Origin of the sequence: Halorubrum sp. SD690R, from assembly GCF_005435035.1 — an archaeon.
Taxonomy (GTDB): Archaea; Halobacteriota; Halobacteria; order Halobacteriales; family Haloferacaceae; genus Halorubrum; species Halorubrum ezzemoulense.
This window is the reverse complement of sequence record NZ_SGTV01000011.1, coordinates 57672-114192: the sequence shown is the minus strand read 5'-3', so window position 1 is coordinate 114192 and position 56521 is coordinate 57672. Positions and strand designations below refer to the sequence as shown.

51 protein-coding genes (1 of these 51 running past the window's edge) are annotated in these 56521 nt (G+C 69.4%); 13 read left to right on the top strand and 38 right to left on the bottom strand.

What is annotated here, in order from left to right; translation table 11 throughout:
* Positions 1-301: 301 nt before the first annotated feature.
* The 4 genes from EXE41_RS09005 to EXE41_RS08990 all read right to left on the bottom strand — a co-directional run bounded on the left by EXE41_RS09005 (position 302) and on the right by EXE41_RS08990 (position 6203).
* Entirely contained in the window at positions 302-2605 is a 2304-nt protein-coding gene (locus EXE41_RS09005) for a glycosyltransferase family 39 protein (protein ID WP_137690788.1), read from the bottom strand.
* Positions 2606-2669: 64 nt separating this feature from the next.
* Positions 2670-3818 (bottom strand): extracellular solute-binding protein, encoded by a 1149-nt coding sequence (locus tag EXE41_RS09000; protein ID WP_137690787.1) that lies wholly within the window; start codon positions 3816-3818, stop codon positions 2670-2672.
* Positions 3819-3857: 39 nt separating this feature from the next.
* Positions 3858-5039 carry an alpha-1 4-glucan-protein synthase gene (locus EXE41_RS08995; protein ID WP_137690786.1) on the bottom strand — a complete coding sequence of 394 codons (1182 nt, stop codon included), beginning with the start codon at positions 5037-5039 and terminating at the stop codon, positions 3858-3860.
* A 30-nt stretch (positions 5040-5069) separates the two neighbouring features.
* A complete protein-coding gene (locus EXE41_RS08990) occupies positions 5070-6203 on the bottom strand; it encodes a lysylphosphatidylglycerol synthase transmembrane domain-containing protein (protein ID WP_137690785.1) in 1134 nt (377 codons plus the stop codon).
* A gap of 119 nt (positions 6204-6322) precedes the next feature.
* Here EXE41_RS08990 and EXE41_RS08985 point away from each other — a divergent pair, with 119 nt between their 5' ends.
* Together EXE41_RS08985 and EXE41_RS08980 are read left to right on the top strand one after the other, a co-directional pair.
* The gene (locus EXE41_RS08985; protein WP_094520559.1) at positions 6323-6625 is read left to right on the top strand and encodes a hypothetical protein; all 303 of its coding nucleotides are present in this window, start codon (positions 6323-6325) and stop codon (positions 6623-6625) included.
* 72 nt (positions 6626-6697) lie between these two features.
* Positions 6698-7258 carry a rhomboid family intramembrane serine protease gene (locus tag EXE41_RS08980; protein WP_049932268.1) on the top strand — a complete coding sequence of 187 codons (561 nt, stop codon included), beginning with the start codon at positions 6698-6700 and terminating at the stop codon, positions 7256-7258.
* 98 nt (positions 7259-7356) lie between these two features.
* Here the strand turns inward: EXE41_RS08980 and rpsJ are convergent, their stop codons facing one another.
* The 6 genes from rpsJ to EXE41_RS08955 form a co-directional block, all read right to left on the bottom strand.
* Entirely contained in the window at positions 7357-7665 is a 309-nt protein-coding gene (gene rpsJ, locus EXE41_RS08975; protein WP_004048854.1) for a 30S ribosomal protein S10, read from the bottom strand.
* A gap of 3 nt (positions 7666-7668) precedes the next feature.
* Entirely contained in the window at positions 7669-8934 is a 1266-nt protein-coding gene (gene tuf, locus EXE41_RS08970) for a translation elongation factor EF-1 subunit alpha (protein WP_049932267.1), read from the bottom strand.
* Between the two features lie 166 nt (positions 8935-9100).
* Positions 9101-10096: a homoserine dehydrogenase gene (locus EXE41_RS08965; protein WP_089308662.1), complete on the bottom strand. Its 996-nt coding sequence runs from the start codon at positions 10094-10096 to the stop codon at positions 9101-9103.
* Positions 10093-10710, bottom strand: coding sequence for an amino acid-binding protein (locus EXE41_RS08960; RefSeq protein ID WP_137690784.1), 618 nt, complete (start codon positions 10708-10710; stop codon positions 10093-10095). Before EXE41_RS08960 ends, EXE41_RS08965 begins: the two co-directional genes overlap by 4 nt.
* The gene (locus tag EXE41_RS19055; protein WP_158294402.1) at positions 10707-10862 is read right to left on the bottom strand and encodes a hypothetical protein; all 156 of its coding nucleotides are present in this window, start codon (positions 10860-10862) and stop codon (positions 10707-10709) included. The genes EXE41_RS08960 and EXE41_RS19055 overlap by 4 nt, the downstream gene beginning before the upstream one ends.
* A gap of 182 nt (positions 10863-11044) precedes the next feature.
* On the bottom strand, positions 11045-13234 hold the full coding sequence (locus EXE41_RS08955) for an elongation factor EF-2 (RefSeq protein WP_049932262.1): 2190 nt from the start codon (positions 13232-13234) through the stop codon (positions 11045-11047).
* A 194-nt stretch (positions 13235-13428) separates the two neighbouring features.
* Between EXE41_RS08955 and EXE41_RS08950 the strand changes: the two genes are divergently transcribed.
* Positions 13429-14070: a bifunctional 4-hydroxy-2-oxoglutarate aldolase/2-dehydro-3-deoxy-phosphogluconate aldolase gene (locus EXE41_RS08950; protein WP_049932261.1), complete on the top strand. Its 642-nt coding sequence runs from the start codon at positions 13429-13431 to the stop codon at positions 14068-14070.
* A gap of 55 nt (positions 14071-14125) precedes the next feature.
* On the opposite strand, the gene polC is transcribed toward EXE41_RS08950, so the two are convergent.
* The 13 genes from polC to rnz all read right to left on the bottom strand — a co-directional run bounded on the left by polC (position 14126) and on the right by rnz (position 32359).
* Positions 14126-19171, bottom strand: coding sequence for a DNA polymerase II large subunit (gene polC / locus EXE41_RS08945; protein WP_137690783.1), 5046 nt, complete (start codon positions 19169-19171; stop codon positions 14126-14128).
* 34 nt (positions 19172-19205) lie between these two features.
* The gene (locus tag EXE41_RS08940; RefSeq protein WP_049932257.1) at positions 19206-19625 is read right to left on the bottom strand and encodes a PPC domain-containing DNA-binding protein; all 420 of its coding nucleotides are present in this window, start codon (positions 19623-19625) and stop codon (positions 19206-19208) included.
* A gap of 246 nt (positions 19626-19871) precedes the next feature.
* On the bottom strand, positions 19872-20252 hold the full coding sequence (locus EXE41_RS08935) for an iron-sulfur cluster biogenesis protein NfuA (protein ID WP_049932256.1): 381 nt from the start codon (positions 20250-20252) through the stop codon (positions 19872-19874).
* 77 nt (positions 20253-20329) lie between these two features.
* Positions 20330-20659 (bottom strand): DUF5783 family protein, encoded by a 330-nt coding sequence (locus tag EXE41_RS08930; protein WP_007995328.1) that lies wholly within the window; start codon positions 20657-20659, stop codon positions 20330-20332.
* Positions 20660-20952: 293 nt separating this feature from the next.
* Positions 20953-23088: a catalase/peroxidase HPI gene (gene katG / locus EXE41_RS08925; RefSeq protein WP_137690782.1), complete on the bottom strand. Its 2136-nt coding sequence runs from the start codon at positions 23086-23088 to the stop codon at positions 20953-20955.
* A gap of 333 nt (positions 23089-23421) precedes the next feature.
* Entirely contained in the window at positions 23422-24849 is a 1428-nt protein-coding gene (gene lpdA, locus EXE41_RS08920; protein ID WP_137690781.1) for a dihydrolipoyl dehydrogenase, read from the bottom strand.
* The gene (locus tag EXE41_RS08915) at positions 24849-26504 is read right to left on the bottom strand and encodes a dihydrolipoamide acetyltransferase family protein (RefSeq protein ID WP_137690780.1); all 1656 of its coding nucleotides are present in this window, start codon (positions 26502-26504) and stop codon (positions 24849-24851) included. Before EXE41_RS08915 ends, lpdA begins: the two co-directional genes overlap by 1 nt.
* 87 nt (positions 26505-26591) lie before the next feature.
* Positions 26592-27578: an alpha-ketoacid dehydrogenase subunit beta gene (locus EXE41_RS08910; RefSeq protein WP_007345778.1), complete on the bottom strand. Its 987-nt coding sequence runs from the start codon at positions 27576-27578 to the stop codon at positions 26592-26594.
* The gene (gene pdhA, locus EXE41_RS08905; protein WP_049932323.1) at positions 27579-28682 is read right to left on the bottom strand and encodes a pyruvate dehydrogenase (acetyl-transferring) E1 component subunit alpha; all 1104 of its coding nucleotides are present in this window, start codon (positions 28680-28682) and stop codon (positions 27579-27581) included. It abuts the gene before it with no gap.
* A 350-nt stretch (positions 28683-29032) separates the two neighbouring features.
* Entirely contained in the window at positions 29033-29437 is a 405-nt protein-coding gene (locus EXE41_RS08900; RefSeq protein ID WP_049932250.1) for a CopG family transcriptional regulator, read from the bottom strand.
* A 124-nt stretch (positions 29438-29561) separates the two neighbouring features.
* A complete protein-coding gene (locus EXE41_RS08895; protein WP_049932248.1) occupies positions 29562-30194 on the bottom strand; it encodes an RPA family protein in 633 nt (210 codons plus the stop codon).
* Between the two features lies 1 nt (position 30195).
* Positions 30196-31122, bottom strand: a complete 927-nt coding sequence (locus EXE41_RS08890; protein ID WP_049932247.1) for a replication factor A — start codon at positions 31120-31122, stop codon at positions 30196-30198.
* Between the two features lie 304 nt (positions 31123-31426).
* Entirely contained in the window at positions 31427-32359 is a 933-nt protein-coding gene (rnz, locus tag EXE41_RS08885) for a ribonuclease Z (protein WP_137690779.1), read from the bottom strand.
* A 116-nt stretch (positions 32360-32475) separates the two neighbouring features.
* Here rnz and EXE41_RS08880 point away from each other — a divergent pair, with 116 nt between their 5' ends.
* Positions 32476-32754 carry a hypothetical protein gene (locus tag EXE41_RS08880; protein ID WP_049932243.1) on the top strand — a complete coding sequence of 93 codons (279 nt, stop codon included), beginning with the start codon at positions 32476-32478 and terminating at the stop codon, positions 32752-32754.
* 196 nt (positions 32755-32950) lie between these two features.
* Positions 32951-34897, top strand: coding sequence for an ABC transporter ATP-binding protein (locus tag EXE41_RS08875; protein WP_137690778.1), 1947 nt, complete (start codon positions 32951-32953; stop codon positions 34895-34897).
* A gap of 46 nt (positions 34898-34943) precedes the next feature.
* Here EXE41_RS08875 and EXE41_RS08870 read toward each other — a convergent pair whose 3' ends face one another.
* Entirely contained in the window at positions 34944-35255 is a 312-nt protein-coding gene (locus EXE41_RS08870; RefSeq protein ID WP_137690777.1) for a DUF5789 family protein, read from the bottom strand.
* Between the two features lie 176 nt (positions 35256-35431).
* Here EXE41_RS08870 and EXE41_RS08865 point away from each other — a divergent pair, with 176 nt between their 5' ends.
* Positions 35432-36211 (top strand): creatininase family protein, encoded by a 780-nt coding sequence (locus EXE41_RS08865; RefSeq protein ID WP_086215299.1) that lies wholly within the window; start codon positions 35432-35434, stop codon positions 36209-36211.
* 20 nt (positions 36212-36231) lie between these two features.
* On the opposite strand, the gene EXE41_RS08860 is transcribed toward EXE41_RS08865, so the two are convergent.
* The 3 genes from EXE41_RS08860 to EXE41_RS08850 all read right to left on the bottom strand — a co-directional run bounded on the left by EXE41_RS08860 (position 36232) and on the right by EXE41_RS08850 (position 37862).
* On the bottom strand, positions 36232-36630 hold the full coding sequence (locus EXE41_RS08860; protein ID WP_089308671.1) for a DUF5790 family protein: 399 nt from the start codon (positions 36628-36630) through the stop codon (positions 36232-36234).
* 124 nt (positions 36631-36754) lie between these two features.
* Positions 36755-36982 (bottom strand): hypothetical protein, encoded by a 228-nt coding sequence (locus tag EXE41_RS08855; protein WP_086215298.1) that lies wholly within the window; start codon positions 36980-36982, stop codon positions 36755-36757.
* Positions 36983-37046: 64 nt separating this feature from the next.
* Positions 37047-37862 (bottom strand): aldo/keto reductase, encoded by an 816-nt coding sequence (locus tag EXE41_RS08850; RefSeq protein ID WP_137690776.1) that lies wholly within the window; start codon positions 37860-37862, stop codon positions 37047-37049.
* A gap of 198 nt (positions 37863-38060) precedes the next feature.
* Here EXE41_RS08850 and EXE41_RS08845 point away from each other — a divergent pair, with 198 nt between their 5' ends.
* Positions 38061-39737 (top strand): methyl-accepting chemotaxis protein, encoded by a 1677-nt coding sequence (locus tag EXE41_RS08845; RefSeq protein WP_137690775.1) that lies wholly within the window; start codon positions 38061-38063, stop codon positions 39735-39737.
* A gap of 1 nt (position 39738) precedes the next feature.
* Positions 39739-40488, top strand: coding sequence for a bacteriorhodopsin (locus EXE41_RS08840; protein WP_086215295.1), 750 nt, complete (start codon positions 39739-39741; stop codon positions 40486-40488).
* A gap of 19 nt (positions 40489-40507) precedes the next feature.
* Here the strand turns inward: EXE41_RS08840 and EXE41_RS08835 are convergent, their stop codons facing one another.
* Together EXE41_RS08835 and EXE41_RS19280 are read right to left on the bottom strand one after the other, a co-directional pair.
* The gene (locus EXE41_RS08835) at positions 40508-41566 is read right to left on the bottom strand and encodes an Lrp/AsnC family transcriptional regulator (RefSeq protein ID WP_137690774.1); all 1059 of its coding nucleotides are present in this window, start codon (positions 41564-41566) and stop codon (positions 40508-40510) included.
* A 140-nt stretch (positions 41567-41706) separates the two neighbouring features.
* Entirely contained in the window at positions 41707-41865 is a 159-nt protein-coding gene (locus EXE41_RS19280; RefSeq protein ID WP_167373093.1) for a hypothetical protein, read from the bottom strand.
* 301 nt (positions 41866-42166) lie between these two features.
* On the opposite strand from EXE41_RS19280, the gene EXE41_RS08830 reads away from it, so the two are divergent.
* Positions 42167-43258, top strand: coding sequence for an anthranilate phosphoribosyltransferase (locus EXE41_RS08830; RefSeq protein WP_049932227.1), 1092 nt, complete (start codon positions 42167-42169; stop codon positions 43256-43258).
* 18 nt (positions 43259-43276) lie between these two features.
* Here EXE41_RS08830 and EXE41_RS08825 read toward each other — a convergent pair whose 3' ends face one another.
* From EXE41_RS08825 to EXE41_RS08815, 3 genes are all read right to left on the bottom strand, one after another.
* A complete protein-coding gene (locus EXE41_RS08825; RefSeq protein WP_049932225.1) occupies positions 43277-44116 on the bottom strand; it encodes an NAD+ synthase in 840 nt (279 codons plus the stop codon).
* A gap of 104 nt (positions 44117-44220) precedes the next feature.
* The gene (locus tag EXE41_RS08820) at positions 44221-44868 is read right to left on the bottom strand and encodes an NUDIX hydrolase (RefSeq protein ID WP_137690773.1); all 648 of its coding nucleotides are present in this window, start codon (positions 44866-44868) and stop codon (positions 44221-44223) included.
* A complete protein-coding gene (locus EXE41_RS08815; RefSeq protein WP_049932220.1) occupies positions 44865-45248 on the bottom strand; it encodes a hypothetical protein in 384 nt (127 codons plus the stop codon). The genes EXE41_RS08820 and EXE41_RS08815 overlap by 4 nt, the downstream gene beginning before the upstream one ends.
* A 165-nt stretch (positions 45249-45413) precedes the next feature.
* Between EXE41_RS08815 and EXE41_RS08810 the strand changes: the two genes are divergently transcribed.
* The 3 genes from EXE41_RS08810 (at position 45414) to EXE41_RS08800 (ending at position 48299) form a co-directional block, all read left to right on the top strand.
* Positions 45414-46370, top strand: a complete 957-nt coding sequence (locus tag EXE41_RS08810; RefSeq protein ID WP_137690772.1) for a DUF5787 family protein — start codon at positions 45414-45416, stop codon at positions 46368-46370.
* A gap of 34 nt (positions 46371-46404) precedes the next feature.
* Positions 46405-46812, top strand: a complete 408-nt coding sequence (locus EXE41_RS08805; RefSeq protein WP_049932217.1) for a cyclic nucleotide-binding/CBS domain-containing protein — start codon at positions 46405-46407, stop codon at positions 46810-46812.
* A gap of 122 nt (positions 46813-46934) precedes the next feature.
* Complete coding sequence (locus EXE41_RS08800; RefSeq protein WP_086215290.1) at positions 46935-48299, top strand: LLM class flavin-dependent oxidoreductase; 1365 nt, start codon at positions 46935-46937, stop codon at positions 48297-48299.
* Positions 48300-48690: 391 nt separating this feature from the next.
* On the opposite strand, the gene EXE41_RS08795 is transcribed toward EXE41_RS08800, so the two are convergent.
* Entirely contained in the window at positions 48691-49164 is a 474-nt protein-coding gene (locus EXE41_RS08795) for a deoxyuridine 5'-triphosphate nucleotidohydrolase (RefSeq protein WP_137690771.1), read from the bottom strand.
* 275 nt (positions 49165-49439) lie between these two features.
* Between EXE41_RS08795 and EXE41_RS08790 the strand changes: the two genes are divergently transcribed.
* Positions 49440-51425, top strand: a complete 1986-nt coding sequence (locus EXE41_RS08790; protein ID WP_049932208.1) for an aconitate hydratase — start codon at positions 49440-49442, stop codon at positions 51423-51425.
* 153 nt (positions 51426-51578) lie between these two features.
* Here the strand turns inward: EXE41_RS08790 and EXE41_RS08785 are convergent, their stop codons facing one another.
* From EXE41_RS08785 to EXE41_RS08765, 5 genes are all read right to left on the bottom strand, one after another.
* On the bottom strand, positions 51579-52232 hold the full coding sequence (locus EXE41_RS08785; RefSeq protein ID WP_049932207.1) for a 30S ribosomal protein S7: 654 nt from the start codon (positions 52230-52232) through the stop codon (positions 51579-51581).
* Entirely contained in the window at positions 52229-52657 is a 429-nt protein-coding gene (locus tag EXE41_RS08780) for a 30S ribosomal protein S12 (protein WP_006111505.1), read from the bottom strand. The genes EXE41_RS08785 and EXE41_RS08780 overlap by 4 nt, the downstream gene beginning before the upstream one ends.
* Before the next feature lie 265 nt (positions 52658-52922).
* Positions 52923-53342, bottom strand: coding sequence for a NusA-like transcription termination signal-binding factor (locus tag EXE41_RS08775; protein WP_049932204.1), 420 nt, complete (start codon positions 53340-53342; stop codon positions 52923-52925).
* Entirely contained in the window at positions 53342-54556 is a 1215-nt protein-coding gene (gene rpoA2, locus EXE41_RS08770; protein ID WP_137690770.1) for a DNA-directed RNA polymerase subunit A'', read from the bottom strand. The genes EXE41_RS08775 and rpoA2 overlap by 1 nt, the downstream gene beginning before the upstream one ends.
* Positions 54549-56521, bottom strand: the 3' portion of a protein-coding gene (locus tag EXE41_RS08765) for a DNA-directed RNA polymerase subunit A' (RefSeq protein ID WP_137690769.1). Its footprint extends 955 nt past the window's final position; 1973 of the gene's 2928 nt are visible here — the last part of the coding sequence; its start codon lies beyond the right edge, outside the window — the gene reads right to left on this strand; it ends in the stop codon at positions 54549-54551. Before EXE41_RS08765 ends, rpoA2 begins: the two co-directional genes overlap by 8 nt.

Below are 56521 nucleotides of genomic sequence, written 5' to 3'. Positions count from 1 at the left end.
CCCATCGCGGCGTTCGATCTCGCTCCACAAACGACAAGTCAATCCACGCGATACGTTTGCTGAGGCGCTCGGTTTCGGCCATAGACACTCTGAAGTCGAGCGCCTCATCCTCTAACTTAACGCGACCGTGCTGTGAGGGGCGGGACTCAAAGGGATAGCCCCGAGGCCGCGGTAGGCGACGTAAGCACCGCAGCGAGCGGAGCGACACAGGAGCGCAACGAGCGTACCGCGGCCTCGCGGCTGGGGCTTTGGAGGTTGTCACCACCGATCCACCAGCAACTGCGTGTGAGATATCGACGTATTAGTCGCTCGCCTCGGCGGCCGTCTCGAAGACGACCCACTCGGGGTGGGCGTCGGGCTCGTCGGGGAGGTACGTCCCCTCAGTCCCGCACGCCGTGACGAGCCGACAGGTCGAGCGCTCGGGCGGCCAGACGACCTCGACACGCTCGCCGCTGGCTCCCGCCTCGCTGCCCTCCGTCACCCGAACCGTCACCTCCTGCCGGTAGGTGAACGTCGCGCCGGCGGGGTCGACGAGCGTCACGGTCACGGCGACCGCGTCGCCTTCGGGGTCGAACGGCACGGGGTCGCCCGCCTCGGGGTTGCCCGCGGCCGCCGCGCCGGGCAACCGGACGCCCTCGGGCGTCACCACCCAGTCGACCGCGAGCGAGTCGCCGAGATCGCTCACCGTGTAGGAGACGTGGTCCGGACCGCCCGGAGCGCCCCGTCGCGGGTCGACGCGGACCTGCGCGCGGGCGACGCGGTCCGGCACGCCGACGGTCGTCTCGGCGTCGATCCGAGCGCCAGTGCGCCGGTCGAGCGGTTCCAGCTTCGGCGTGACGCGGGTCTCCGGATCCGCGGTCCAGACCCCCTGATAGCCGTAGCGGTACAGGGTGCGGTCCGGGTACGCGTCCAGCACCGCGAAGTTCTCGACCGGGTCGCGGTCGAGCGCGTACACGACCTCGCCGTCGAGCCCCGGCCCGTTCCGGAGGTACTGGAACGGGTGGTTCTGCCACTCGCCGTACGGCGTCGGCACGAAGACGAGCCCGTCCTCGAAGGTCGTCTCGTCGAACGGCGCGTACGCGGCCTCGTGTTTCGCGTCGACCGCGGCGTTCCGCTCGATCGGATCCGCGGCCGCGTCGACCGCGGCCACGCCCGCGACGACGACCGCGCTCGCGACGACGACCGCGAGCGCCACGCGGGCGACCGTCCCCGAGGCGCCGCGGGAGACGAGCCGGTCGCGGGCCGCGGACAGCGCCCGGGCGGCGGCGGCGACGGCCAGCCCGCCGAACACCGACAGCGGGACGAGCAGGTCGAAGTGATAGAACGGGCCGAACAGCGACGCGAGCCCGTCGGTCGGGTCCGAGAGGTCGGCGAGCGCGTTGTGCGTCCCCCAGAAGTAGAGGTTCCCGACGACGACAGAGACGGCGACGCCGACGAGCAGCGCCGTCGCTGTCCGTCGGAACCCGGGCGTACCGGACGCGTCGTCGGCCGCCCGGTCGTAGAGGAGTCCGCGCGGATCGCCGGTCGCGCGCCACCCGCGGAGCGCGACCGCGCCGCCGACGAGCGCCGCGAGCGTTCCGAGCGGGCCGGCGGCGAACCAGCGGGTCGCGATCTCCCGGAGCGCGTACCCGTTCGACTCCAGCGCCAGCCCGAGCGTGTAGTCGACCGAGTGGCCGAGGATCCGGCGCTCGCCGAAGCCGGGGCCGTCCATCGGCGCGAACACCTGGTACGGGAACACGAGCGGGGACCCCGTCATCCGGGCGTTGTACGCGAGCGTGACGCCGACGAACAGGGTACCGAACAGCGCCGTCAGCCCGTGGCGGCGGACCGGGTCGGGGAGCCCGCGGACGCCGGCGTCGACCAACGCGCGCGGCGTCGACGCCGCGGACTCGGCGCCGAACCGCCGGGTCGCCGACGCGACGCGCCACAGCGCGTGACAGATGAACGGGGCGGCGAACAGCACCGCCGTGTACGGCCGCGCGAAGAAGGCGACCCCGATCGCGAGGCCCGCGACGCCCGCGGCCCTGAGGGACTCGTCCCGGACGCTCCGGAGGTACGCGACCGCGAAGACCAGGTTGAAGAGCGTCGTCGGCGCGTACGGAAGGAACGCCGAGGAGGTCGCGATCGCCATCGGCGACGCGGCGAAGAGGACGGCCGCGGCGAGGCCCGCCCGGCGACCGACGGCCGCGGAGCCGAGCAGGTACACCAGAGCGGCGTTCCCGGCGGCGACGACCGCGAGAGTCACGCGCGGCTCGCCGAACAGGGCCATCGAGACGGCGAACGTCGCCGCGGGAACGGGGTTGTACTTCGGGTAGAGCCGCCCGCCGTCCTCGATGAAGAACCACGGGTGGACGGCGTCGGCGAGCGAGCCGGCGTGGAACGCCAACTGACCGTCGAGGAGGAGGGCGGCCTGCGTGAGGTAGACGCCCTCGTCGTGGTTCGCCGAGTGGTGCGAGAAGACGGTGACGGCGACCGCGAACGTCAGGGCGCCGGCGGCGACGGCGACGAGCGCCGCGGCGAGGCTCACCCGGTCGGCGCGTTCGAGCCGCTGGCGGAGGCGGACGAGGAGCCGGCGGGGACGGAGCGACGGTGGGAGAACTGACACGGTCGGTGGAGTGAGGCTGTGAGCGTGACGGGCGCGCGACGCGACGCGGGGGCGAGGCGGCGGCTCAGATCTGGACGCCGGCGTCGCGCATGAGGTCGATCGTCGGTTCGAGGTTGGACAGCTCCGAGAGGTCGATGTCCGGGACGTCGAGCTCGTCGATCGTCGGGAGGTCGCCGATCGGCTCGACCTCCGGAATCAGCGGGTACTCGAAGGTGGAGCGCGCGAAGTAGTCCTGCGCCTCCGCCGACAGCAGGTGGCGGACAAAGTTCGCGGCGAGGTCAGCGTTCGACGCGGTGTCGACGACCGCGGCGCCCGCGACGTTGAACACCGCGCCCGCGTCGCCCTGCGTGAAGGAGGTCGCGATCGGGGCCTCCGGGTTCCCGTCGAGCACGCGCTGGATGTAGTAGTGATTGGTGAACGCGGCGTCGATCTCGCCGTCGGCGATCTCCTGACACGCGCGGAACTCGTCCGGGTACGTCGCGGCGCCGCGCTCGACCATCGCTTCGAGCCACTCGCGGGTGGCCTCCTCGCCCTCCAGCAGCCGCATCGCGGTGACGAACGCCTGCGCGGAGCCGTACGATGGCGCCCAGCCGAGGTCGCCCTCGAACTCGTCGGGGTACGCCATGATGTCGTCCGGGAGCCCGTCTTCGGAGACCGACTCGGTGTTGTACGGGACCGTCCGGGCGCGCCCGGAGGTGCCGACCCACTGTTCGGTGTGGAACTCCCCGCGGACCTTCCCGGTCACGTCGTCGGGGAGCGCCTGCGTGCGTCCCGCGTCGGCGAGCGCGCCGAGCGAGCCAGCGTTCACCGAGTAGAACACGTCGGCCGGCGACCCCTCGCCCTCGTTGATGATCGCGTTCACGTGGTCGGTCGAGCTGTTGTACCGAACGGTCAGGTCGAGGTCGTCGTACAGGTCGTCGATGTAGCCGACGAGGTCGCCGACGAGGAACTCGCCGCGGCCGGAGTAGACGGTGAGTTCGCCCTCCAGCGCCGGCATCTCCGCCATCGGCGTCCCGCCGGGGGCGTCGCGCCCGGCGCGACCGGAACCGATCTGCCCGATCGCCGGTCCGCCGTCGCCGCCGTCGGAACCGTCTTGATCGTTGCTCCCCGTACAGCCGGCGACCCCCGCGACGCCGACCGCGCCGGCCGCCGCGAGGAACTTCCGCCGTCGAACGTCGCGCCCGTCTCGTGCGTCGGATTCGTGGGTCGTCATGTGTTTTAGGCTTGCCTAAATGGTTTTAGTCGTGTCGGTTCAGTCGTCCGCGGGCGCCGGCGTCCGCCGGATCGCGTCGAGGCAGTCGAGCCAGTCGCGCATGTACTCGCCGCAGTGGTTGAGGAACGCGCCGTTGTTCCACTCGTCGAAGTCGCCCTCGGCGAGCGCGTCGGCCATCGCGTCGAAGACCGCCGCGTACGAGTCGGCGTCGGCGCCCGCCTCGTCGACGGCCTCCCAGACGTGCTCGTTCAGCTCCAGCCCGGCCACCTCGTTCGCGAGGTCGTCGAACGTCGAGCGCGGGGCCTTGTTGTGTTCACAGAGCGGGTCGCCGTTGTAGATGCGCTTGCCGAGCACGTCGCAGGCGCGCTTTAAGAACAGCCCCGACCAGATGTCGTCGAACCGCCCCACGTCCCACTCGTTGTCGTCCATCGGCAGCTGGTAGAACGCCGGGATCACCTCGCGGCGGAACGCGAGGTTCATCGAGCAGACGGTGAGGTAGTTGCCGCGCGCGGCGACGAAGTCGTCGCCGAAGTCGTCGGCGGTCGTCCGCGTCTGCGCCTGACCCTCCAGGTCGCCGTCCATCAGGATCCGGACCGCGTCGAGGTCGGGGACGTTCGTCCATAGCCCCTGCGAGGCGACGACCTCACCGGCCTCGACGTCGACCGCGTCGGTCTCGACGGTCTCGCCCATCGCCGAGTACGGGTAGCCGCGCGGGTAGAGGCCGTGCTCGTCGGCGTTGTCGTAGAGGACGTTCACCCAGTCCTCGTCGGAGCTGACGCGCTCGACCTCCCCCTCGAACGCGAGGTTCGCCATGTGTCGACCGAAGTAGTCGACGTCGTCGTGCGGGAGCGTGTCGTCGTCGATGAAGACGCCGTAGTCGAACGACTCGTCGGCCCACATGTACAGCAGGCCGAAGCTCGTCTCGGCGTGGCTCGCCGCCGGGACGACGTGGCCGTACTCCGCGACGCCGTTGGCCTCGTACCACTCCTCGCGGCGGCTGCCGTCGAACACCTCGCCGGAGACGTCGAGGTCGTCGAGCATCGCGCGCATCTCGTCGGTCTCGCAGAAGTCCTCGGTGACGAGGACGAAGTGGAGCCGCGAGACGTCGAACCCGTGCTCGCGGGCGTTGGCGACGTACGCGCGGAGGCACTCGTACTCCCTGATCGTCGGAACGATGACGCAGATATCCGAGCCGTCGCCGCTCGGGGCGGTAGCCGTCATACGCGTTAGTTTTTAGGCTGGCCTAAAAGTTTAGCGGTCCGTCGTCGGCTGCGTCGCGGTCGCGTCGGGTTCCCGCTCCGACTCGTCGGGAGCGCGCGTCGGCGACAGGTCGAACGCGGCCGCGACGGCGCCGCCGCCGGCGAGCGTGACGGCGTTCTTCAGCGCGTGGTCGAGGGCCGCCGCGGCGAGCGCGACCTCGGCGGAGATCGGCGTCGCGGCGACGACGATCCCGGTGAACGCCGCCTCGTACAGCCCGATCCCGCCCTGCGAGAGCGGCAGCACCTTCGCGAGGTTCCCGACCGAGACGGCAAGCGTCCCGACGACGGCGAGCGCGACCGGATCGACGGGCCCGCCGAACCCGCCCACGAGCGCCGCGAGGACGAAAACAGCGGTCGCGACGTCGAGCGCCCACACGACGCCGCTCGCGAGCGACACCCGAACGAGCGCGCCCGCGTCCGCGGCGACGACGCGGACGGCGGCGCCGAACCGGACCGTCGCGTCGACGGCCCGGGCGAGCCGGGACCCCGCAGCGCGATCGCGGAGGGCCGGACCGAACTGCCGGTCGCTCCGAGCGACAACGACGGTGAGCGCCGAGAGCAGCGCGGCCGCGATCGCAGTGCCCCCGGCGACGACGAGCACCCGACCGGAGCCGTCGGGCGCGACGACCCGCCCCCCGGCGAGGCGGACGGCGAGCGCGGCGCCGCCGAGCGCGCCGAGCGCGATCAGGTCGAAGGCGCGCTCGACCGCCAGCGATGCGACGCCGGTAGCGTAGGGGACCTCACGGCGGTCGTTCAGCAGGTACGCGCGCACCCCGTCGCCAGCCCGGGCGGGGACGATCAGGTTCGCGGTCTGGCTCGCGAACACGGTCGCCGTGAGGAACGCCGTGCGACACCGGTGTCCCATCGGCCCGAGCACGTCGCCGTACCGCCGGCCGCGGACGGGCCACGACGACAGGTACGCGACGAGCGCGGCGGCGACATAGACCGGGTCCGCGGTCGCGACCGCGTCGACGACGGCGGCGAGGTCGAGGGTCCGCGTCAACACCGCGCCGCCGATCGCGAGGACGAGGACGGTTCCCGCGACCGCGAGCGACCCCCGAGGGACGCGCGCTCGGAGCCGGGAGAGGCGTTCGCGGAGTCGAGCGGCGGCGGTTCGCGGTCTCATACGATTATTTAGGTCGCCCTAAAGAACATAACGCTGGCGGTTCGCGGAGGCGAACCGGCGGGGCGGGCCGGACCCGGCGCGACGCAACACGTTTGTTCGCGGGAATCGAACAACTACGCATGAGCGCGAACGAGGCAGACGCCGGCGCTGCGACCGAGGACGTGCGGATGTGGCTCGTCGAGCGCACGTACTCCGACGACGAGCAGAACATGGTGATCCTCACGTACGCGACGCCGGACGGCGAGCGCTACTTCCGCAAGGAGCGCGCGCTCACCTCCTTCACGGACGTGCGCGACACCACGGCCGCCGTCGACGCGGCGCCGTCGAACGTCGGCGCCGTCGACGACCCCGACGACCGCGAGCGCTACGCCGCCGAGGCGACGCGGATGGCCCGCGCCCACGACCCCGACGACGTCATCTGAGCCGCACCGCGGACGGGCCGCGAGCGACCGGGCCGCACAGCCTTTTCACCGCCCGGGCCCAACGCCCGGCCGATGCGCGCCACTCTCGAAACGCTCGGCGTCGCCCTCCTCGTCGGCGCCGCGCAGGCCCTCCTCGGCGTCGTCGGCCTCGCCGGACTGTTCGCGCTGTCGACCCCCGTCGCCGTCGCTCCCTGGACGCTCGTCACGAGCGTGTACGCGCACGGCTCCGTCGGCCACCTGCTGGCGAACGCCCTCGCGCTACTGCTCGTCGGGCCCCTGGTCGAGCGCCGGACGACCCGCGCCCGCTTCCACGCGTTCGTGGTCACGACGGGCGCGCTCGCGGGCCTCGCGCAGGTGACCCTCGGGAGCCTACTCGGCCCGCCGGTCGCCGTGTTGGGGATCAGCGGCGCGGTGTTCGCGCTCGGCGGCTACCTCCTCGCGGGAAACGTCGTGAGCGAGACGCTGTTCGACCGCCTGCGCCTCTCGCCGCGAGTCCAACTGGTCCTGTTCGGGCTCGTCGCCGTCGTCCTCACCGCGACGACGGCCGCGCCGGGCGTCGCGCTGATCGCGCACGCGACCGGGGCGTTCTGCGGGCTCGTCGCCGGACGCGTCGGCCTGCTCGACGCGCGGTGACCGGAACCGGACCGGACGGTGGGCGCGGGCCGCGATCGACGGCGCCGAGGCTAGGCGATGTGAAAAACGAAAGGGGTGAAAGAGAAACGCCCTAGCGCTCAGTCTTCGAGAACGATCTCGATGCTGACGTCGTTCGGCACTTGGACGCGCATGAGCTGGCGGAGCGCGCGTTCGTCGGCGTCGATGTCGATCAGACGCTTGTGGACGCGCATCTCCCAGTGCTCCCACGTCGCCGTCCCCTCACCGTCCGGGGACTTGCGCGACGGGATCTCGAGCGTCTTCGTCGGCAGCGGGATCGGGCCCGACAGGGCGACTCCCGTCGAGTCCGCGATCTCGCGGACGTCGTCGCAGATGTCGTCGAGGTCCTCGGGGCTCGTGCCGGCGAGGCGGACGCGTGCCTGCTGCATCGATTATCGCTCGTTGACGTCCAGCACCTTGCCGGCCGCGATGGTCTGACCCATGTCGCGGATGGCGAAGCTGCCGAGTTCCGGGATCTCGCCGGACGGCTCGATGCTGAGCGGCTTCTGGGGACGCACGGTGACGACCGCCGCGTCGCCGGACTTGATGAAGTCCGGGTTCTCCTCGGCGACCTCACCGGACGAGGGGTCGATCTTCTGATCGATGGACTCGATCGTACAGGCGACCTGCGCCGTGTGGGCGTGGAAGACCGGGGTGTAGCCGGCCGTGATGACCGACGGGTGCTGCATGACGACGACTTGGGCCTGGAACGTCTCGGCGACGCTCGGCGGGTCGTCGGCCGGGCCACAGACGTCGCCGCGGCGGATGTCGTCCTTGCCGATGCCGCGGACGTTGAATCCGACGTTGTCGCCGGGCTCGGCCTTGGGCACCTCTTCGTGGTGCATCTCGACCGTCTTCACCTCGCCGCCCACGTCGGACGGCTGGAAGGAGACGTTGTCGCCGGTGTTGAGGATCCCGGTCTCGACGCGTCCCACGGGGACGGTCCCGATACCGGAGATGGTGTACACGTCCTGGATCGGCAGGCGGAGCGGCGCGTCCGTCGGCGGCTCGGCCTCCGGCAGGTCGTTGAGCGACTCCAGCAGGGTGGGGCCGTCGTACCACGAGGTGTTCTCGGACGCTTCGGCGACGTTGTCGCCCTCGAAGGCCGAGATCGGCACGAACGTGGTGTCGTCGGTCGCGAAGCGGACCTGGTTGAGCAGGTCCTCGACCTCGCTGATGACCTCCTTGTAGGAGTCCTCGCTGTAGTCGACGAGGTCCATCTTGTTGACGCCGATGATGAGCTCGTTGATCCCGAGCGTGCGGGCCAGGAACACGTGCTCGCGGGTCTGGGGCGCGACACCGTCGTCGGCCGCGACGACGAGCACCGCGTTGTCGGCCTGCGAGGCGCCCGTGATCATATTCTTCACGAAGTCACGGTGGCCCGGACAGTCGACGATGGTGAAGTAGTACTCGTCGGTGTCGAACTCCTGGTGGGCGATGTCGATCGTGACGCCGCGCTCGCGCTCCTCGGCGAGGTTGTCCATCACGTAGGCGAACTCGAAGCCGCCCTTGCCCTTCTCTTCGGCTTCCTCGCGGTGCTGCTCGATTACGTGCTCGGGGACGCTCCCCGTCTCGAAGAGGAGGCGACCCACGAGCGTACTCTTGCCGTGGTCGACGTGGCCGATAATGGCCAGGTTCTGGTGCGGTTTGTCACTCATGGGGTAATCACGCGCTAAGGCGCTCTGTGAGTAAGTTTCGGTTGATTCCACTAAAACGGTTTCGATACGGGCCACAGAGTATCGTGCCGCCGTCTTGCGATTCTCGACAACCCGGGGCACGCCACACGGCCGCACGGAGACCGTCGGTGGGCGAGTCGGGCGTCGGCTACTCCAGCCGGCCCACGTCGCCGAGGACCGCGCTCGCGGTCTCGGGGCCGCCCGCGCCGCGGCCGGAGATGTTGAGCCGGCCGGCGTGGGAGGTCTCGATCTGGACGATGTTCTGCGTCCCCGAGACCGCGAGCGTGCCGTTCTCGGGGACGAGCCGCGGCGCGACGCGGACGGTCTCGCCCGTCGCCTCGCCGATCAGCCGGACCGTCCGCCCGTCCTCGGCCGCGAGGCGGAGCGCGGAGCCGGGCACGTCGCGGATCCCCGAGACGTCGGCGTCTTCGAGCGTGAACTCCCGGGCGTCGGCGGGGTCGTCGACCGCGCCGAACGAGAGCACGTTCGCGAGGATGACGCACTTCAGCGCCGCGTCGGTGCCGTCCACGTCGAAGGAGGGGTCCGCCTCCGCGACGCCGAGGTCCTGCGCCTCCGCGAGCACGTGGTCGTAGTCCAGCCCCTCGGCGGCCATCCGCGTCAGGATGAAGTTCGCCGTCCCGTTGAGCACGCCCCGGACCGCCGTGACGTGGCCGGGCTCGATGTCCTCGACCGTCGACACTGCGGGGATCGCGCCACCCACGGTCGCCTCGAACCGGATCTCGCCGTCGCTGTCGCCGACGGCCGCCCGTAGGTCGCCGTACCGCTCCGCGACGGGGCCCTTGTTCGCGAGGACCGCGTGGCGGTCGCGCTCTAAGGCGGTCGTCACGTGCGAGAAGCCCGGCTCGGCGTCGCCGAGCGTCGTCGGCGTCGCCTCCACGAGGACGTCGTAGTCGGCCGCCAGCGCGTCTGCCGGGTCGTCGTCGCCGACGATCCCCCGTTCCGCCTTCCGCGCCACGACCGCGTCGGGGTCGACGCCGACGGCCTCTCCGCCGGAACCGCCCGTCCCGTCCGCGACGACCGCGGTCGACGAGTCGGCGACCGCGACGACCTCGTGGCCGTGTTCGCCCGCCAGCTCGACGACGGAGCGCCCGACGGCGCCCGCACCGATCACGGCGAGCCTCACGCCTCCACCCCCGTGAGTGGCTCAACGACGCGGAGGTCCTTCTCCGCGGCGAGGTCGCGGACCGCGGCGAGCGCCGCGTCCGTCTCGCCGGCCCGGGCTTCGAGCCGGAGCCGCGCGCTCGACACCTCCTCGGTGCCCTGCGGGGCCGCGAGCGACACGTCGGCGACCGACGCCGACTCGCAGGCCTCAATGCTCGAGAGCGTGTCGGAGAGGTCGGTGTCGATGAGGTGGCCGAAGAGGAGCAGCGTCACCTCCTCGGTGTACCGCTCCGTGCCGGCCTGCATCACGTTCACGCCCTCGCTACGGAGCGCGTCGACAATCTCCTCGAACCGGTCCGGCGTCGCCTCGAAGTCGACCTCGACCGGGATCCGGCCGCGGGGCGTCTTGTTCCCGCGCTCGTGGTAGATCGACAGGAGGTTCCCGCCGTTGTCGGCGATCGGGTGGAGCGCGGCGAGCAGCTGCCCGGGCTCGTCGACCAACTCCAGCCGGACCGTGTGCGTCGAGACCGCCGTCGAGGCGTGGCCGCCGTCGGGCGACGCTCCCGAGTCGGGCTCGTCGACGCCCGCCTCCGCGTCGAGCGCGGCCTCCGGCGCCCCGTCGCGACGGTCGCTCACGGCGCCACCTCCGGCGCCGCGCCGCGCCCGGCTTCATCGCGGCCGGTCGAGTCCGGATCGCTCGTCCGCGGACGCGCTCCTGTCCCCGACGTGGAGCGGTCGCTCGGTGGCTCCGTCGCGGTGCGCCGGGGGGGAGTCGTGCCCGTCTGCATACCCGAACGGAGTCGGACGATCCGGTATAAGCCTTCGGCGCTGGCAGGCGTTGCCTCGCTTCCGTGCCTGTCAACGCGGCGCACGGTTCGGGAGGGTCTGCCGCGATCGACGGCGTCGGGGCTCTCAGGCGGAAGACGCGAGAGAGAAGTTGACCGCAGAGACCGCGGACCGCGTCGTCGACTTAGAAGTAGTCGATCGACTGCGGCAGTTCGAGCTTCATCCCCTTGCGCTCGCGGATCTCCATGATCTTCTCGCGCTGGAGATTATCGACGAGGACGCGGAAGCCCGCGTTCTCGGTGTTCCACGAGGCGCGGCCCTCGGTGGCCGAGCGGATGTCGGAGGAGAACCCGATCATCTCCTCGACGGGCGCGATGCCCTCGACGACCATGAGGTCGCCCTCCTGGTACATGTCGTCGACGCGGCCGCGACGACCCTGGATCTCGCCGGAGGCCGCGCCCATGTGTTCGCTGGGCACGTCGATCCGGACGTCCTGGATCGGTTCGAGCAGGCGGACCTCGCCGTCGATCAGCGAGCGGTGGACCGCGTCGCGGACCGCCGGGATGACCTGCGCCGGACCGCGGTGGATGGTGTCCTCGTGGAGCTTCGCGTCGTGGAGTCGGAACAGCGACCCCTGGACCGGCTCGGCGGCCAGCGGACCGTCGTCGAGCGCCTCCTGAAGCCCCTCCAAGACGAGCTCCATCGTCTCGTTGAGGTGCTGGATCCCCTTCGTGTCGTCGATGAGGATGTTGGTCCGGTGGATGTCCTCGACGTTCTGGGAGGTGTCCTTGTCCATGCCGGCCTCCTGTAGCGCCTCGCGGCGCTCCAGTTCGGGCATGTCCATCGAGACCTCGCCGAGCTGGATGGCGTCGACGATCTCCTGGTCCATCGGCTCGACGGTGATGTAGAACTTGTTGTGGCGGTTCGGCGACTGCCCCTCGACCTCGCGAGAGGACTCCTGGGGCTGCTCGCGGAACACGACGATCGGTTCGCCGGTGATGACCGGGATGCCCTGGTTGTCGCGAATCCGCTGGGTGATCACTTCGAGGTGGAGCTCACCCTGCCCGCTGATCAGGTGCTCCCCGGTGTCCTCGTTGATCTCGATCTGGATCGTCGGGTCCTCCTTGGCGACCTGCTGGAGCGTCTCGATGAGCTTCGGCAGGTCGTCCATGTTCTGCGCCTCGACGGACTTCGTGATGACCGGCTCGGAGATGTGTTCGATCGACTCGAACGGCGTCATCTCAACCGAGGAGACGGTGGAGCCGGCGATGGCGTCACGCAGTCCGGTGACGGACGCGATGTTCCCCGCCGGGACACGGTCCACCTCCTCGCGTTCGGACCCCATGAAGAGCCCCACGCTCTGGATGCGGTTCTTCCCGGCCGTGCCGGAGACGTACAGCTCCTGGCCCTTCTCCAGCGTGCCGGAGAAGACGCGGCCAGTCGCGATCTCGCCCGCGTGCGGGTCCATGGAGATGTCGGTGACCATGAAGACGACGTCGCCGTCCTCGTCGACCAGCTGCATCCCCTCGGCCAGCTCGGTGTCCGGGTCACCGCGCCAGATGCGCGGGACGCGGCGGGGCTGCGCGTCGACCGGGTTCGGGAAGTGTTCGCAGACCATGTCGAGCACGACGTCAGACAGCGGCGTCCGCTCGTGGAGCTCCTGCCGCTTGTCGTTCTGTTCGAGCTCCATGATGTCGCCGAAGTCCATGCCGGTCCGCTGCATCGAGGGCATCGAGACGCCCCACTTGTACAGCGCGGAGCCGAAGCCGACCGTGCCGTCCTCGACGGAGACGGTCCAGTCCTCGGGGATGTCGTCCATGTTCTCGGCCATCCCGCGGATGAGCTCGTTGACGTCGGCGATGACCGACATCAGCCGCTCTTGCATCTCCTGGGGCCCCTCCTGGAGCTCCGAGATGAGGCGGTCGACCTTGTTGATGAACAGCGTCGGCTTCACGCCCTCGCGGAGCGCCTGTCGGAGCACCGTCTCCGTCTGGGGCATCGCGCCCTCGACGGCGTCGACGACCACCAGCGCGCCGTCGACCGCGCGCATCGCGCGAGTGACGTCGCCCCCGAAGTCCACGTGGCCCGGGGTGTCGATGAGGTTGATGAGGTGGTTGGTGTCCTCGTACTCGTGGGTCATCGAGACGTTCGCCGCGTCGATGGTGATCCCGCGCTCCTGCTCGTCCTCCTTCGTGTCCATCGCGAGCTGCTCGCCCGCGGTGTCCTCGGAGATCATCCCGGCGCCCGCCAGCAGGTTGTCAGACAGCGTCGTCTTCCCGTGGTCGACGTGGGCGGCGATGGCGATGTTCCGGATGTGCTCCGGGTTGTCCATCAGCCGCTCACATTCCTGAACGATCTTCTTGCGTCGGCCCATTATACCGAGTGTTACCGAAAGGAGGGTCAAAAGGGTAGTGTTTCGTCGCGGCCGATTCGCCGGGGATCACCCCCGATCCCCGGCGATTTCGTGTCGCACAGTGTCACGGAACGACCGCCGCGGGCGCCCGGGTCGAGACCCCAGCGGAGCGGGCATCGGCGCGGTTTTAAGGGCCGACTCGGGAAACGGTGAGTATGAACGAGACGCTCTCACGGCTCGTCGACAGCGGCGTCGTCGCGGTGCTCCGCGGGGTGCCCGCCGACCAACTCATCGAGATCGCGGAGGCGCTCCGCGAAGGCGGCGTCACCGCCGTCGAGATCACCGCCGACACGCCGAACGTCGCGGACCTCATCGACGAGGTGACCGCCTCCTTCGACGACGAGGTCGTCGTCGGCACCGGTACCGTCCTCGACAGCGAGACGGCCCGGACGACGCTGATGGCGGGCGCCGAGTTCGTCGTCTCGCCGAGCCTCCACGAGGACGTCATCGAGACGTGTAACCGCTACGGCGCGGTCAGCGCACCCGGCGTGATGACGCCGACGGAGGCGGTCCGCGGCTACGAGGCGGGCGCCGACTTCGTGAAGGTGTTCCCCGCGAAGACGGTCGGGCCGGCCCACCTCGGCGCGATGAAGGGGCCGCTCGGCCAGATTCCGATGATGCCGACCGGCGGCGTCAGCCCGGACAACGCCGCGGAGTACGTCGAGGCGGGCGCGTTCGCGGTCGGCGCGGGCGGCGCGCTCGTCGACTACGACGCCGCCGAGCGCGGCGACTACGAGGTCATCACCGAGACCGCCCGCGAGTTCACGCGGGTGGTCGAGGAAGCGCGCGGCGACTGAACCCCGAGGGTCCGGCGCGGTGAGGCCCGCTCGACCCGCGGCCGCTCCCCCCACCTCACATGAAGTCCGCGATGCCGGACTGCTTGTTCGTGTCGTCCTCGAAGATCGACTCTAACGACTGGTCTAACACCTTCAGCCGCTGTTTCGTGTAGGGCCGGCAGTCGAACCGCTCCGCCACCTCGATGGCGGTGTCAACGTACTTGCTCACCGACCCCTCGTGGACGGTGAGGTTCACGCGGCCGCCGCACTCGCGGCACTCGCCCGTCAGCGGCATCCGCCGGTACTTTTCGCCGCAGTCGAGACAGCGCGTTTCCTGCCGCGAGAACGCCCGGAGGTTCCCGATGATGTCCGGCAGGAAGTGGTACTCGATCACCCGCTCCGCCACGTCGGTCTCGTCGACCGCGCGGAGCTTCCGGGCCAGCTCCAGCTGGGCGTCCATCTTCTCCATCATGTCGCCGAGCGTCTTGTACGCCGAGAGGTCCGGTCCCATCGCGATGTCGGTGGTGTCGTGGGTGTGGTCGAACCCGTGGTACTCGTCGTCGGTGCCGAGCGTGTCCTCGCCGATCTGGATCAGCTCCTCGACCGCCTCCGGGTCGGCCATCTCTCGGGACGCCTCGTACAGCTCTTTGGGGTACTCCCGCACGATGTCGACGTTGTGCGCCTCGTCGTCGATCTCGGAGGGGTCGATTCGCGAGGACATCACCAGCGGCGCGTCCATCCGCCCGCCGCGCTGATCGGGCAGAAATTCTTTCGAGAAGTTGAGCAGTCCGTCCATAAGCAGCATCACGCAGTCCTCGTCACCGTCACACTGACCGGAGTACACGTCGTTCGCGACGAGCGTGTTTGTCTCCTCAACAGTCAGACAATATGTGAATTCGATGTCGGACTGGACCATCTCGACAGAGACGACTTCGTCAACCCAAACGTCGCCTCCGTCACCGAAGAGTCGCTGTGTTCGGGTATCGACGCGGTCCAGCACGTCAGTAAGCGTCTCGTCCTTGCGGCCGAGATGGAAGCCGACTCGGTCGGCGAACCGCACGGCGTTCTGTGATGTGATCTTGAGGACCCAGGATTCGAACGACTGCTCGCCGTCGTAGAACTCGGCCACCGCACCCGTCTTCGGGGTACGCTCCTCGCGATACACTTTCGTAGCGATACCGAACCGCTTGAGGGCTGCGATTAGGTCGGACTGTAGGTCGTCGCTCACCGTATGTGCGCGAACCTCGACGCGTTCGCTAGACGTACTTCCGTCGCCAGAGAAGTACGCCGCGAGGAACGTTCGGAGAATCGAGTCCGGTGCGGAGAGCACGCAGTCCGGGATTAGTTTCGTCTCCGCACGACTCCCGGCGTCAAGAACATCCGAGAACAGCGTCGTGACGAGGCGACTGGAAACAGTAATCTTCCATTCGTTCTCCTCGAACGCCTCAACGTCAAATACGTCGTCAAAGACGTCAATGATCTCGTCGCGTGGCACGTCGTCCGGCGTACAGATTGTCGTCTGGTAAAATGACCCAGCCTCCTGCCGGGTGAACCCTTCTGCAGCGTAGTATCCGAGCATCGTGCCGACCGTCTCGTCGACATCGAACTGACGCGAAATCGAAGCGCTGTCGCGACGGATTCCAAGTGTCACGTCGGTGGGAACGCGTTCGACGACAGTGTCGCAGTCGTACAGTTCGATCAGAACGCCGGCCGAGATGCTGTCGCGAGACACCCAGTTGTACACCGTCGACTGACTAACGTCGAGGAGTTCCGCAACAGGCTTCAGGTAGTTCTCGGCGTCTGTCGCATCATCGAGGAGTTGTTTGAGATTAGATTCGCCGAGCCCGCGGATCATCAGGTCGTCGTTCGAAACGGCGTCCGCGTCGAGGAATTCCGCGAGCAGGTCGAACGTCGCTGTTTCCCCGTCAACCGAGATCTGTTTCGGCGCAGGGAGCGCATCTTCCGTGGTTAACTCTCGGGCCGACACGCGCTCGATTCCATCGCCGGTCCACCGACGCATCGAGTGGTCGGGCGTCACCGTCAGCTCCCGTCCACTCTTTGTTTCGACGCGGACGAGGTGGTCAGGCGAAGGATGCTTCGAGAGTGCTTCGGCCCGTTGGAGCGTTTTCTCGCCATCCTCAGTTACGGACGGTACATACACATCGTCATCGAGTTTCTGGACAAGCGTCCCGAAGTCGTCCTCTTCAGCCGTTTCGGCGTCAAGTCGGTCCTCAACGAGTGTCTCGATGGGGTCGTAGTGCCACTTTCCGGCTTCGTCCTCGTACCAGATTTTCGTCTCCGGGTGGAAGCAGTTCCGCCGTTTCGCGGCGTGAAAGTACGGATGTGCGTATCCGACCGCGGCCGACGTGAAACCCACCACTCTCCCGACAGTCGCGGCGCTCGTGTGGGGAGCCATCCCGAAGACGAGCTCGCCGACGAGGTCGTCGCGCTCGTTCACCTCGTAGAAGCGGTCGAGCCCGTAGAACTGTTCGAGGAGGTCGTCGACGAAGTCGGCGGTCTTGAGCATGTGCTCGGCCGCGCCGTCCGAGAGGACGATGTCCTGGACGCGCAGTTCGACCACCTGGTCGTCGTGGCGCAGCGGCTCGCCGTCAATATCGGTCTCGTAGCCGAGCTCGCGGAAGTGGTCGGCGGTGACGTCGAGCTCCTCGGGCCGGACCGCGGTGACCGGGAGGTCGGTCATGTCGTACCGGACCGTTCCGTCCTTGAACGACGTGACGCCGTTCTTCGCGCGGAGGACGCCCTTCTCGATCGGCTCCGGCGTCTTGTTCCGCGAGGTGAGCCCCTGAACCCCCTTCAGGATCTCGAAGGCGGACTCGCGCTCGCCGACCGTCTCCAAGGCGGTGCGGTACGCGTCGTTGACGTCGACCTCCTGATACCCCGCGGCCGTCACCTCCCACTCGCAGTTCGGGCACTCGACGCGGCCGGCCTCGTCGGGCTCGCAGACGGTGCCGCAGTCGTTACACTCGTAGTGCGGTTCGGTGTGCGTCTCGCAGTCGGGGCACAGCGCGGCGTAGGTGTGCTCGCCGCAGTCCGGGCAGACGCGGTCGGAGACCTCCAGTTCGTGTCGCCCCCGCCGGCCGGTGTCGTCCATCGCGTTCGCGGCCTCGGCGACGTCGCGCTGGGGGCCGCCCGCCTCGTTGATCGGGAAGAGGGTGTGGACCGCCGGCGAGAGGTCGCGGCTCTCCGACTTCTCGGGGCGTCCCATCCGGTTACCGATGCGGGTGGGGGCCCGCTCGCGCACTTCGAAGGGGGCGACCTCGTTGACCGCGCGGATCGCGTTCTCGCCGTCGGCGTACTCCCGGGCCGCGGGGGAAAGGTCCGCGGGGTCCCACTCCTTCCGGAGGCCGCCGTCGATCCCGAGCGACCGCGCGAGCGGCCGCCACGTCGGGATCCGGAGGGCGTCCGGGGTCGCCGCGTGTTCGATCAGCAGCGACTCCAGCGTGTCTTGGACCTGATCCGTGCGCTCGATCGCGAGGACGCCCTCGACGACCTCGCCAGCCGCGATCGCGTCGGCGAGCGCCGCGAACGCGTCCACCGACACGTCGTGCCAGAGGTAGGTGTACTCCGGGTGGAGCGGGCAGTCGTGCTCGCGCGCCCACGAGAGCGCCCGGTCGACACCGGGGTGTTCGAGGTCGACGTGCGGGTCGTCGCGGAGCGCGCGGACGTCGGCGCCGGCCGCCTCGAACTCCTGGACCCACCACTCGGGGGCGTACGAGGCGGGCGCGAGCGGGTGGTTGTTCTCGACGAACTCCCCGTAGTTGACGAGGTACTCGCCCAGGTCGAGGACCTTCTCGACGCCGTTGCGGAGCTCCTTCGCCTCCTCGGGGTCGTCGATCCGGCGGACCTCGCCGTTCGCGAGCCGGACCGTGGGGCCCTCGATGGAGTCGACCGGGACGACGCCGTGCGCCTTCCCCGGCCGCTCGGTCTTGATCTGCGTGCCGGCCGCGAGGAAGTCGTCGACGATGTGCATCGTGGCGGGGTGGACGCCGCCGGTCGCGAAGCCGTGGTTGCGCGCCCGGCCGTACCGGAGTCGGAAGCCGCCAGCCTCGCTCGGGTGGGTGAACACGGGCCGCCCCGCGATGAGGTCGCGGAGGAACTTCTGTGAGGGGTCGGCCCGCGGCGGTCCGGCCGCGTCGTCGGCCGCGCTCTCGTCTCCCTCGGTGTCCGCCGCGTCGTCGGCTTCGGCGTCGCCGTCACCGTCTCCCGTGCCGCTCTCGGTGTCCTCGTCGGCCGCGGCGCCCCCGTCGCCCGCCCCGTCTTTCCCGATCGTCCCGTCGATCAGGTCCTGGAGCCACGGCCAGTCGACCTCCTCGAGGTCACGGGTGTACCGCTGGATCTTCGGGGCCTTCAGCGCGATCCCCTCGGCGGCGACGAGGCACATCCCGCCGCGCGCGGAGTTGGTGTCGACGCGTTCGAGGTCGCGGAACCCCGAGACCTCCTCGTCGCTCGTCGCCTCCCCGTCGAGCATGACAGGGATGTGCTTGGCGATGAACTTCGACTCCTTGTCCTTCGGCGTGTACTGGAGCCCGGTGTCCTTGTCGTAGAGGGCGATCTCCTCGGCGTAGCGCTCGACCTCCACGTCGCGGGGCTTGTACTCGTCGACGTCGAGCAGCGACCGGGCGTAGTCGGCGACGAGCACGGACAGCGCCTGCGCCGTCCCGCCCGCCGAGCGGATCGGACCGGCGTAGTAGACGTTGACGAACTCCGTGCCGTCGTCGTTCTCCAACAGCTCGACGCGGTCGATCCCCTCGATCGGCGCGGCGACGACCCCCTCGGTGAGCAGCGCGACCGCGGTCCGGACCGCCCCCTCGATCTTTCCCTCGCGGGAGTCGTAGTCACCGACGTTGCCGTCGACGAAGTCAGTGACCAGCTCCAGAGCCGCCTCCTCGCGAGACATCTCGCCCTCCAGCTCGCGGACGCGCTCGGCGACGCCGTCGATGCCGAGGATGTTCTCGACGCGGTCGGCCATGTCGCGGGCGATCGGGATCTCGATCTCCGGTTCCGGGTCCCGGCCCTGCTCTTTGGCCGTCTCCGCGACATCCCACGCCTCGTCGAGCCGCTCTTCGATCCGCGCGAAGTAGCGCTCGTCGTCCGGTCTCATCGGGCCTCTGGGGTCCGGTGGCGCGGTCGACGGGTCACAGCCACAGGTCGAGGTCCGTCGCCTCGTCGTGCGAGCGCTCCAGCGGCTCGGCGAACGCGCGCAGGTGACACTCGCCGGCCCAGACCGTCGCCGAGTCGAGGTGCCCCGCGAGCGCCTGTCCGCTCGGCCGCGAGAGGACGGCGTGGGTGTGTGCGAACACGTCGCCCTCCAACAGCGAGACGTTGCCCACGCAGGCGGCCACCTCGAGCGGTTCGTCGAACGTCACCGAGCGATACTCGGTCTCGTCTTGGTCGTAGAACCAGACGTCCGCGTCCTGGACCGCACCGAGCGCCGTGAACCAGCCGGCCTCGACGTCTTCCTCGCGGGCGAGCGACTCGATCTCCTCGCGCCAGTCGGCCCCCGTTTCGAACCGCGCGACGTACTCCGCCGTTGGTTCGACCTCGCGGTGGTACATAGCAACTCCCCACGGCGGCCGGGGAGAAAAAGGCTTCAGTCGGACCGAGGAGGACGGCGGACTCAATTCGATATAGCGTTATGTGATACATCTAGCGACGACAGCGAGAGTCAGAGAGACGACAATAAGGCCGAGAGAACGCGTCTACACCGTAGAAACGGTGGATCTACAGAGATAGGCGGTTCAGTAGCTGACGGCGTTGCGACTCGCGGAGCGGAAAGAGAGGAAAGGCGTGTTCGGCCGGGTTCAGAACGGCGCCTGGGGGCCTTCGTCGTCGCCGTCGTCGTCGGTCGTCTCCCCGGGGAAGGAGGGAGACATCCCGCCGCCGCTGCTGGTGCCGCCGAGGTCGCCGTCGGCGCCGGCCGACGCGCCGGTGTCGGCGTGGACCGTCTCGATCTCGGGGATCTCTTTGACCATCCGGGACTTGATCGCCTGGATCGTCATCGGGGAGATACCGCAGCCGGAACAGGCCCCGCCGAGCTGGACCGTCACCTCGCCCTTCTCGCGGTCGAGGTGGGCGATGGCGGCGCTGCCGCCGTGCATCTGGATCTGCGGGAAGTTGCGCCGCAGGAAGTTCGTGATCCGCTCGCGGAGTTCGTTGTCCGCGTCAGCCGTGTCCGTGCTCATGCTCGCGAGTTGGCGGGCACCGGGCTTATGCCTTTGGTTCGGCCGGATCCGCTCCCGTCGCGGGCCGCGTCGGACCCCTACTCCGGTCGGTCGACCCCAAGGGTCCGGTACAGTTCGGACTCGATCCGCTCGACGTACTCCTCGAGCGTCTCCTCGAACGTCTCGTCGTCGACCGCGACGGCGCCGCGGATGCGCTCGCGCGGGTTCTCCGGGAGCTCGACGCGGAACTCACCGTCCTCGTAGAACGGCTCCGACTCGTTGAGCACGGTCTGGTCGATGCCGTGGATCAGCTCCGAGTCGTACCGGTCGTTCATCTGGTTGAACGCGTTCTTGTACGCCCGCTGGAGCTCGTTGAAGTAGTGCGCGTACTTGTCCTCGAACTTCTCCGGGTCGAACTCGTCGGCCATGTCGCCAGCGAGGGCTCGGCGGGAAAAAAGCCGGTCGATCGCCCCCGAGACGCCGAAACGGGGGCCCCCTCGAACTCGCGGTTCGGGGAGAGATTCGAACGTGGCCGACAAGATAAATTATATGTCGCGATATAGAATTTGATCGGCGCCGGTCACCGGGTCCGAAGCGAGAGTCACGACTCGGCGGCCGACAGCGAGAGGCTCGAACGGCGGGCGACGACGGAGCGACGCACCACCGGCCCGCGTTCGGCGGGGGCAGAGTCAGAGAGAAAACCGGGAGCGCGGCGATCGGGTTACTCGAGATCGAAGCGGTCGAGCTTCATGATCTCGCTCCACGTCGCGGCGAAGTCCTCGACGAACTTCTCCTCGTCGCTGGCGTACACGTCCGCGATGGTCCGGAGTCGCGCGTTCGAGCCGAAGATGAGGTCGGCGCGCGTCGCCTCCCACGCGACCTCACCGGTGTCGCGGTCGCGGATCTCGTAGACGTCCTCGTCTTCGGTGACCGCGTCCCACTCGTACTCCATGTCGAGCAGATTCGCGAAGAAGTCGTTGGTGAGCGCGTCGGGCTCGTCGGTGAAGACCCCGCGGTCGGAATCGCCGTACGTCGCGCCGAGCGCGCGCAGACCGCCGGCCAGAACGGTCATCTCGCTGGCGGTCAGGTTCAGCAGGTCCGCCTTGTCGACCATGAGGTCCTCGACCGGCTCGTCGGCGTCGCCGAGGTAGTTACGGAAGCCGTCGGCCTCCGGCTCGAGCGCCTCGAAGGAGTCGACGTCGGTCTGCTCCGCCGTCGCGTCGACGCGGCCGGGCTCGAACGGCACCTCGACGTCGTAGCCCGCGTCGGCCGCGGCCCGCTCGACGGCCGCCGTCCCACCGAGCACGATGAGGTCGGCGAGCGAGACGCGGACGTCGTCGTCGCGCGACTCGTTGAACTCGGTCTGGATCTTCTCGAGCGTCGAGAGGACGTCAGCGAGCGCCTCGGGCTCGTTGGCCTCCCAACTTCGCTGCGGTTCGAGGCGGATGCGGGCGCCGTTGGCGCCGCCGCGCTTGTCGCTGTCGCGGTAGGTGGACGCCGCCGCCCACGCGGTCTTGACGAGTTCGCCGGTCGACAGGCCGGACTCGAGGAGCGCGTCCGTGAGCTCGGCGACCTCCGCGTCGCCGACGGTCTCGTAGTCGGCCTCGGGCAGGGGGTCCTGCCAGATCATCGTCTCCTCCGGGACCTCGGTGCCGAGGAACCGCTCCGGCGGGCCCATGTCGCGGTGGATGAGCTTGTACCACGCCTTCGCGAACGTCTCCTGGAACTCTTCGGGGTCGTCGCGGAACTCCTCTAAGACGGCCCGGAAGTCGTCGTCGTGCTTCAGGGCGACGTCCGTCGTGAGCATCATCACGTCCTCCTTGTCGTCGGGGTCCGCGACGCCGGGCGCGGCGTCGTCGAGCTCGTCGTTCTCCGTTGTCCACTGCCACGCGCCGCCGGGACCCTTCTCCGGCTCCCAGTCGTAGGTGAGCAGGTTGTTGACGTAGCTCATGTCCCAGACGGTCGGGGTGGCGTTCCACGGCCCCTCGATGCCGCTGGTGATCGCGTCGGGGCCCATCCCCTCGCCGAACTCGTTGTCCCAGCCGAGTCCCTGAAGGTCGATGGGGGCGTCCTCGGGCTCCGGACCGAGGTTGTCGCCGTCGTCGGCGCCGTGGACCTTGCCGAAGGTGTGGCCGCCGGCGATGAGGGCGACGGTCTCCTTGTCGTTCATCGCCATGCGGCTGAACGACTGGCGGATGTTCTTCGCGGACCCTTCGAGGTCGGGCTCGCCGTTCGGCCCCTCGGGGTTCACGTAAATGAGGCCCATCACGGTGTTGCCGAGCGGCGCCTTGAGGTCGCCCTCCTCGTCGAAGCGCTCCTCGGAGGTCGTCTCGAACTCGCTCTCGGGGCCCCAGTCGACCGCGTCGTCGCCCCGGAAGTCGTCCTCGCGCCCGCCCGCGAAGCCGAACGTCTCGAAGCCCATCGACTCGAGCGCGACGTTGCCGGCGAGGACGATGAGGTCCGCCCACGAGAGCTTCTCGCCGTACTTCGTCTTCACTGGCTCCAGCAGCCGCCGGGCCTTGTCGAGGTTCACGTTGTCCGGCCAGCTGCTGATCGGGGGGAGGCGCTGGTGGCCGCCGGCGGCGCCGCCGCGGCCGTCGAGCGAGCGGTACGTGCCGGCGCTGTGCCACGCCATCCGGATGAACAGCGGCCCGTAGTGGCCGTAGTCGGCTGGCCACCACTCCTTCGAGTCGGTCATCACGTCTTCGAGGTCGGACTTGACCGCCTCGAGGTCGAGCTCCTCGAACGCCTCGGCGTAGTCGAACTCCTCGCCGTAGGGACCGATGTCGGCGGAGTTCTGATCGAGCAACTCCAGGTCCAACTGGTCCGGCCACCACTCTTGGGTGTTACTAGCCATCAAAAAATAGTCGCCCTTCTTTACGGATAATATTGTCTAATACGAGGAGACAATAATCGATATAACGGAGAGTTTCTATCGAGGAACTGAAGTTCTGTTTTCCGATCTGCGAAGTCGGCGTCGTGGACCGCAGCGGCGCTCCGCATGGCGTGCTCCGCCGGAAAGCGAGTGGCGACCACGCTACGGATCGAGAAGTCGACAGTTCGATAATCATGTGTGAGAGTTCCACCCGAGGGAGGCGGGCGCGTCCGTTCGCCTCGCGGCCACTTCTGACTCCGCGCGGGAGCGTCGAGTCGCCGACGGCGCCGACCCGGGGTCTCGAAGACGGGCCGCTCAGCGGTTCAGCGTGTGGATCGCCTGCCCGCGAGCGTTCTCCGCGGCCTCCATCACCGCCTCCGCGAGCGTCGGGTGGGTGTGGACGGTGGCGGCCACGTCTTCGAGGGTCGCGCCCATCTCGACCGCGAGCGCGACCTCCGCGATCAGCTCCGACGCCTCGGGTCCGACGATCTGCCCGCCGAGGACGAATCCGGTCTCCTCGTCGGCGACGATCCGGGCGAACCCCTCGGTGTGGCCGGTCGTCATCGCCCGGCCGGAGGCGTTGAACGGCATCTCGCCGACGACGGGATCGAAGCCGGCGTCCTCGGCCTCGGCCTCGGTCATCCCGACCGTCCCGATCTCGGGGTCGGTGAACACCGCGGCGGGGACGGCCTGTCGGTCGAGCGCGGCGGGTTCACCGGCGATCACCTCGGCGGCGACGATCCCCTCGTTCGAGGCCGCGTGCGCGAGCATCGGGTCGCCCGCGACGTCGCCGACGGCGTGGATGTGCTCGACCGCCGTGCGCGTGCGATCGTCCGTCTCGATGAAGCCGCGGTCGTCCGTCTCGATACCGGCGTTCGCTACGTCGAGGCCGTCGGTGACGGGCTGACGGCCGACCGCGACGAGGATCTTGTCGACGCCGTACGTCGATTCCTCGCTGTCCTCCGTCTCGGTGTGGAGGAGGTACCCGCCGTCGGGCGCCTCCGACCACTCGCTCGCGCCCTCGCCGAAGTTGAACTCGACGCCGAGCTCCGCGGCGCGCTCCCGGACGATCCGCTTCACGTCGTCCTCGTAGGGGTCGAGGATGTCGTCGAGCATCTCGACGACCGTCACGTCGGCCCCGAGCTTGGCGTACGTCGTCGCCAGCTCCATCCCGATGTAGCCGCCGCCGACGATCCCGAGCCGGTCCGGGACGGTGTCGGCGTCGAGCGCGTCGGCGGAGCTCCAAACGTGGTCCTCGGCGAACTCGAAGCCCGGGATCTGGATCGGACGCGAGCCGGTCGCGACGACCGCGTGTTCGAACGAGAGCGTCTCGGAGCCCTGCCCGTCGCCGCCGTGCGCGACGCGGACGGTGTCCTCGCCGACGAACGAGGCGGTCCCCTCGATCAGGTTCACGCCGTTCGCCTTACAGAGCTTCTCGACGCCGCCGGTGAGCCGGTCGACGATGCCGTCTTTCCACTCGATCATCTTCCCCATGTCGACGGCGGGGTCCGCGTGGACGCCCATGAACTCCGCGTTGCCGGCCTCGTGGGCGAGCCCGCTCCCCGTGATCAGCGCCTTCGAGGGGATACAGCCGCGGTTGAGACAGGCGCCGCCGTAGGCGTCCTTCTCGACGAGGGTCGTGTCGAGCCCCTCCTGTGCGGCGCGGATGGCGGCGACGTAGCCGCCCGGCCCCGCGCCGATGACCAGTACCTCTGTTCCCGTGGTGACATCTCCGACGACCATTATTCGTTGAGTAACAGCAGGGGGTTTTCCAGGTGTTCCATGACGGTGTTCGCGAACTCGGCCGCGACCGCGCCGTCGACGACGCGGTGGTCGATCGATAAGGACAACGGGAGCGTCGGCGCCGGGACGACCGTCGAGTCGTCCGAGTCGTCGAGGAACTCGGACTCGACGTCCGCGTGGTCGCGGACGACAGGGCGCTCCTCGATGGCCCCGAGCCCGAGGATCGCCGTCTCGGGGTAGTTGATGATCGGCGTGGCGTACTCGCCGCCGATCGCGCCGAAGTTGGTGATAGAGAAGGTCCCGCCCTGCATCTCCGCGGGCTTGAGCTTCCGCTCTCGGGCGCGCGAGGCGAGGTCGTTCACCGCGTCGGCCAGCTCGAAGAGCCCCTTCTCGTCGACGTTCTCGACGACGGGAACCATGAGACCCGCGTCGGTCGCGACCGCGATGCCGAGGTTGTACTCGCTTTTCAACACGATCTCCTCGTCGTCCTCCCGGAGCTCGCTGTTGAGGTACGGGTACTCCTTCAGCCCGGCGACGATGGCCTTCATCACGAACGGCATGTAGGTGAGCTTCACCCCCTCGGCCTCGGCCTTCGGCTTCAGCTCCTCGCGGGCCTCCACGAGCGCGTCGACCTCGGCGGTGTCGTGGTGGGTGACGTGCGGCGCCGTGAACTTCGAGCGCTCCATCTGCTTGCCGATGGTGCGCCTGACGCCGCGGTACGGGACGGTCTCGTCGCCCGACGCGGGAGCGCTCGTCTCGGACGCGTCGCCGGCGGTCACGGCGGGCTCCGTGCCCGCGCCCGTCTCGACCGGTTCCGGCTCAGGCGTCGACGCGGGCGACTCCAGCGCGTCGGCGTACGCGTTCACGGCCTCGGCCGTGACGAACGCCTCGCCGTCCCGGGTCTGGTCGGTCGGCACGTCGTCGATGTCCACGTCGCGGTCGCGCGCGGCCTTCCGCGTGGCGGGCGTCGCGAGCGTCGTCTCCCGGCCCGCGGGGTCGGGCCCGCCGGCGGGCGTCGCCGGGGCGTCGGCGGAGCCGTCGTCGGCGCCGCGCTTGCTGACCGCGGACTTCCGCCCGTCGGAGCCGGTATCGGTCGGCGTCGGCGCGGGACGGGGTTCGGGGCCGTCGTCCGGGGCGCCCGCGTCGGCGGCCCCGGCGTCGCCCTCGGCGTGGGCGCGCACGTCGGCCTCGGTGACGCGGCCGCCGGGGCCGCTCCCGTCGACGGCCGCGACGTCGACGCCGAGCTCGCGGGCGAGCCGGCGGGCCGACGGCGGCGCGAAGGTGCGTCCGGCGGGCGTGTCGGGCTCGGCGTCGGCCGCCTCGGTGGTCGGCTCCGACGCCGACTCGTCGGGCGAGTCAGGCTCCGGCTCCGGTTCGGCCTCCGCGTCGTCGCCGGCGGCCGCCTCGCCGTCCTCGTCGACGCGGAACGAGATGATCACGTCGCCGACGGGGACCATCTCCCCCTCCTCGGCGAACAGCTCCTCGACGACGCCGTCGTAGCTCGACGGCACCTCGACGAGCGCCTTGTCGGTCTCGACCTCGGCGACGGGCTGGTCCTCCTCGACGCGGTCGCCGGGCGCGACCAGCCAGCTGACGAGTTCGCCCTCCGCGACGCCCTCGCCGACGTCGGGCAGTTTGAACTCCTCGACCGTCATTCGTCGCCCCCCTCGGCGGTCGGGCGTCTCTCCTCTGCCGTCGTGCGCCGGTCCTCGGCGTTCATGGGTGTACCTCTGCCGGACATCTTAAAATTCGACCGCCTCCAAGATTCCGTCCTCGATGCGGGCGGCGGACGGGAGGTAGTAGTCCTCCAGCGCGTACAGCGGGTACGGCACGTCGAAGCCGGTGACGCGGCCGATCGGCGCCTCCTGGTACAGCAGCGCCTCCTCCTGAAGGATCGCCGTGATCTCGCCCGCGAGCCCGCCGGTCTTGGGGGCCTCGTGAACGACGACCGCGCGACCGGTCTTCTCGAACGCCTCGACGACCGCCTCGCGGTCGAGCGGGGAAATCGTGCGGAGGTCGACGACCTCGCACTCGATCCCCTCCTCCCCGAGCGTCTCGGCGGCCTCCAGCGTGGGGCGAGTCATCGCGCCGTAGGTGAAGACGGCCACGTCGTCGCCCTCGCGGCGCGTGGCTGCCTCGCCGATGGGGACCGTGTACGGCTCCTCGGGGACCTCCTCGCGGAACGCCCGGTAGATCAGCTTCGGTTCGAGGAATATCACCGGGTCGGGGTCGCGGATCGACGCCGCGAGCAGCCCCTTCGCCTCGTACGGCGTGGAGGGGATGACGACCTTCAGCCCGGCCTCGTGGGCGTAGAACGCCTCCTTCGACTCGGAGTGGTGTTCGGGCGCGCGGATCCCGCCGCCGTAGGGGGCACGTAGCGTCATGGGGAGCGTGAACCGCCCGCGGCTGCGGGTCCGGAACCGCGCCATGTGCGAGACGATCTGGTCGAAGCCGGGGTACATGAACCCGGAGAACTGGATCTCCGGGACCGGTCGCATCCCCATGGCGGCCATCCCGACCGCGGTGCCGACGATGCCCGACTCGGCCAGCGGCGTGTCGATCACCCGGTCGCCGCCGAACTCGTCGAACAGGCCCTCGGTCGCGCGGAAGACGCCGCCGTTCTTCCCGACGTCTTGCCCCATCACGACGACGTCGTCGTCCTCGCGCAGTTCGGTGTGTAGTCCGTCTCGTATCGCCTGTACCAGCGTGAGGTTCTGTGTCTCGGTCATTTACTCCTCCAGGAACGCCGCGTCGCCGCGCTCGTCGCGCAGGGCGGCGAACTCCTCGTACTGCCGCTCCAGCTCGGGCGGAAGCTCCGCGTACGCGTGTTCGAACAGCTCGCGCGGGTCGGGGCGCGCCATCGATTCAGCCTCGTCTATCGCGTCCGCGACCCGGGCCTCGACCGTCGACTCGATCTCCGCGACGCGCTCGTCGTCGAGGACCCCTTCGTCCCGGAGGTACGACTCCAGCCGGTCGATGGGGTCCTTCCGCTTCCAGCGCTCGACCTCGTCGTCGTCGCGGTAGACGGTCGGGTCGTCGGCGGTCGTGTGCGCGCCGAACCGGTACTGGACCGCCTCGATCAGCGTCGGCCGCGGCCGGTCGGTCTCGGGGTCGCGCGCCTTCTCTAAGGCCGCTTCCGTGACGCTGTACACCGCCAGCGGGTCCATGCCGTCGACCTGAACGCCGTCGATCCCGTACGCCTCCGCCTTCTGCGCCAGGGTCGCGCTCCGGGTCTGGCGCTCTCGCGGAACGGAGATCGCCCACTGGTTGTTGTTACAGAAGAAGACGGTCGGCGTGTCGAACACGCCGGCGAAGTTGATTCCCTCGTGGAAGTCGCCCTCGCTCGTCGCGCCGTCGCCGAAGTAGCAGACGAACGCGTCGTCCTCGCCGCGGAGCTTCGAGGCCCACGCGGCGCCCGTCGCGTGGGGGATCTGCGACGCGATGGGGACGGCGACCGGGAAGACGTTGACGTCCGTCGGCGCGTTGTTGCCGTCCTCGTGACCCATCCAGTAGAGCAGGGTCTGTTTCAGCGGGAGCCCATGGACGAGGGCGGCGCCGTGTTCGCGGTACGACGGGACCATCCAGTCGTCGTCGTCGAGCGCGAACGCCGAGCCGATCTGGGCCCCCTCCTGGCCGGAGAGCGGGGGGTACGTCCCCATCCGCCCCTGTCGCTGGAGGCTCACCGCGCGGCCGTCGAAGTGACGCGCCAGCCGCATGTGCCTGTACATGTCGACGAGCGATTCGTCGTCGAGGTCCGGCACGTCGCCGACGACCTCGCCGTCCTCGTCGAGGACGCGAACCGTATCGTCGTACGCCCTATCGAACACGTTCACGGTCGAACCCACCTTCGCATGTAGGATCCCTTCACCGCCCGGGTAATATCGTTTTCGTAAATAATTTAGTATACTCAGAAATAGCGGCGTCGCTCTGAGAGACCGTCCATCAGACGGGTCGAGAATCGGACGTTTCTGAACAAACTCGGAGCATCACGGCAATATTTTCGCCAACATGGGCGGTTCAGCGGTTAGTAACGGACGAACAGGAAGGTTTTCGTCCGCGCGTCCGACCGTCATCGAAGTACGGTCCGAACGTCGCGGACGGTCGGAGCGGACGGCGCCGTAGCTCAACGGTGGACGGGTCTCTCCCGGATCGACGGAGCGGTGGAAATGGAAGGAATCGGCGGCTACCCGAGGCGGAAAGCGGGTTCGTCCGGCTCGCCGTCGAGGTCTTCGAGCTGGATTACGTCGTCGTCCTCGTCCTCGAGCTGCTCCCGGAGGTGATTGACGTACCGCTTGTGCTCTTCGAGCTGCTCCCGGAGGTGTTCGGCCTCGAGTTCCAGCCGCTCGTGCTCCCGGACGAAGCTCTTCGGAACCTCGACTTTCGGGGGAAACGGCTCGCCGTCGTCGCCCGCGTCGGCCAGTTCCGACTCCGGGACGACCCGGACCTGGCCGTCGTGGGCAACGAGCGCGTCCACGTAGTCTCGGAACACCGCCGACAGCGAGATGTCCCGCTCCTCGGCGATGTCGCGAAGGGCCTCGAACGCGTCCTCGTTGACGCGGAACGAGATGGTCTTGTTCTTGTTGCCCATCGCCCGAAACGTGGGCGCGCGGATCACTTAATGGTTTGTCAGACAGTCGCAAGAAACGGCGAAAAGTGAGTCGTTACGGGGTGACGCGCCCGATCGGTTCGTCGGGGCGGTCGGCCGTCCCCGGTCAGGGCTCGGGCGTCCCGGCCGGGTCCGGCTCGTCGCCGGCGTCGCCGGCGAGCTCGTCGCCGCTCTCGTCGAGATCCTCTAACGCCGACAGCGCGGCGGCCTTGTACGTCTCGGGGTCGAGGTCGTACTCCTCGCGGGCCATTCGCGCGTACTCGTTGCCCTCGTCGTCGAACGCGGCGACGCGCTCGACGGTACGGCGGGCGGTCTCCGCGACCCAGCGGTCGCGGGTGGCGGCGTCGACCTCGGTGATCGACTCGGGGCGGACGGACACTCGGACCGTGCCGTCGTCGGTCTCGTAGGTCCGGGGTTTCCCCACGACTGCGACGTAGGCCGGGGGCTCCAGGTCCCGGAGTTTGGAAGCGGCCTCGGGCTGGTACTGGCCGGCGTACACGAAGAACGTGCCCGTCGGGTCGACGATGCGACCACGCCAGTACTCGCTGTCCTCGCCGACGTCCTCCTTCTCGGTGAGGGTGCCGACGAAGAACACGCGGTTCGAGGACTCGCCCGTCGGCAGCAGCGCGTAGACGGGGGCCCGCTCGTCGTCGGACTCGGTGAACGTGTAGCCGGCGTCGTTGAACTCGCTCGCGAACACGCGCCGGGCGACCTCTCGGGTGGGGGCTGACTGGCTCATTTCAAATCGACCTCGCTTCGATCAGCGCGCTTTCAACGTCGACGGTGCCGGGGTCCTCCATCTCGTCGACCAGGACGTACCGCCCGAAGGTCGGGCCGGTGACGCGGTAGTAGCGCCCGAGCACGTCCTCGCCCATCTCCTCGGCGACGACGGTGGTGTCGAGCGCGTCCATCGCCATGTCCTTGGCCTCCTCGAGGGTCATGCCGGTGAGATCCTCGGTGGCCTCGCGGTCGAAGATGACCTCGGTGACGGTCTCGCCGTCGTCGAGGACGCCCTTGATCCGCAGGTCGAACTCGCCCTCGACCTGGCCGTGCTCGGAGCAGCGCCCGTTCTGGAGGACGCGCGTACAGTCCTCCTCGGGGCAGCGCTTGATCAGCCCGGAGCCGGACTGGATGTCGACCAGCGCGCCCTCGACGGTGTCGGCGTTGTCGCCGACCTCGATCGCTTCGTCGATCTCGGTGATACCGGTCGTCCGGTTGAGCTTCACCGAGTAGCTCCCCTCGTACTCGTCGGTGACGACGTTCGAGAGCTCGTACGCCTGTCCCTCCGTCAGCTCGGGGAGGTCGGAGGTCTCGAAGGCGACAAACTTGATCGTGCCCGACTCGTCGCCGAGGAGACCGACCTGCGAGATGGAGTCGCTGCGGGGCTCCCACAGGTCGACCAGCTCGACGCGCAGGTCCACCCACTGCTCGTCCTCGTCGATGTCGTTGACGAGGACCTCCTCGCTGCCGCCGCGGCCGAGCTCGTCGCGCTCCATCCCGGCGTCTTCGAGGTAGCTGTTAGTGACGCTCCGGCTCGCCTCGTCGAGCGGCACGCGGTACTCGTCGACGAGCGTCGTCAGGCGCTCCTCGACGTCGTCGGGGTCGACGTCCGTGTGGTCCGAGAACTGTTCCGCTATCGCTTCCGCTTCCTGTCGCAGTTCGCTCATAGGGTGTCTCCGCCTCCGGTCTTGTTTCACTGGGAGGCGTACGGCCGTTGGTTCCTCACCGTATTAAAACGCCCGTGACCGCGGTGAAAGTGAACGTATCCGTCGAGAGCGCTCTTCTCTCCGGAGTTCTCCGGATCGGCGCCGGACCGACCGCGGATCAGATGCTCGGAAGACACCGGAGCGGCGGCGGCCGCGTCAGACGCGCGTCAGCCGTGCGCGGGCGCCGTTTCGAGTGGAACCGTCCCACGGTTTGCGGTAGCACGGAGGGGGACGAGCCGAACGGAGGAACGGGTGTTCGGGACCCTCACTCGTCGGCGTCGGGGAACGGCACCTCGATCAGGTCGCCGTCGTCGGGGAGCAGGCACTCGCCGTCGAACGCCTCGCGGGCGTCGCGGCGGATCGGGCGCGGGTCGGCGGCGTAGCGCGAGGAGATGTGGACCAAGGCGAGCCGCTTCGCGTCCGCGCGGTCGGCGATCGACCCCGCCTCGCCGCCGGTCGAGTGAGCCGTGTCGCGGGCGCGGTCGGCCATGTCGTCGGCGAAGGTGGCGTCGTGGATGAGCAGGTCGGCGTCCGCGGCCGCTTCGACCGTCGACTCGCGCGGGCGCGTGTCCGCGGTGTAGACAAGCTTCCGGCCCGGACGCGACGGGCCGACGACCTGCTCCGGCTCGACGACCGTGCCGTCCTCGGCCTCGACCGGCTCGCCCCCGTGGAGGCGGCCGAACTTCGGCCCGACGGGGACGCCGAGCTCCTCCGCCTTCGGGCGGTCGAACCGGCCGGGGCGGTCGTCCTCCGCTAGGACGTACCCCTGCGAGACGGTGCGGTGTTCCGTCTCGAACGCGCGGATCTCGTACTCGTCGGTCTCGTGGGCGACCTCGCCGGGAGCGACCGGCTCGATCCGGATCGGGAAGGCGGGGTCGTGGCCGGCCGCGTGGACCAGGTCGTGGAGGTGCCCGCCGGTCCCCGGCGGGCAGTGGATCGTCAGCGGGTCGGTGCGGTCGTTGAACCCGAGCGTCTGGACGAGGCCGGGGATGCCGAGGACGTGGTCGCCGTGGAGGTGCGAGGCGAACACGCGGTCGACGGCGAATCCGGTGCCGCTGCGCATCATCTCGCGCTGCGTGCCCTCGCCGCAGTCGAAGAGGAAGCGGTCGCCCTCGCGGTTGACGAAGACGGCGCTGGCCGCGCGCTCGACGGTGGGAACGGCGCCGCCCGTCCCGAGGAACGTGACGCGAAGAGACATGGCGACTCATCGGGTCGGCGGTTGTAAACCGGTGTCGATGCGGGGGAGGAGGGCGCCGGATCGGGCGGGCGGCCGATCGGCGACACCCACATGAGTCCGGCCGCCCGAGAGCGACCATGCGAGAGCCGATCGCCGCCTTGGTCAGACAGGAGGGGTGGCGCGCGGAGGGCGCGGCCGCCCGCGTCCACTACGAGGGGGGACGGGACCGGTACGCGGTGGAGTTTTACGCCGAGACGGGCCACGTCCTCTACTGGTCCGTCCCGACCGACGAAGACGAGGAGGGAACGGCGACGCCGGTCCCGCGGGACGGGGTGCCGGACCCGCTCCGGCGACGTGTGCGCGACGACCTCGACGAGGCCGGGATCGACACCGCCGTCGAGCGGCGCGAACTCTGAGCCCGGCGCGCGGTCGGCGTGACCGAGGTCGCCGCGCGCGCCGGACTGACCGTCGGGTCGACCGCTGCGCCGACGCCGGTGACCGCGGTGGTTCCGGGAGAGATCACCCGATCGAACGGGTGTTACCGGCGTTTTCTGCCGACGTATTTCGGTTCGAAGGAAACCTATTTGCCCGCCTACCTGATACGAACTCGTGATGAGTGGCGTCGAATGGGAGGACGACGATCCCTTCGAGGAGCAGCGGGACAAAATAGAGAATCCGATGAAGCGGCTGTTCGTCGAGTACGGCCGCGACTACGTCCCGCAGGTGACCGTTGGGGTGTTCGCGAGCGTCTTCGCGCGGCTGCTCGACCTGCTCCCGCCGCTGATGCTTGGGATCGCCATCGACGCCGTGTTCTACGAGGACGCCCTGTTCAGCGAGCAGATCCCGCTCGTCGTCCTCCCCGACGCGTGGCTGCCGACGGGACAGACCGCGCAGTTCTGGTTCACCATCGCCGTCATCGGGGGCGCGTTCGGGATCGGGGCCGGGTTCCACTGGATCCGGAACTGGGGGTTCAACGCCTTCGCCCAGAACATCCAGCACGACGTCCGGACGGACACCTACGACAAGATGCAGCGGCTCAACATGGAGTTCTTCTCCGACAAGCAGACCGGGGAGATGATGTCGATCCTCTCGAACGACGTGAACCGGCTCGAACGGTTCCTCAACGACGGGATGAACTCCCTGTTCCGCCTGTCGGTGATGGTCGTCGGCATCGGCGTCCTCCTCTTCTGGATCAACTGGCAGCTCGCCTTAGTCGCGCTGCTGCCGGTGCCGATCATCGGCGGGTTCACCTACCTGTTCATCAGGATCATCCAGCCGAAGTACGCCGAGGTCCGCTCGTCGGTCGGGAAGATGAACTCCCGGCTGGAGAACAACCTCGGCGGCATCCAGGTGATTAAGTCGTCGAACACGGAGCCGTACGAGTCCGACCGCGTCGACGACGTGTCGATGGACTACTTCGACGCCAACTGGGACGCGATCACGACCCGGATCAAGTTCTTCCCGGGGCTCCGCGTGCTCGCCGGGGTCGGCTTCGTGGTGACGTTCATCATCGGCGGCCTCTGGGTGTTCCAGGAGACGCCGCCGGGACCGTTCACCGGCGAGCTCTCGGTGGGGATGTTCGTCGTCTTCATCCTCTACACCCAGCGGTTCATCTGGCCGATGGCGCAGTTCGGGCAGATCATCAACATGTACCAGCGCGCCCGCGCCTCCTCCGCGCGGATCTTCGGGCTGATGGACGAGCCGTCGCGGCTCGCCGAGGACCCGGGCGCGGAGGACCTGACGGTCGGCGACGGCGACGTGGTGTACGACGACGTCTCCTTCGGCTACGACGACGAGACGATCGTCGAGGACGTCGACTTCGCCGTCGAGGGCGGCGAGACGCTCGCGCTGGTCGGCCCGACCGGCGCGGGGAAGTCGACCGTGCTCAAGCTGCTCCTCCGGATGTACGACGTCGACGAGGGGTCGATCGAGATCGACGGACACGACGTCCGCGACGTGACGCTCAAGTCGCTCCGTCGCTCGATCGGCTACGTCGGGCAGTCCTCGTACCTGTTCTACGGCACGGTCCGCGAGAACATCACCTACGGCACCTTCGACGCCACCGACGAGGAGGTCCGCGAGGCCGCCGAGGCCGCCGAGGCGCACGAGTTCATCCAGAACCTCCCCGACGGCTACGACACCATGGTCGGCGAGCGCGGCGTGAAGCTCTCCGGCGGGCAGCGCCAGCGCGTCACCATCGCGCGGGCGGTGCTCAAGGACCCGGACATCCTCATCCTCGACGAGGCGACCTCGGACGTCGACACGGAGACGGAGATGCTGATCCAGCGCTCGCTCGACCGGCTCACCGAGGAGCGGACGACGTTCGCGATCGCCCACCGGCTCTCGACGATCAAGGACGCAGACACGATCCTCGTGTTGGAGGGCGGGCAGATCGCCGAGCGGGGGACGCACGACGAGCTGCTCGACAACGACGGGCTGTACGCGCACCTCTGGGGCGTTCAGGCGGGCGAGATCGACGAGCTCCCGCAGGAGTTCATCGACCGCGCGCAGGAGCGCACGGCGCGGATAGTCGAAGAGGCCGATACCGACGACGACTGATCGGGGCCGCGCGCCGAGCGGAACGGGGCGGGGCTCGACCGAAGAGTCACCGCGGAAGCCGCGTCCACTCGTCGGCGGCCGCCTCCGGGGACGCGTCGGCGTGCCCGAGCGCATCGAGAACGGCCTCGCGGACCTCCGACGGATCCCGAAACTGCGTCTCCTCGCGCCCTTCGAGCAGCCCGTCGAGCCGCGCCGTCCCCGTCGGCGTCTCCAACGTCGCGGCGCCGTACTGCTCTATCAGCTCCGCCGCGGTCACCGGATAGCGGTGTTCGCGGAGCGCCCGCTTCAGCGGGCCGAACGTCACGGCCGGAGCCGAGTCGTGTGTCCCCGTGTCGTGATCCGCGTTATTACCGCTCATGGAGCCGCGATCCGCGGGAAGCGTCATAATACCCCGGGAGCGGCCGCGGGGCGAGCGCACATGCCTCGCGAGCGGTCGACCGCCCCTGCGCCGCGGCGACCACCAGACGCCGGCGGTGACCACTCGGCATCGGCGATGACCGCCGGCTATACGACGCCGGCCACCGAGGCGTCGGTATGCGCCTCAGCGAGGTCACGTGGACCGACGTTCGCGACGCCGACGTCGACGTCGCGTTCCTCCCGGTCGGCAGCACGGAACAGCACGGGCCGCACGCCCCGCTCGGCACCGACGCGCTGAACGCCGTCGCGGTCGCGGAGGCGAGCGCGGACGCCTACGAGGAGACGGGTACGGACGACGAGGGGTCGGGCGGCGAGCCGGGAGCGGACCGCGGGGAGGTCGCGGTCGCGCCGCCGATCCCGGTCGGCGTCGCGGAGGAGCACCGCGCCTTCGACGGGACGATGTGGGTTTCCCCGGAGACGTTCCGGGCGTACGTCCGGGAGTCCGCGGAGTCGCTGGTCTCGCACGGGGTCGACCGCGTCGTGTTCGTCAACGGGCACGGGGGGAACGTCGAGGCGCTGGCGGAGGTCGCCCGCCGCTTCTCGCGCGACGACGCCCACGCGGGGTACGGGGTGGCGTTCACGTGGTTCGAGTCGGTCGGCGACCACGCGAGCGACATGGGTCACGCTGGCCCGCTGGAGACGGCGCTGCTGCGCGCGACGAATCCGGACTTGGTCCGCGAGGAGCGGGTCGACGATGCGAGCGCGGGCGCCGCCGACCGGTGGGGCGAGTGGGTGTCTGGGGTGAACCTCGCGCACGACTCTGCCGAGTTCACCGACAACGGCGTCGTCGGCGACCCGCGGGAGGGCGACGCCGAGCGGGGCGCGGTCCTGCTCGACCGCGCGAGCGCGGCGCTCGCGGCGCTGGCGGAAGCGGTCGCTGACCGGAAGTCGACGTAGGGCGCGGCCGGAGCGGAAGGTTACTCCTCGTCCGCCGCGTCCTGAAGCGCCCCGCGGATCGCGGGGACGGTGCCGGTGAGGGAGGCGACCTCGTCGGCGGCGCTCTCGATGTCGCCGACGAGCGATTCGAGCTCCTCGATCTCCGCTTTCAGGTCGGCGGCGTCCTCGAAGGCGTCGGCGCGCTCGCCGAGGACGTACGCCTTCTTCGCCGAGCGGACGCTGTCGACGGCGTCGCCGGCGTCGAGCGCGGATTTCAGTCCGTTGAGCGCGCCGAGGACGTTGTCCGCGTCCGTCTCCCACACCGCGTCCGGGTCCGGGAGTTCCTCGCGCGCCGCGGCGAGGTGCTCTTCGACCTCCGCGCGGGTCTCCGCGGCCGCCTCGCCGAACAGGTCGTCGTCATCGAACGTGGACTGGCCCATACCGGACCCGTCTCGCCCGCGCCTTTTAAAAACGCGCCCGAAAGCGGAAGTGAAACCGACGGAGAGGACGGGTCGGGTGCCGGATCGGGCGGGTCTCGCGTTCAGTTTCGGTCGGCCGGCGGGCTCAGATACGAACGAGCAGCTCGACGGCGATCAGCGTCACGAGGAGGGCGAGAAGGCCAGCGAGGACCGCGAGCGTCCGGAGCTGATCGAGCACCGCGTCCGTCCCGGGCGTCGCCGCGAGGAGGGCGGGACGGTCGCGGAGACCGGACTCGCCGTCCGGGTCCGAGTCGGCGCTCGGGGAGCCGCCGGCGGGCGGGCCGGCGTCGGTCCGCGAGTTCGGGTCCGGCACGGGCGGGGGTTCGATCCGAATCCTCGTTAAACCGACTATGAGGCCACAATACCGGTATTGAGCGTTACGGAGATCGGTCTCGGTTCCACGACGCCTCCTCGAAGTCGACGATCCGCTCGCGGCGGTCGAGCGCGTCGATCCGGGCGAGTTCCTCGTCCGTCAGGTCGATCTCACGGGCCGCCCAGTTGTCCTCGACGTGGCCGAAGTCGGCCGCCTTCGGGATCGGCGCGACGCGCTCCTTCGAGAGCAGCCACGCGAGGCTCACTTGGGCCGGGGTCGCGTCGTGGGCCGCGGCTATCTCTCGGAGGGCGTCGACCTCGGCGACGCGGTTGCGCGCGATCGGCGAGTAGGCGACGAGCCAGTGGTCGTGTTCGACGGCGTACTCGCGGAGCCGCTCCTGTTGAAGCAGGGGGTGACACTCCACCTGGTGGGCGAACACGTCGTGGTCGAGGCGGTCGAGCGCCTCGTCGAGTTCGTCGGGCTCGAAGTTCGAGAGCCCGATCCGATCTATCACCCCGTCGTCGACGAGGTCGTCGAGCGCGGGCAGCGTCTCCGCGGGCTCGTAGGTGTTGATCGGCCAGTGGACGTACAGCAGGTCGATCGAGTCGACACCGAGCCGGTCGCGGCTGGCGCGGGCGGTCTCGACCGCGTCGTCGTACGAGAGGTTGTTCGTCGAGAGCTTCGTCGCGACGAACAGGTCCTCGCGGTCGCGGTCGCTCCGGTCGATCCCGTCGCCGACCGAGGCCTCGTTGTCGTACCCCTGGGCGGTGTCGACGTGGCGGTAGCCGGTCTCGATCGCGTGGGCGACGCCGGCCGCGCACTCCTCGCCGGCGGCCAGCTTGTACGTCCCGTATCCGAGTCTGTCGAAGGCGGTCGCCATGCGCGTCCGTGCGGGCGGCGACGCCCTCAACGTACCGGTTCCGGCGGATCGGGGTGTCAGGCCCGGCGGCCTCGCGCACGTGCTCGCTTTCCGCTCGCCGAGCCGCCGGTACCGCCCGAGTCGACCGCGAGCAGAGTATCACTGGTAATATTCGGGGAGGAGTTATTATGACGATAGGATCTCTGCCGTTCGGTATACATGCAAGAGGGATCGGCCTCGGGCGTCCGATCGAGCTACGGTGCGAAGCTCGCTCTGTCGCTGATCGGGGTCATGGCGGTCTCAGTTTCGTACGGAGTCATCGTCTATCTACGCGCGGAGGGGACCGGCGCCGCGGGCGCCGAAGTGCGCTCCGGACTGGTCGGGATGACGCTGTTGACGGTGATCGGGCTCGCGCTCATCGGCGTCACCGTCGGCTCGAACACGGTCATCTCCCTGCGGCAACTGACTGACAAGGCCGAGCGGATGGCCGAGGGAGAGCTCGACGTGCGGCTCGACACCGGGCGAACCGACGAGATCGGGCGGCTGTTCCACGCGTTCGACGAGATGCGCGGTTCGCTGCGCTCGGAGATCTCCGACGCCGAAGCGGCCCGCGAGGAGGCGGAACGAGCGCGACGGGAGGCCGACACGCGCGCCGAGACGGTCGAACACAAGGCGACCGAGTACGAGTCCGCCATGCGCGCGCTCGCCGACGGCGACCTGACGCGCCGGGTCGACCCCGAGAGCGACAACGAGGCGATGGCGCGGGTGGGCGCCGCGTTCAACGAGATGGCCGACGAGCTGGAGGGGACGGTCGCGTCCGTCGCGACCGTCGCCGAGGACACCGCCGACGTGGCCGGGACCGTCGACGACCGCACGGAGGACCTGCGGGCGACGACAGGGACCGTGAGCGAGGCGGTCGAGGAGATCGCCGAGGGCGCGCGTACCCAGCGCGACGACCTGCGGGCGGCGACCGACGAGGCCGAGAACCTCGCGTCCTCGGCCGAGGAGGTCGCCTCCACCGTCACCGACGTGGCGGAGACCGCGGAACACGCGGCGGAGGTCGGCGACGAGGGTCGCGAGGCCGCCGAGGAGGCGCTCGCGGAGATGGACGCGGTCGAGGAGACGACCGCGGAGACGACCGCGGAGGTCGAGGCGCTCGCCGCGGAGGTCGAGGAGATCGGCGAGGTGGTCGACACCATCTCGGAGATCGCCGAGCAGACGAACCTGCTCGCGCTGAACGCCTCCATCGAGGCGGCCCGCTCCGGGGCCGACGGCGCCGGCTTCGCGGTCGTCGCCGAGGAGGTGAAGGCGCTGGCCGAGGAGACCCAGGAGTCGGCGAGCGAGATCGAGGCCCGGATCCGCTCCGTCCAGGAGCGCGCGGAGACGGGCGCCGACGCGATGGCGCGCACGGAACAGCGGATCTCGGCCGGCGTCGACACGGTCGAGACCTCGATCGACGCCCTCGAACGCCTCGCGGAGGCCTCCGAGCGCACCGACGCGAGCATGACCGAGATCACCCGGACGACGGAGACGCAGGCCGACTCCGTCGACGCGGTGGTCGGCCACGTCGAGGACGTCTCCGCGATCAGCGCGCAGACGGCCAGCGCGGCCGGCGACGTCACCGGTGCGGTCGACGAGCAGGAGCGGACTCTCGGGGCGGTCGAGACCGCGGCCGGGTCGCTCTCCGACCGGGCGCTCGCGCTGCGCGACGCGGTCGACGACTTCGAGTTCGCGGCCGGCGACGGTCTCGGCGCCGCGGGCGACGGGACGGGCCGCGGCGCGGTGGCCGACGGCGCCACCGCCGTCCCCGACGGGGGAGGCGACGGCGACGGGAGCGAGTTTGACTTCTCGCGCGGCGGGGGCGACGACGCGCACGCCGGGGAGGGGGTGAACTGAGATGCTCGTCGACACCACCGTCTGGGCGTGGATCGGCGCGCTCGCGATGGGCGCCGGAACGGTTCCCCCGCTGTGGGCGTGGCTCTCCGGATCGTCGGCGACCGACGAGTCGCACGGCGTCTACTACGGGACCCTCGCCGGCGTCACCGGCGTCGCGGCGCTCGCGTACCTCGCGATGGCGCTCGGCGTCGGCACGCTGTCGACGGCGGCCGGCGAGCTGGAGGTCGTCCGGTACGTCGACTGGCTCGTGACCACGCCGCTCATACTCCTCTACCTCGGGCTGCTCGCCCGCCCGTCCCGACGGGTTCTCACCGGGCTGATCGGCGTCGACGTGGTGGTCATCGCCGGCGGGGTCACCGCCGCCGCCACCGGCGGAGCGGTGTCGTGGGCCGCCTTCGCCGTCGGCGGAGCCGCGTACCTCGCGCTCGTCTACGGGCTGCTCGTCGCGCTCCCGCGGTCGGCATCGGCGGAGGGCGACCGGGTCCGCGCCGTCTTCGGCACGCTGCGGAACATCACCGTGGTGCTGTGGACGCTGTACCCGGTCGTGTGGCTGCTCGCGCCCACCGGCTTCGGCCTGCTGACGTCCGCGACGGAGATGCTCGTGTTCGTCTACCTCGACATCGTCTCGAAGGTCGGCTTCGTCGTCATCGCGGTCGCGGGCGCGGACGCGCTCGACCGCCTCGGCGCCGATGAGTTCGCCGCCGCCGACTCGGCGGCAGAGGAGCGGACGGCCGCCCTCGGCGACGACTGAGCCGCGGAGGTTTTTTACGTTACCCGTCGTCCGCGACGAGGTCCTCGTAGCGCGCGCCGGTCTGTTTCAGCGTCTCGGTCGAGTAGAGTCGCTCGTGGTCGAACGGGAGGTGGTCGGTCGCCAGCTCGTCGATCTTCGCGTCGACCGCCTCCGCCTCCCGACCGTGGATCATCGTGAACAGATTGTACTCCCACTCCTGGTCGGGGCGACGCGGGCGGTGGTAACAGAGCGTGACGTACGGGAGGCTGCCGACCGCCTCGCCGCGCTCGTCGAGCTCCTCGTCCGGCACGTCCCAAACCACCATACAGTTGTTCGTGAAGCCGGTGACGACGTGGTTGACGACGCAACCGATCCGCTTGATACAGCCGTCGGCGAGGAGGCGCTCGACCGCCGCGAGCACGTCGTCGACGGGCGCGTCGATCTCGTTCGCCACGTCGGTGTAGGGGGTCGCGGACAGCGGGAAGCCGTCCTGGATCGCCAAGAGGAGGTCCGCTTCGAGCGGGCTCAGGTCACCACGCGCGTCCTCGGAGATGCGGGTGGCGGAGACGTCGGTGTGGTCGAGCGACTCCCGCGCGAACCGGTCGGCGTTGACTACGGGGAACTCAAGGTCGATGTAGTAGTCCGTGAGCATCGGGAGCGCCAGCACCTCGCAGCCGGTTTTCTCCTCGATCTCCGCGAGGATCTCGTCGCGCTTCTCGCGGGAGCCCGCGGTGACGACGAACCACTGGTTCCACTCGTGGTCGCGGCGGTAGTTGTGGTTCACCTGCCGGTACCCGTTGATCACCTCGGCGACCTCGTCGAACCGGTCGTCCGGCGCGCGCACCGCCGCGAGCGTCGACGAGCCGATGACCGGCGGGTTGAGCACCGCGCCGAACCGGCGGAACACGCCGCGATCGCGGAGGTCGCGGACGCGGTCGAGGAGGTCGTCGGCGTCGACCGCGACGCCCGTCTCGGCCGCGATCTCGCGGGCGACCCGCTCGAACGGACGGCGTTCGACGGGGAAGCCGCTCTGGTACTCGTCGATGAGGGCCGCGTCGACCGCGTCGAGGTCGGCCCGCCAGTCGGCGTCCAAACTCATTGGAAACGCTTGGGGCGGAGTGTACGTACGGGTTTCGGAGGGCGCCGACCGTCAGGGGGACACCACGTTCGGGGCGGAGCGTCGGTCGGGGTGGAGCGTCGGTCGTCGGCGGGGGCCTCGCCGGGCGTCGCGACGGTGATTCAGTCGTCGGCGGGGGCCTCGCCGGGCGTCGGCGCGAACGCCCGGGCGCTCTTCTCCAACTGCGCCGTCGAGCAGCCGCCGACGGTCGCGGCCTGTTCGAGCGTCAGCGTGCGGGACCGATACAGCGTGAGCGCGGTGGCGACGGATTTGGACGTCATCGGGTACGATCGCTAACTATCTGGACAAGCATATAACTCTAACGCTATTTTGACCCTGATACGGCACACTTACAGAGCAAGTTTAGCGCTTTTTCACATATATTCTCACAGAACAAGACATTCGTCCATTTGTACTGTGTGGGTGAGTACCACAGATCGGGCGAGAGCGGTCGCGCCGTCCCGGCTCATCGCTCGCGCGCGGTGTTACCGCGTCGAGTCGGAGGGCGGAGGGGGTCCCTCTCGTTCCCGCGGTGCGGGAGTCGAACGGGGGACTTTTCGTGCGAGAAGCCTAACGGAGCGTATGGCTCAGGCGACTCAGGAGTTCGGCGACTGGCCCCTCAAGCGGCTGATGACCGAGGTCTGCGGCTCCGGCCACAAGTCGGCCGACGACCTGACGCGCGCGCAGGCGACCGAGGCGTTCGAGCGCATCCTCGCGGGCGAGCCCGACCCGACGACGCTCGGGGCGTTCTGGCTCTCGAACCGCTGGAAGCGGAACACGGCCGAGGAGCTCGGCGCGTACGTCGACGTGATGTGCGACCGCGTCGAGTACGCCGAACCCGACGCCGACCCCGTCGACTGCGGCGCGAACTACGACGGGAAGGGACGGACGGCGATCCTCGGCGTCGCGGCGGGCGCGGTCGCGGCCGCCGCGGGCACTCCCGTCGTCGTCCACTCGGGCGACCGCGTGCCCACGCAGAAGCAGGACGCGTACAAACACGTCCTCGACGAGCTCGGCGTCCACACGGAGCTGACCCCCGCCGACTCAGCCGACATGGTCGACGAGACCGGCTTCGGCTTCTACTACCAGCCCGCGTTCAACCCCGCCATCGACGACCTGTTCGACCGGCGCGACCAGATGGGCGTCCGGTCGTTCGTCAACACCGTCGAGACGCTGGCGAACCCCGCCGGCGCGTCCGTCCACCTCGGCTCCTTCTACCACCTCGCGTTCGCGAAGAAGGTGGTCGACACGTTCGTCGAAAGCGAGTTCCACGACCTCGACCGCGTCCTGATGTTCCAGGGCATGGAGGGGTACGACGACGTACGCCCCGGCTACACCAAGGTCGCCGAGTGGGACGCGTCGGGCGACGACGGCGAGGGCAGCGAGGGCGCGTCCTTCGACGACTTCGAGATCGAGACCGCGGAGTACGGGATGGACCTCGAGGAAGACGACCTCGCGGTCGACGACGTCGCGACCGACTCCGCCGCGATCACCGAGGAGGTGCTGGCGGGCGAGCGAGACGGCGCCTTCGCGGACGCGGTCGCGGTCAACGCCGCGCTTCGGATCTACGCCGGCGGCGACGCCGACTCCATCGAGGAGGGCCTCGACGCCGCCCGCGAGGCCATCGACGACGGCTCCGCGCACGACGTGCTCGAAGCGATGCGGGAGTTCTGAAGGGGCGCGACGCGGGCGTTACAGTTCGCGGGCGGGCGCCGGGGGCATCGCCCGCTTGTGGGCGCTGCGCTCGTGGAGGTCGACCACGCGGTCGACGGCCTCTTCGGGCACGTCGAGTTCGCTGACCGTCGCCGACCGCGAGAGTCCGCCGTCGACGTGGACCGCGAGGATGGCGTCGACGGTGTCGTAGTCGAGCCCCATCTCCTCGGCGTCGGTCTGGCCCTCCCACATCCCCGCGGTCGGCTCCTGCATCACGAGGTCGCGGGGGACGCCGACGTGGGCGGCCAGCTGGCGCACCTGCTGTTTGTAGAGGTTGCCGATGGGGTTACAGTCGACCGCCTGGTCGCCGTACTTCGTGTAGTAGCCGGTCATCGCCTCTGCGCGGTTCCCGGTGCCGAGGACGACCCGGTTCTCGGCGTTAGCGACGAAGTAGTTCAACACGGCGCGGGTGCGGACGTAGACGTTCCCGGCCGCCATCTGGTCCGTCGCGGCCTCCGGGACCGCGTCGAAGAAGGCCTCCGCGATCGGCTGGATCTCGATCACGTCGTACTCGACGCCGAGGTCGTGGGCGACGCGCTCCGCGTCGCTCATCACGTCCGCGTCGTTCACCGCCGAGGGCATCGTGAGGCCGTGGAGGCCGTCCTCGCCGAGCGCCTCGACCGCGAGGTGGGCGGTGAGCGTCGAGTCGATACCGCCCGAGAGGCCGAGGACCGCCCCCTCGGCGCCCGCGTCGTCGACGACGTCGCGGATGAACGAGACGATGCGCTCGCGGGTCGCCGCAAGTTCGTCGTCCGAGAGGCGGAGATCGAGCGGGGGGTCGTCCGACAGCAACACCGACTGCTCCGATGCGTGGCTCATACGTCTATTGAGGGGCCGCAGCGATTAATACCTCCGCGTTGGCCCCGTGAACTGGACGCGTGTCGGGTTCTGTCCGGTCGCCGGCGGACGCCCGGGGGGGTCGCCTACAACAGCCCCTCGCGCTCGGCGATCAGGAGCCCTTCGAGCGTCGCGTCGTTCGTCGGGGGCTCCCGGGCGATGTCCAGCGCCTCGTCGACCGGGACCGCTCGCGGCGCGAGGAACTCGTTGCTGTCGTGGTCGACGTCGACCGGCTCCAACCCCTCGGCGAACACGTAGCCGCGCTTGTGGCGCAACACGCCCGTCGAACACCACACCTCCTGGAGCAGCGACGTCGAGGACGGCGCAAAGCCGGTCTCCTCGGCGAGTTCGCGCGCACCGGCCTCGGTGTAGGACTCGCCGGACTCGACGATTCCGGCCGGGAGCTCCAGTTGCGTGTTCCGCACGGTGGGCCGGTACTGCTCGACGAACAGCACCCGGTCGTCGGCGACCGCGACGATCACCGTCGCGGGCGACAGCTCCGCCCAGTAGTACTTCTTCTCCGTGCCGTCGGGCTGCTCGACGCGGTCGTAACCGCCGACGAACCACCCCTCGTCGTACTCGACGACGACCTCCTCCACCGGCCACTCGGGCTCGCCCGGCAGCGAGTGGTTGCGCCCGTCGGAGAACGCGGGGAGCTCGCGGAGGTCGGCGGCCGGCGCGTCGGCGCCGGCGGGTCCCTCGTCCGCGCCGGGCGCCCCGTCTTCGTCCGTCACGGGCGGACCACCTCGGCGTGGTACACCTCGCCGCCGCGGCGCACCCGCACGCCGGTCTCGGTCGAGGCGTTCGGCACCTGTTGGGTGAGCGCGTCGACCTCGTCGAACGGGGTGTGGGTGAACCACTCCTTCATCCCGTACGGCCCGGCCTGGTAGCCGTCGGAGCGCCCGTCAGGGCTCTCTATCGCACCGATCAGGTACGGGTACCGGCGGTCGGAGACGTTGTTCACGTCGGCGGCAGTGCCGTTCGTCTCGATCGGTTCGACGGTGAGGTAGTAGGGGTCGCCGCTCCCGAGGTAGCTCGGGAGCGCGCCGAGCGCGAGCAGCGCGACGACGACGAGAACGATGGCGATGAGGAGGTTCCGGGTGACCCGGCGCATGGTCGCCGTAGGGTCCCGCGGGGAATACCGGTTTCGGCCGACCGGACCGCGGTCGGCGGGACGCGACCGCGTGGGTGACGACTCGCGGTGACGCGACCGCGACGGCGGCGACTCACGGCGAGAGGGCGGCGACGCGTTTTAGCCCGAGGCCGCCCTGTTCGCGGTATGGAGTACCGGTTCGAGCTGGCGTTGTGCGCCGCGCTCGAATCGCCTGACCGGGTCGTCGCCCGCCAGCTCGGGGCGGGCGTCGAGACGCCCGGCGCGCGCATCGTCGATGTCTGTCTGCTGTCGCCGGGACCCGGCTTCGACGACCGCGCCGCGATCAGCGCCGAGCGGATCCCCGGTCCGGCCGTCGAGGCCGCGGTCGGCCCGGGCGAGGCCGTCCCCGTCGCCGACGCCTTCGACCTCCCGCCGGACCGGGCCGCAGCCGTCGTCGACCGCGCGGTCGAGGTCGGCTACCTCGAACGCGAGCGGCGGAACGGCCGGGAGGTCGTCCGCGCGACCGCGCGCTACCCGGACGACTGGGTGGACGAGCTCGTCGCCGTCGAGAACAAGCCCGACCTCGGGACGCCGGGCGACCTGGAGGCGCAGCTCCGGTACGACGCCGCGCTTGGACTCTTCGACGAGGTGGTCCTCGCCACCGCCTCGTACGTCACCCGCGCGCACCTCAACCGGATCCCGGACGCGGTCGGCGTCTGGCGGTTCGACCCGGAGACGGGCGAGCGCGAGGTCGTCCGCGAGCCGACGCCGCTCGACCCGGCGGCGCCGGGCGTCGAGATCCGCGACGAGCGGCCCTCCCGCACGGACGTGGCGCTCGTCGGCCCCGAGGCGAAGGCCCGCAAGCGGTGGCAGGTCGCCGAGCGCGCCTACGGGAAGGGGTGGCGCCCCGAGCCGCCGGCGTGCGCGCACGGCGAGACGACCGCCGACGGGCGACCGCGCTGCGCGCACTTCGACCGCGTCGTCGACCCCGGCCGCGAGTGCGGAGGCGGGTGTCCCGCGTTCGAGGCGGCCGACCCGCCGGCGGCCGAGCGCGACGGCCTCCGCGACGAGCGGACGGCGTGGGTCGCGGCTCCCGAGGGGGACGGCCCGCGCCGTCAGTCCGGGCTCTCACGGTATCTGTGAGAACGCTTATACGGCGAGGGCGGGTCTCTCCGGTATGGACGAGATCGAAGACGTCTTCGTCGCGCGACTGATGTCGACGGACCTCCACACGGTGACGCCGGACACGTTGGTCGAGGACGCGGCCGCGGTGCTGCTCGAAAACGACATCAGCTCCGTGCTGGTCGTCGACGACGACGGCGACCTCGTCGGGATCCTCACCTCGACGGACTTCGTCGACATCGTCGCCAAGAGCCAACCGAAAGCCGAGACGACCGTCGAGCGGTACATGACGCGCGACCCGATCACCACCGGCGCGCAAGACGACGTGTCGGCGGTCGCCGCGACGATGCTGGAACGCGGGTTCCACCACGTCCCGGTCGTCGACGGGAGGACCCCCATCGGCATCATCACCACCTCCGACTTCGCCGCGTACGTCTCCTCGCCGGAGTCGGTCTCCGCGTAGGGCCCGCGGGTCGGCGTCCGGTCGGCGGTCGCTCCGCGCGTCTCCGTCGCGAGGCGTCCGCGACCGCGACAAGTGACGCCACTTCCTGTGGCCGTATTACCCCGGAACGCGTACGATGGTCCGTGTCCGATCACCTACACCTCAACCTCTTCACCATGACCTCGGTGGAGCACGTCTCGCCCGGGTCGTGGCGGTACCCCGGCGACCGGTCGGCGGACTACGCCGACCGCGAGTACTGGACCGAGGTCGCGCGCACCGCCGAGCGCGGCGGCTTCGACGCGGTGTTCTTCGCCGACGTGCGCGGAATCTACGACGTGTACGGCGACGACCGCGAGACGGCCGTCGAGCGGGCGGTCCAGACGCCAGCGAACGACCCGCAGCTGGTCGTGCCCGCGATGGCGGAGGTCACGGACGACCTCGGCTTCGCGGTGACGCGCTCGACGACGTACACCCACCCCTACCAGCTGGCGCGGGAGTTCTCGACGCTCGATCACCTCACCGACGGCCGGGTGGCGATCAACGTCGTCACCTCGTACCTGGAGTCGGCCGCGGCGAACCTCGGCCTCGACGATCGGATGGACAAGGAGACGCGCTACGACCGCGCCGACGAGTTCCTCGACGTCTGCTACGAACTGTGGGAGGAGTCGTGGGAAGACGACGCGGTCGAGGCCGACCGCGAGGCCGGGCGGTACAGCGACCCGGAGAAGGTCCACGCGATCGATTACGAGGGCGATCACTTCTCTGTGCCGGGGCCGCACGGCTGCGAGCCGTCGCCTCAGCGCACCCCCGTCGTCTACCAGGCCGGTTCCTCCGACTACGGCCGGTCGTTCGCCGCGCGCAACGCCGAGGCCGTCTTCGCCAGCCAGCCGACCGAGGAGGGCGTCGTCGAGTACATGTCGGACGTGAAGTCGCGCGCGGCCGACGCCGGGCGCGACCCCGAGAGCCTCCGCTTTTTCATCGGCGTGGTGCCGATCGTCGGCGAGACGCAGGCGCTCGCGGAGGCGAAGCACGCGGAGTACAAGCGGCACGTCGACGTCGAGGCGACGCTCGCGCTGCTGTCCGGCTTCCTCGACATGGACCTATCCGAACTCGACCCCGACCAGAAGGTCGAACACATCGAGACGGACGCGATCCAAGGGACGATGAACGCGTTCACGAAGGCGCAGCCGGACCGCGAGTGGACGGTCCGCGAAGTCGCGGAGTTCTGCGGGCTCGGCACCACCTCGCCGAAGATCGTCGGCACCCCGGAGGTGATCGCCGACGAGCTCCAGCGCTGGCACGAAGAGGTCGGCGTCCACGGGTTCAACGTCAAGGAGGTCGTCCGCCCGGACTCGCTCGTCGACTTCGTCGACCTCGTCGTCCCGGAGCTCCGCGAGCGCGGGCTCGTCCCCCCGGCCGACGCCGAGCCGCCGGGTGAGACGCTCCGCGAGCGACTCCTCGGCGAAGGACAGACGCGGCTCCGCGCCGACCACCCCGCCCGCCAGTAGCGGGAGAGAGTCCGCCGCCGAGTCGACGGGACCGGACTGCAGTCGGGCTGTTTCGGTTCCTGTTGGTCACGTGTTGTGAACATCTTGCCGCTAGCTAATACGATAACGCTGCCGCCCCCGGCACGCTTAAGTATCTACCTCCGCTTGTTTCAGGTGACGCTTCGCTTGGAGGGCCGAAGCGTCAGCGGGGACCTACTGAACGACACGCTCGTGCCACCTTTTCCCGGCACGGGCGTGCCGTTCGTTCCTTTGACTCCCGAGCTACGGGTGTTCCGTCCGTTTGCGACGACGGCGTGGTAGTGATGGAAGCGCTCGTCACCGACCGGTGCGCCCAGCGGCGTCGCACTCACGCGCGGCGGTGGATGTGGCCGACGGGCGCCAACCGATCGTTTCAGAGGTTCTCTTGCTGGTACGCGCCGTCGTACGTCCCGTCGTGGTCGGCCTCTGCGAGCACCAGCTGCGCGATCCGCGCGCCCGGCTCGATCTCGATCGGGTGTCCCACGTCGAGGCGCCCCTCGCCGACCCCCTCGTAGCCCGCGTCCCACACCGCGGTGTCGAGGGTACAGGCGTTCCGCAGCAGCGTCGAGCGCGGGAGGACGAAGCCGATCCGCTCGTCCGGGATCCGCACCGGCTCGCCGTACCGGACGACGTAGCTCCCGCGTTCGAGCCGGTAACAGTCGCCCCGCGGCTCCAGCTCCCGGCGCTCGCCCACGCGCTTCCCGTCGCGCCCGAGCCGGCCCGGTTCCGCCTGTTCGAACAGCGCGCCGACGGTGAGGTCGACGCCGTTCGGCTGTCGCTGCGAATCGTCGAGGTCGGCGCCGGCCGCGGAAAGCGCCGCCGCGACCGCGGCTCCCGAATCGAACATGCGCGTCCGGAACCGCGGCCGAGCCTAAACGGTGTCGACCGCGCCGCGGGTCGCTCGCGCGGAAAGCGGCAGCTCTCGCCGGAGGCGGGGAGACGGTGGTTTTCGGCCGTTTCAGGCGTTTAATGACCTAAAATACTCGGCACGGCTACGTATTTCACGGTGTATGGTACCACTGTGAGTTCACAGCAAACGTTGCCGCATCGGACGATCTAACACGGTCGATCTTCGGGAAACTCGCGGGTTTTATATCCACGGGAGAGCCAACTGCGGATGATATGGGACAAACGATTACAGAGAAGATCCTCGATGAGCATCTCGTCGAGGGCGAGCTGACGCCCGGCGAGGAGATCGGCATCGAGATAGACCAAGTGCTGACGCAGGACACCACGGGGACGATGGTGTGGCTCCAGTTCGAGGCCCTCGAAATGGACGAGGTCCAGACGGAGCTGGCCGCGCAGTACTGCGACCACCAGACGTACCAGTTCGACTTCAAGAACACCGACGACCACCGCTTCCTCCGCTCCGCGGCCGGCACGTACGGCGCGTACTTCTCGCGGCCCGGCAACGGTATCTGCCACCAAGTCCACAAGGAGAACTTCGCGGCGCCCGGCAAGACGCTGCTCGGCTCCGACTCGCACACGCCGACCCCCGGCGGGCTCGGCCAGCTCGCGATCGGCGCCGGCGGGCTCGACATCGCTGTCGCGATGGGCGGCGGCCCCTACTACGTCGAGATGCCGGAGGTCGTCAACGTCCACCTCGAGGGCGAGCTCCCCGAGTGGGCGACCGCGAAGGACATCGCACTCCACCTGCTCGGCGAGCTGACCGTCAAGGGCGGCGTCGGCAAGATCTTCGAGTACACCGGCCCCGGCGCCGAGAAGCTCACGATCCCCGAGCGCACCACGATCACGAACCTCGGCACCGAGCTCGGCGCCACCTCCTCGATCTTCGCGACCGACGAGAAGACGAAGGACTGGCTCGCGCGCCAGGACCGCGAGGACGAGTTCGTCGACCTCCAGCCCGACGAGGACGCGGAGTACGCGGAGACGATCGAGGTCGACCTGACCGAGCTCGAGCCGCTCGTGGCCGCCCCCTCGATGCCCGACAACGTCGCCCCCGTCAGCGAGTACGAGGGCACCGACGTCGAGCAGGTCATCGTCGGCTCCTGTACCAACGGCGCCTACGAGGACATCCTCCCCAGCGCGAAGATGCTGGAGGACCGCGAGGTCGCCAAGCAGACCGAGATGATCGTCGCGCCCGGCTCGAAGCAGGCCTCCGAGATGCTGGCACGCGAGGGCTGGACCGCGGAGATGATGGCGGCCGGCGTCAACTTCTCCGAGGCGACCTGCGGCGCGTGTATCGGCATCGGTCACGTGCCCGCCTCCGACTCCGTCTCGCTGCGCACCTTCAACCGCAACTTCGAGGGCCGCTCGGGCATCGAGGACGACTCCGTCTTCCTCTGCTCGCCCGAGGTCGCCACCGCGGCGGCCATCACCGGCGAGATCGTCGACCCGCGTGACCTCGCGGACGAGCTCGGCGACCTCGAAGCGCCCGGTCTCGAAATGGGTACGAAGTACGGCCCCGGCATGGGAGAGGACGACTCCGACATCATCTCGCCCGACGAGGCGATCGACGACGGGCTCGTCAAGGGTCCGAACATCGGCGACGTGCCGCTGAAGGACGACATCGACGTGGACGGCGGCGAGGCCCTCCTCAAGATGGAGGACAACATCACCACCGACCACATCATCCCGGCGACGGCGGACATCCTGAAGTTCCGCTCGAACATCGAGAAGCTCTCCGAGTTCACGCTCTCGCGCGTCGACGACACGTTCGCCGACCGCGCGCTCGACGCCGACGGCGGCGTCCTCGTGGCCGGCGAGAACTACGGCCAGGGCTCCTCGCGCGAACACGCCGCGCTCTGTCCGATGTACCTCGGCATCGAGGCCGTCTTCGCGCAGAGCTTCGCCCGCATCCACAAGGCGAACCTGTTCAACTTCGGGATCGTCCCGCTGGCGATCGACGAGGAGACCTACGAGGAGATCGACCAGGGCGACGACCTCGAAATCGTCGACGACGTGCCCGCGGGCGTCCGCTCCGGGCAGGAGGAGTTCACCGTGAGCGTCAACGGCGAGTGGGAGTTCACCGCCGACCTCGACGCCTCCGAGCGCGAGCGCGACATCCTCGCGGCCGGCGGCAAGCTCTCGTGGGTCAAACAGCAGCACGCCGACGGCGGCTCCGGCGCGACGCCGGCCGACGACTGACGCCGCGACCGCGCGGCCGAACCCGACTTTCTTTTTTCGCTCCTCACCAGCGGCGGCGACGCGCCCGACGCGGCGAGATCGAGGCGGACCCGTCGGTGGGCGGTCGGAAAGAGATGCAGAAAACGCCGGCGGCGTCAGCGGGCCGCGGCGGCGTCAGCGGGCCGCGGCGGCGACGCGTTCGCGCTCCTCCTTCTGCGAGATGGAGTAGGAGCCCTCGACGTCGTAGTCGGCGGCGGCGACGAGTTCGTTCGCGAGCGCCTCGGCGGCGGCGGTCGTCGACTTGTACGTCGCGCTCGCGACGGCGTCGGAGATGAAGAGCAACGCCTGATCGACGCGGCGCTGGGGCGCGACGTCGACCGCCTTCGGGACGGAGATGCCGCCGTACTTCAGGCGGACGGTCTCCTCGCGGGGCGCGGCGTTCTCGACGGCGCTCACGAGGATCTGGACCGGGTTCTCCTCGGTCCGGTCGTGAACGATGTCGAAGGCGTCGCGGACGATCCGCGTCGCCTGCTGTTTCTTCCCGGTGTTCTCCTCGGTCTGCATCAGGCGGTTGATCAGCCGCTCGACCAGGGAGATCTCCGACTTCTTGAACTGCTTCGACGCGTGGCGGCCCATCGTGTGCGCGATGGGCGTCACCGTCATGTACCGCTTCGTCGAGGGATCCTCGTAGGCGATCTCGGTGACGTCCCAGACGCCGAACAGCTTGGCGTTCTCGTTGGCGGCCTCGCTCGACGCGGGCGCGTCCGGGTCCGGCTCCTCGGCGGCGACGTCCTCCTCGGACGGCGCCTCGGTTTCCTCGCCGCTCATCTGACCGGCTTCTCCGCGTTGCCGCGAACCAGTTCGATCATCGACACGCCGTTGACCTTCTCGACCTTGTAGTTGACGCCGGAGAGGTCGCCCATCGCGCGACCCTTCGCGCCGCCGATCCCGGCGATCGTGACCTCGTCGTGCTCGTCGATGAACGAGATCGCGCCGTCACCGGGGCAGAACGCGGTGACCTGCTTCCCGTTTTTGATGAGCTGAACCCGGACGCACTTTCGGATCGCCGAGTTCGGCTGCTTTGCCTCGATGCCGACCTTTTCGAGGACGATGCCGCGCGCCTGCGGGGCACCCTCCAGGGGGTCGGACTTCGTCTTGAGCCCGCGCTCGCGCCGAGCGTACTCGGAGTCGGACCAGCGTCGCTTCTGCCGGTCCTTTTTGAGCTTACGGGCCGCGTACTTGCCGTTCGCCATCGTACGTCTACTTCCGAACGGAGCTACTTAAGCGTCGTCTTTCGCCGCCGCGAAACGCCCTCAGATTCCCCGAGCGGTACCTCTCGACGGATCTGAGGGCGTTTCGCGGCGGAACGACGGGCGCAAAACAACGTTGAGGCGATAAGCCGCCGAGAGACGCGTTCGTTCTCCGGTCAAAGCCGGCGGAAGAGTGCGCGGGTTCGGGCGCCCTCGGCGCGCGAACCGGGGCGTCCGACCCGGGACGACCGGCGGAGCGTCGCTCTCCTCAGGTCAGCTGTACGTCGTCGACGTCGTAGTGACGCTCGGCGAGCCGGCGGGCGGTCTCGATGTTCGCACCCTCCGCGCCGATGGCGACGCCGCGGTCCGCCTCCGGAACCTCGACGTACGCCACGCGGTCGTTCTGCTCCGAGATGGTGACCGCGTTGACGGCCGCCGGCGCGAGCGTGCTCGCGACGAACGCCTCGGCGGTGTCGGCGTCCTCGACCAGTTCGATCGACTTGTCGAGCCGCCGCTCCGCCTCCGTGACGGTCTCGCCGGCCTGCCCGATCGCGGCCGCCATCTCGCCCGCGGGCACCACGAACACGAGCCGGTCGCCCTCCACGAGGCAGTCGGTCGGCGTGACGCCGGTCAGCTCGTCGAACCGACCGATGTAGCGCCGCGCCTCGTCGGAGAGCTCGACGCGCATTAGTCGTCGCTCACGACGCGCGACCCCATCCGGAGGTCGACGTCGCCGGTCCCCATCGAGATGGGCTTGCCGGCGATGACGTTCTCGATGACCCCGTCGAGGTCGTCGTACTCGCCGTGGATCGCGGCGTCGAGCAGGTGGTTCACCGTCACCTCGAACGCCGCGCGCGCCAGCACGGAGTCCTTGTTGCCGGAGATGCCGTGCCGGCCGATGGACTCGATCTCGCCGTTGTTCGTCATGATGTCGGCGACGAGCATGAGGTGGCGGACGTTCACGTCGTCGAGCCCCTGCTCTTCGAGCGTGTTCTTCGTCTCGTCGATGATCGTCTCGCGGGCCGCCTCGACGCCGAGGTTGCGGTAGATCTCGTGGATGTTGTTACACGTCGTCCGCGAGGCGTCGACGCCCTCGATGTCGAGGGTGTCGCCGAACGCCGACCCCTCGGTGTAGAGGACGAACTCCTCGTCGCCGTCGATCTCCTCTTTCCGGATGACGACGCGCTCGATCTCTTCGATCCCCTTGAAGACGATCTCCCGGAGCCGCTCGACGAGCTGGAGCAGCTCGCGGTAGCTCGGCTCGTTGGGGCCGAACTCGATCACGGTGCCGGCCTGCCGGGCGTCGACGCCTAACGCGTCCTCGATCGTCTCGGCGATGATCCCCGCGATCTCCGTCGGGTCGGAGTGGGTGGGCCACCGCTCCAAGAGGGTGTCGTCGTTTAAATCGATCCGGACCAGCATGTCCGCGACGTTGGTCGATACGTCGCCGAGCGCGAGGATGCGCGTCGCCTCGATCGACCAGACGACCTCGTGGGCCTTCTCGCGGTCCGTCGCGTACTCCCCGTCGAGGTGGACCGTCATCATCGGCGTGTCCGGCGTCTTCCGGGCGTCCACCAGCTCGATGAGTCGGGGGAGCCCCTGCGTGACGTCGATTTCTGCGACGCCAGCGTAGTGAAAAGTATTCATTGTCATCTGAGTGCCGGGTTCACCAATCGATTGGGCAGAAACAGTGCCCACAGGGTCCAAGGGATCAACCCGCGTCTGCTCGTAGCGGTTCTCGACGCCCTCGGCGATGTCGGTCGCCTGCTCGATGGTGACCTCGCCGGCCTCCTCGGCCTTCCGGTCTATCGCCTCGTACACCTTCGTCCTGAGTCGGCGGGGGAGCGCGGTCGCCTCCACGACCGCCTCCATGTCGTCGGTGACGTTGTCGTACTCAGTCATCGGACTCCACCCCCGGCCCGCCGGCCTTGTTGAGCCCCGGCCCGGCGTGCTCCGAGAGGTTCGTCGGCGGCTCGCGCTCGCCGAGGAACCGCTCCTTCTCCTCGTCGGAGGCGAACTCCGCGTCGACCACGCGGTCGACGATCCCCTCGACGTCGATGCCGTCCTCCTCGCCGGAGGAGACCTTCACGGGCGAGGTGCCGTCCTCGCCGAACTCGAACTGGACGATCCGGCCCGAGGTGTCCCGGACCGTGCCGTCGTACTGCGCCTCCAGCTCGGAGAGCGCGTTGATGAGCCGACGCTGGAGGTAACCGGACTTGGAGGTCCGGACCGCCGTGTCGACGAGCCCCTCGCGGCCGCCCATCGCGTGGAAGAAGAACTCCTGCGGGGTGAGCCCGCCGCGGTAGGAGTTTTCCACGAAGCCGTGCGCCTCAGAGGAGAGGTCGTTCGGTCGGTAGTGCGAGAGCGTCCGGTCCTCGTAGCCGCGGTTGATCCGCTCGCCGCGGACCGCCTGCTGACCGACCGACCCGGCCATCTGCGTCAGGTTCAGCATCGAACCGCGGGCGCCCGAGCGCGCCATCACGACCGCCGGGTTGTCGTCGCCGAAGTGCTGGTCGGCGATCTCCCCGGCCGAGTCGCGGGCCTTCCCGAGCGTCTGCATGATCTTCATCTCGAGCGTCTCGTCGACGCCGCGGCCCGGCAGCGACTCCAGCTCGTCGGCCTCGTACGTCGCGATGAGCTCCTGAACGCGGTCGTAGGCGCTCTCGATCGCTTCGTCGACCTGCTCTTCGGCCTCCGGCGGGATCGACTCGTCGTCGATCCCGATCGAGAACCCGAAGTTCATGATCGCGCGCATCGCCAGCGACGCGATCTCGTTGATGAACACGCGGGCGCGGGTCTCGCCGTACTCCTTCGTGAGCGTGTCGACGACCTCGCCGCCGAACGCGCCGACCGCGTCCTCGTCGATGGTCCCCTCTATCAGCTGTCCGTCCTCGATGACGACGCTGTCGCCGGCCGAGGAGGTAAACGAGAGGTCGAGGTCGTCCGGGAGCAGCTCCGAGAACAGCGTCCGGCCGGTCCAGAACTCGCGGCCGTCGTCGTCGACGCCGTCCGCCTCGGGCAGTTCGTCCACGCGCGTGGCGCGGAGCAGGTCCAGCGCCTGCGTCTCCGTGAACTCGGGGTTCGAGTGGGTGAGCAGGTAGGTGCCGGAGATGTGGTCCTGGATCGCGCCGATGATGTTCCCGCCGAACCGGGGCGAGAGGATCTGCTCTTGGACGCGCATGAGGACGCGGGCCTCGGCGCGGGCCTCCTCGTTTTGGAGCGCGTGCATGTTCATCTCGTCGCCGTCGAAGTCGGCGTTGTACGGCGGGCAGACGACGGTGTTGAGCCGGAACGTCTTGTACGGCATCACCACGACCTCGTGGGCCATGATGGACATCCGGTGGAGCGACGGCTGTCGGTTGAAGATCACGATGTCGCCGTCCACGAGGTGGCGGTTCACCTCCCAGTCGGCCTCGACCTTCTCGGCGAGCTCCTCGCAGTTCTTCTCGGTCACCTTCAGCCGGCGGCCGTCGGGACGGCGCACGTAGTTCGCGCCGGGGTGGGCCTCGGGCCCGTTGCGCACGTACTGCCGCGCCTCCTCGACGTTGCGCTCGGTGACGTTGAGCGTCTGGGTCATCTCCTTGGCGACCCGGTCCGGAACGCCGACCTCGTTCAGCGAGAGGGTCGGGTCCGGCGAGATGACGGTCCGGGCGGAGAAGTTGACGCGCTTTCCGGAGAGCGAGCCGCGGAAGCGGCCCTCCTTCCCCTTCAGCCGCTGACTGAGAGTCTTGAGGGGACGGCCGGAGCGGTGTCGCGCCGGCGGCGTCCCGCTGATCTCGTTGTCGACGAAGGTTGTGACGTGGTACTGGAGCAGCTCCCAGAGGTCCTCGATGATCAGCTGCGGAGCGCCGGCCTCGCGGTTCTCCA

Bases quoted from the DNA above. Each gene is read 5' to 3' on its own strand.
- EXE41_RS09000 (WP_137690787.1), bottom strand. From the start codon at position 3,818: ATGACGACCCACGAATCCGACGCACGAGACGGGCGCGACGTTCGACGG.
- EXE41_RS08995 (WP_137690786.1), bottom strand. From the start codon at position 5,039: ATGACGGCTACCGCCCCGAGCGGCGACGGCTCGGATATCTGCGTCATC.
- EXE41_RS08990 (WP_137690785.1), bottom strand. From the start codon at position 6,203: ATGAGACCGCGAACCGCCGCCGCTCGACTCCGCGAACGCCTCTCCCGG.
- EXE41_RS08985 (WP_094520559.1), top strand. From the start codon at position 6,323: ATGAGCGCGAACGAGGCAGACGCCGGCGCTGCGACCGAGGACGTGCGG.
- EXE41_RS08980 (WP_049932268.1), top strand. From the start codon at position 6,698: ATGCGCGCCACTCTCGAAACGCTCGGCGTCGCCCTCCTCGTCGGCGCC.
- rpsJ (WP_004048854.1), bottom strand. From the start codon at position 7,665: ATGCAGCAGGCACGCGTCCGCCTCGCCGGCACGAGCCCCGAGGACCTC.
- tuf (WP_049932267.1), bottom strand. From the start codon at position 8,934: ATGAGTGACAAACCGCACCAGAACCTGGCCATTATCGGCCACGTCGAC.
- EXE41_RS19055 (WP_158294402.1), bottom strand. From the start codon at position 10,862: ATGCAGACGGGCACGACTCCCCCCCGGCGCACCGCGACGGAGCCACCG.
- EXE41_RS08955 (WP_049932262.1), bottom strand. From the start codon at position 13,234: ATGGGCCGACGCAAGAAGATCGTTCAGGAATGTGAGCGGCTGATGGAC.
- EXE41_RS08950 (WP_049932261.1), top strand. From the start codon at position 13,429: ATGAACGAGACGCTCTCACGGCTCGTCGACAGCGGCGTCGTCGCGGTG.
- polC (WP_137690783.1), bottom strand. From the start codon at position 19,171: ATGAGACCGGACGACGAGCGCTACTTCGCGCGGATCGAAGAGCGGCTC.
- EXE41_RS08940 (WP_049932257.1), bottom strand. From the start codon at position 19,625: ATGTACCACCGCGAGGTCGAACCAACGGCGGAGTACGTCGCGCGGTTC.
- EXE41_RS08935 (WP_049932256.1), bottom strand. From the start codon at position 20,252: ATGAGCACGGACACGGCTGACGCGGACAACGAACTCCGCGAGCGGATC.
- EXE41_RS08930 (WP_007995328.1), bottom strand. From the start codon at position 20,659: ATGGCCGACGAGTTCGACCCGGAGAAGTTCGAGGACAAGTACGCGCAC.
- katG (WP_137690782.1), bottom strand. From the start codon at position 23,088: ATGGCTAGTAACACCCAAGAGTGGTGGCCGGACCAGTTGGACCTGGAG.
- lpdA (WP_137690781.1), bottom strand. From the start codon at position 24,849: ATGGTCGTCGGAGATGTCACCACGGGAACAGAGGTACTGGTCATCGGC.
- EXE41_RS08915 (WP_137690780.1), bottom strand. From the start codon at position 26,504: ATGACGGTCGAGGAGTTCAAACTGCCCGACGTCGGCGAGGGCGTCGCG.
- EXE41_RS08910 (WP_007345778.1), bottom strand. From the start codon at position 27,578: ATGACCGAGACACAGAACCTCACGCTGGTACAGGCGATACGAGACGGA.
- EXE41_RS08900 (WP_049932250.1), bottom strand. From the start codon at position 29,437: ATGGGCAACAAGAACAAGACCATCTCGTTCCGCGTCAACGAGGACGCG.
- EXE41_RS08895 (WP_049932248.1), bottom strand. From the start codon at position 30,194: ATGAGCCAGTCAGCCCCCACCCGAGAGGTCGCCCGGCGCGTGTTCGCG.
- EXE41_RS08890 (WP_049932247.1), bottom strand. From the start codon at position 31,122: ATGAGCGAACTGCGACAGGAAGCGGAAGCGATAGCGGAACAGTTCTCG.
- rnz (WP_137690779.1), bottom strand. From the start codon at position 32,359: ATGTCTCTTCGCGTCACGTTCCTCGGGACGGGCGGCGCCGTTCCCACC.
- EXE41_RS08880 (WP_049932243.1), top strand. From the start codon at position 32,476: ATGCGAGAGCCGATCGCCGCCTTGGTCAGACAGGAGGGGTGGCGCGCG.
- EXE41_RS08875 (WP_137690778.1), top strand. From the start codon at position 32,951: ATGAGTGGCGTCGAATGGGAGGACGACGATCCCTTCGAGGAGCAGCGG.
- EXE41_RS08870 (WP_137690777.1), bottom strand. From the start codon at position 35,255: ATGAGCGGTAATAACGCGGATCACGACACGGGGACACACGACTCGGCT.
- EXE41_RS08865 (WP_086215299.1), top strand. From the start codon at position 35,432: ATGCGCCTCAGCGAGGTCACGTGGACCGACGTTCGCGACGCCGACGTC.
- EXE41_RS08860 (WP_089308671.1), bottom strand. From the start codon at position 36,630: ATGGGCCAGTCCACGTTCGATGACGACGACCTGTTCGGCGAGGCGGCC.
- EXE41_RS08850 (WP_137690776.1), bottom strand. From the start codon at position 37,862: ATGGCGACCGCCTTCGACAGACTCGGATACGGGACGTACAAGCTGGCC.
- EXE41_RS08845 (WP_137690775.1), top strand. From the start codon at position 38,061: ATGCAAGAGGGATCGGCCTCGGGCGTCCGATCGAGCTACGGTGCGAAG.
- EXE41_RS08840 (WP_086215295.1), top strand. From the start codon at position 39,739: ATGCTCGTCGACACCACCGTCTGGGCGTGGATCGGCGCGCTCGCGATG.
- EXE41_RS08835 (WP_137690774.1), bottom strand. From the start codon at position 41,566: ATGAGTTTGGACGCCGACTGGCGGGCCGACCTCGACGCGGTCGACGCG.
- EXE41_RS19280 (WP_167373093.1), bottom strand. From the start codon at position 41,865: ATGACGTCCAAATCCGTCGCCACCGCGCTCACGCTGTATCGGTCCCGC.
- EXE41_RS08830 (WP_049932227.1), top strand. From the start codon at position 42,167: ATGGCTCAGGCGACTCAGGAGTTCGGCGACTGGCCCCTCAAGCGGCTG.
- EXE41_RS08825 (WP_049932225.1), bottom strand. From the start codon at position 44,116: ATGAGCCACGCATCGGAGCAGTCGGTGTTGCTGTCGGACGACCCCCCG.
- EXE41_RS08815 (WP_049932220.1), bottom strand. From the start codon at position 45,248: ATGCGCCGGGTCACCCGGAACCTCCTCATCGCCATCGTTCTCGTCGTC.
- EXE41_RS08810 (WP_137690772.1), top strand. From the start codon at position 45,414: ATGGAGTACCGGTTCGAGCTGGCGTTGTGCGCCGCGCTCGAATCGCCT.
- EXE41_RS08805 (WP_049932217.1), top strand. From the start codon at position 46,405: ATGGACGAGATCGAAGACGTCTTCGTCGCGCGACTGATGTCGACGGAC.
- EXE41_RS08795 (WP_137690771.1), bottom strand. From the start codon at position 49,164: ATGTTCGATTCGGGAGCCGCGGTCGCGGCGGCGCTTTCCGCGGCCGGC.
- EXE41_RS08790 (WP_049932208.1), top strand. From the start codon at position 49,440: ATGGGACAAACGATTACAGAGAAGATCCTCGATGAGCATCTCGTCGAG.
- EXE41_RS08785 (WP_049932207.1), bottom strand. From the start codon at position 52,232: ATGAGCGGCGAGGAAACCGAGGCGCCGTCCGAGGAGGACGTCGCCGCC.
- EXE41_RS08780 (WP_006111505.1), bottom strand. From the start codon at position 52,657: ATGGCGAACGGCAAGTACGCGGCCCGTAAGCTCAAAAAGGACCGGCAG.
- EXE41_RS08775 (WP_049932204.1), bottom strand. From the start codon at position 53,342: ATGCGCGTCGAGCTCTCCGACGAGGCGCGGCGCTACATCGGTCGGTTC.
- rpoA2 (WP_137690770.1), bottom strand. From the start codon at position 54,556: ATGACTGAGTACGACAACGTCACCGACGACATGGAGGCGGTCGTGGAG.